The following is a 57,472-nucleotide window of genomic DNA, read 5'->3' on the forward strand; positions in this document are numbered from 1 at the left end:
ACTCGTCTGTAAACCGTATTCCTTTGTTCATATCCGTCTCTCCTTGGTTCCAAAATTACCAAGCAAAGCGTCTACAAATCTAGGGGCACCTCAAAAAGTGTTTGTGAGAAAATGAAACGATTTTTGAAGTTGGTTTTCACTGTATTCATGGGCGCAGCAATCGCCGTCTTTGTGGCGCGATTGGCCTTTCCCTTACCTGACATTTCACAGCGTGTGGCGAGCATGGCGTTACCCGCTTCTGCGGCAACGCCGCTTGGGCGATTGATGGCTGATGGGGGCGTGAACCATCCTGATAAATCTGGCGTTATTCCGCTTCGCGGCGGGCATGATGCGCTTGCAAGTAGGCTGGCAGTAATTGCGGCTGCGGAGCAATCGATAGATGCGCAATACTACATCTGGCATGATGATGTGTCCGGCATTCTGTTGCTGGGTGCTCTGCAAGATGCGGCACAGCGCGGTGTACGCGTGCGATTGCTGCTTGATGACAACGGCGTGCCGGGGTTGGATGATTTTATGGCGGCGTTGAATGCGCAGGACAACTTCGAGATTAGGCTGTTCAATCCGTCTACTGTCCGCTCGCCAAGGTTGGCGGGCTATGCATTTTATTTTTTCCGCATGAACCGGCGAATGCATAACAAATCCCTAATCGCGGATGGGGCTGTGGCGATTGTTGGCGGGCGTAACATCGGGGATGAGTATTTTCAGGTTGGCGATGACGTATTCTACGTGGATATGGATGTGCTGGCGATCGGCGCGGTTGTGCCTGAAACTGCTGCAGTGTTTGATGATTACTGGAATAGCGCATCGGTTTTCGAGATCGAGAGCATTATTGATGGTATCGGTAATCTAGCCGCCTTCGAAACGCGCGCCGCGCAGGTCGCGGCGAGCGCTGAAGCAACCGAATTTCTAAGTGAGTTGGGCAATAATGCCGACCGCTACACGCGCGGAGCGGCTGATATAGAATGGACAGATGTTCAACTCGTTGCGGATGATCCCGTCAAAGGGCAGGGGGTGGCCAACACCGATCAGCTCATGATTATGAGGCTTGGCGCAATCTTGGGCGACACCACAGAGCGTCTGGATTTGGTGTCGGCCTATTTTGTACCCGGTAGAGTAGGTACTGCTTATTTCAATAACCTTGCACGATCCGGTGTCGAAGTGCGCATCCTGACAAATGCGTTGAACACAACCGACGTGTTAACGGTGCATGCCGGATACACAAAATACCGACGCGAATTGCTAGAAGCTGGGGTGGACCTTTTTGAACTAAAGCTGCGAGGTAACATGACGGCAGCGCAAGATGGTCCCGGTTTGCCGCTCGGCCTTTCTGGTGCGAGCCTGCATGCAAAGACCTTCGCTATCGACGACGACCGGATATTCATCGGTTCATTCAATTTTGACCCGCGCTCTGCTTCGCTGAATTGCGAGATGGGTTTTTTGATCGATAGTCCAACTTTGGCAAGCCGGGTCAGCGCGGGATTTGACGGTCCGCTGGCTGAAGTCAGCTATCGGCCCGATATAACGCCAGAAGCAAAGATGATTTGGCGCGAGACCATGGGCGACGACAGCGTTGTGACTTATCAGGAAGAACCCGGGGCAACATGGTTACAACAAATCGCCATTGTGGTGATTGGGTTCTTGCCAGTCGAATGGTTGATTTAAACCGAACATTTCAAATATCGGGTGCCTTGCGCTATCTATAACAACGCATGCGCCTAGTGGATTTAGGCCAAGCGCCATGGAACCATTGAGGGCCTTCTGGGTTTTTCTTGAGATGCTTAAAAATGAAACGAAATGAAAAGAGCCCCTTATGTCACATAAATCCTTTAAAATGACGACGGCAATCGCTGCATGCCTTTCCATTACAGCACCCGCGCCAATTTGGGCGCAAGAGGCGGGTGACAGCTTCCCCTGCGTGGCACCTGACGGTGCCGAAGTGACTGATCCCACGATGCTGTCCGAGGCGCTCATGACGTATCTCGTCGTGGGCACGCGGAGCGATGACTTTGGAAGTTGTGATGCCGTTGCTGTTCAAAGCGCGCTTGAAGTAGGCGGCGAAGATCTTGGGGCCGCCTTGGCCAATGCGCCTGGCGAATTGCAAGCGCAACTGCCGGATGCCGATGGAATTGTGGCGGTTGGGGAGGCTGAGGCAGTAGCCGATGCTGTACCTATGACTGAAGTGGAAGCCGACATTGAGGCCGAGACAGAGTCTGCAACTGACGTTGAAGCCGAAGCAGAAACAGAGGTTACGCCAGAAGTGGAAGCTGCGTCGGATGCGCAAACTACTCCAGAAGCTGCGCCTGAAAGTGAACCAGGAGTTGCATCGACTGCGGAGGCAGAGGTTGAAGCAGAGGCCGACGTTGCGCCTGAACTGGAAACCGAAGCTGAAGCAGACGCAGAAGTCGAAACCGACAAATTGGCTGACGCGCTTGCGGAAGAAGCCGAGCCGGTAGAAGGTACGAGCGAGGCTGCACCGCAAGCTGATCAAGATGCTGGTGCAGACGACGTTGGTGCGGATGAGCCAAGTGCAACCGATGCCGCGCCTGTAGAGGATACAGCCTCTGATGAATCCGTGGATGCGATCGAGGATACGTCTGCAGAAATACCAGATGAGATCGACGATACAGCAGAAACTGGCGACACGAATGAAGTTAACGACGCAGAGATCGCCGACGTTGCGGACGGCGCCGGGGAAGCTGGCAGCGAGCAGCTTACAGACGAAGAACGCCAAACGCTTAACCAAGAACGTGAGAGCGAAGCCGTAATTGCGTCACCATCGGCCGCGGCCGGTGATGACGGTGAAAATGCCGAAGAGGCAGAGGCTGAAGTTGAGACCGAAGTCGTTGCGGAAAATGATGTCCGCCGCAGTGACGAAGATTTTGCAACTGCGGCTGTCGGCGATGCGCAAGTCACCGAGGACGACAAAGACGATGGTGGCCCGTCCAATTTCGAAAAGGCACTATTGTTGGGGCTGGGGGCGGCGGTCGTCGGCTCTGTTTTGAATAATGGTGACCAAGTTGTGTCCAACTCTGGCGACCGTGTGATCATTGAGCGCGACGGCGAACTGCGCGTCCTGAAAAACGATGATGTCTTGCTGCGCAGACCCGGAGCGCAGGTGCAGACGCAGACTTTTAACGACGGGTCGACACGCTCTGTTCTCGCCTATGAAGACGGCAGTCAGATCATCACGGTCCGCGCAAACGACGGCACCGTGCTGCGACGCACGCTGATCCGCGCGCAAGACGGGACCGAGGTCGTGCTCTTCGACGACACTCAAGTCGCTGAACCAATTGAGTTTTCCGAATTACCCGCGGTTGAGGCGCGTAAAGACGTGCAATCCATCGACACGTCAAATCAAGCCGCATTGAGAGACGCGCTGCAAGCGGCGTTGCTTGCAGATGTAAATCGCCAGTTTTCGTTGCAGCAAATTCGTGACTTCAAACGTGTCCGCAATCTTGCGCCAGAAGTTGAGTTGGACCAGATCACGTTTGCAACGGGATCTGCAGCGATCCAACCCGCGCAAGCCGAAGAACTACGCGCACTCGGGTTATCAATGGTGAATATCATCGAGACCAATCCACAGGCGGTTTTCTTGGTTGAAGGTCACACCGATGCGGTCGGAAGCGCGAGCTATAATCTTTCGCTGTCAGACCGACGCGCGGAAACTGTCGCACTGGCATTGACTGAATATTTTGGCGTTCCACCGCAAAATCTGATCACTCAAGGCTATGGTGAGACTGACCTCAAAATTGAAGTGCTAACGGACGAGCGGGCCAATCGCCGGGCATCTGTCCGCAACATTACGCGCCTGTTGAACCGCTCTTAACGTAAGTTCTACATCAATTGGAAACGGGGCCTCGTGAAGTGAGGTCCCTTTTTTACCATACCATTGAAATGAACATCCAGTGTCCGAGAGTGTATACATACATCACTAAATTCGCGTTTCCCGACTAAGGTAGGCATCACCAAATTTGGAATCTAATGCGCGCTGAGAAACGTCAGATAACCTGGACGTTATCATCCTTCCTATTTCCGCGCTCCATTCAGGTACACAGACCGCTGACTTTTCCTAATATAAGTCCAAGCAATAAAACGGCTTGTCTTATGCCCTTGCGCCATCTCAACAACTCTATAATCAGCAACTTTTGTTTTTGTTAAAATTCGGTGAAGCGGCTTCAGGTTATCCTTTTTCGACACCAAGGACGTAAACCATAGGCATTGGTCGGCGAACGCCTTGCTCTGTTCAACCATGCTCGCGATGAACTTTATCTCGCCACCCGGACACCAGAGTTCAGCGTTTTGGCCCCCGAAGTTGAGTTTGTTTGAATGCCCTTTTCCAAGGTTGCGCCACTTGCGTTGGGCCCCTTTAGTCGCCTGCTCGATGGACGCATGAAACGGCGGATTACACATAGTGATGTGGAACGCATCACTGGGTTTAATCACGCCTTTAAAGATATCTTCAGGTTTTGGTTGTAGCCTAAGGGAGACGTCCAGTTTGTTGAAGTCGCAGATTTGCTGCGCCGATTTGATCGCGGTCGGGTCGACATCGACGCCAGTAAAATGCCAGTCGTATTCGCGTTGCCCAGTAAGCGGATACACCAAGCTCGCGCCGGTCCCGATGTCTAACGCTTTGATGTGACGCCCGCGCGGGATTTGTTGATTGTTACTTTCGGCAAGCAGGTCCGCCAGATAGTGGATGTAGTCGACGCGACCGGGGATCGGCGGGCATAGGTAACTGGCTGGGATATCCCAGAAATCAACGGCGTAGTACGTCTTGAGCAGCGCACGGTTCAGCATGCGGACCGCCGCCCCATCGTGAAAATCAATCGTCGTCTGACCAAGTGGATTGATGATCGTGAATGGCTCTAGTTCCGGTAGACCCGCCACCAAACGCGCGAAATCGTAACCGTCTTTGTGTTGATTACGGGGGTGCAGTTTCGTTTTGGCGGACACGGGGCTGCCTTTATAAAAGTGGTAATCGTTGCCCAGAACAGGAATTCATATCAGGCATGTCGAAAGTGAGAACGCGGTTAACCCGTGATGCCTTCGGTTTGAGGAAGCGGGTTTGGCGATGTCACATCTTCGGGCCGTCGCTTTTCATAAAAGGCGTTGCCGCCCGCCGTTAAGACATAGTGAATATTGTTGAAATTGGCGGTGTACCAAGCGGCGTGAAAAAAGCGGGCGCCGCTTACTTTTGGGTGTCTTTCGCCGGTCAGGACAGCCGACGCTGAGGCCAACGCCAATGCACGGCCCTGATCATTCATCGACTTGGTCATCACGCCTGGTGCGAACTGGTTTTTCTGGCTGACTACCGCGCAGACGGTATCGGGGAAGTCGTCAGATTGTACGCGGTTCATCAACACGCTGCCGACCGCGATCATCCCATCCCGACTAGAGCGGTTCGATTCAAAATACATCGCCCGCGCCATGCAGTTGACGTCAGACGATGCAACCGTCGTGATCGTCGGCTCTGGTTGACGCGTGCAACCAGCAAGGCCGACGGTCGCCACTAGCGCCAATATCAGCGCTTTTTTCGGTTTAGCGTTTAACAATAGGCATACTCCCTTAACTGCTTGTAGCGAGCCGCGTTCGTGGCCTCAAGCTAGGAAGCAGTCAGGCGGCGGAACCATACCAAGGTAAAACCGGACAGGGGAATGCGGTGATGCTACGTCGTTGAACGTCAAGAACGGCAAAGTGGGCGGTGAAGCGTAAAGAAACAGCGTACAGACGACCATATGCCGCGTTAGCCTGACGGAGACCGGGAAGTGGTCGATATCTTGTCCTTGGTTTTGTAGTCTGACATGACGCCACCGACTGCACTGTCCTGTCCCGCGATTTTGGTCGAAGCGGTCTTTATAGTTGGGGCATTGACCTACTATTTTCGCGATCAGGGCTTTGCTGCTCTGGGCCATTCCGAAGAACGTCAAAAAATGCTGACTTACTCTGATCGGTGTTCGACGATGCAGCTTTGCGGTCCAATTTGCGCGAAATGCGCGCGGCATGCTGCGACGAAATGTTGAACCAATCGGCGCGGGCGCGATTTATCGTAGCCGATTGCGAGGGTTAAAGGCGGCAATGGGTCAGAGATCGGCAGGCCAACCAATGCTTCGCCGCAATAGCTTGTTCTGGTTAATGGCTGCATGTTCAAAACGGCACAGCCATGGCCCGCGCTGACAAGGCTTCGGACCATTTCGGTCGAGTTGGCGTAAGCGGCAACTGAAATATCATCGACTTGGGCTTCGAACAGGCTTTGATAATAGGGGGCGGCGACTGGTCGGTTGAGGACGACCAAAGGCTGTGTGGCAATCTGTGCGACAGTGACGCTAGATTGCTTGGCGAACGCGTGACCCGCAGGCACCAGACAAAACGCGGGCGCTTCGATCAAGACATCAAAAGTAACAGAAGGGCGGGCACCTTCGCTGACAAACAGGATGGCGTCGTAGCTTCCTTTCAGTAGCCCATCTTGGGCGCTATCGTTGTCGCATTCGTCTAGATGTAGCGAAACATCACGGCCTTTTGGCACAAAGCTGGCAAGGATCTGCGGCAGGAATGCTGGGGCAATTGGCGCGTAATATCCGATACGCAACGTCCCGCTAAGCGCTTGTTTCAGATCAGCGCCTTCGGCCAAAACCGCCGCGTAATCCTCAAGCAATCGTTCGAACTTTTGGGCGACCTGTCGCCCGCTGGCATTGGCTTCAATCCCGCGCGACCGTTGCCTGATGGTGAGCGTCAGATCAAAGGCGGCTTCAATCTGATCAATAGCAGCGCCAATCGCTGAGGCGGCGATATTCAGCTCTGCCGCTGCCTTCGAGATATTCCCATGCCGCAACGCCGTCGTGAAATATTCCATCGCCTTGAGCGAAATCGCCATCTATACCTCTATTAATCAGACTTAGTTTATCAGTTTAATCTGTTTTCCATGCATTCTGCTTTCTGTCAAACTCAAAGATATACTCTGAAAGAAAGTTATCCAGATGGATCAGGAGCCTCTCAAAGGTTGGAACCACGTTCCGGCTGTCCCGCTTCAAGTATCGCCGTTCTTTCGTTGGCCATTGCGCCCGTTGGAAATGCTCGCGTGGGTCTGGAATTCTTGGTTCTTGATCACTGAGAAGCTGATCATCGTCGGCATCGCCTTTGTCTCATTTTACTGGTTTCAGCCACCGCTTGCGGAATCCAAGACACTGGCTTTCGGCTGGATTACAGAGATGTATGTCCGTAACTTGGTCCTTATGATCGCAGTGGCGGGCGGGCTGCATCTGTATTTCTATACCTTCACCAAGCAAGGCAAAGAGCTGCGGTATGATCCGCGCCCGCTGATGAAGAATGGCCGCCAGTTCACCTTGGGCGGGCAGATCAAAGACAACATGTTCTGGACGCTGGCGAGCGGTGTTACGATCTGGACCGCCTACGAGGTCTTGATGTTCTGGGCGCTTGCAAACGGGTACGCGCCATTGCTCACGTGGGCCGCCCATCCGGTCTGGTTCGTCGCAATGTTCTTGCTAATCCCAATCTGGGAGAGCTTTTATTTCTACTGGATTCACCGATTTTTGCACATTCCGTTTTTCTACAAACACATCCATGCGCTGCATCACCGCAATATCAATGTTGGACCGTGGTCGGGGCTGTCGATGCATCCTGTGGAGCATGTGATTTTTCTAGGCTCGGTGCTGATCCATTGGATTGTTGCGGCACATCCCGTCCACATCCTGTTCCACCTGCAATACTACACGCTGACCGCTGCCACGACCCACACCGGCTTTGAAGGATTGGTTGTCAAAGACGAAAACAGACTTGCGCTGGGCACGTTCCACCACCAAATGCACCACCGCTATTTCGAATGTAACTATGGCTCGCTTGAGATCCCGTGGGATAAGTTTTTCGGCTCGTTTCACGATGGCACAACAACGGCTGACGCGCGGATCAAAGAGCGGCGCAAACGGATGGCGAGGAGCTAAGCAATGACTGCATTAACCGTCAAAGACCTGCTAGAGGCGAAAGGCAAACGCCAGCTTGCCTATGTGCAAGTCGCCCGCGAGGAAGAGGCGATTGCCGCCTCAGAGGCGGGCATGGATATGATCGGCACCGCCTTCATTCCCGAACGTGCGCATTTTGCAAAGGCGGTTCCGAACACGCATTTTCAGTTCGGAATGCCGTGGGGCAAACACGCTGACGCGACCGAAGTTTTGCGAGATGCGATGACCGCGATGCGGGGAGGTGCGCAGTCGGTCTATTGCGGCATGAGCCCGCACATTGTCGAACTACTCGCACGCGAAGGGGTGCCTGTGATTTCCCACGTTGGTTTGGTTCCGCCCAAAGCCACATGGACAGGCGGCTTTCGCGCCGTTGGTCGCACGCTTGCGCAGGCCAAGACGGTTTGGCAACATGTACAAGACTTTGAGGCAGCAGGGGCATTCGCCGTCGAGATGGAGGTCGTCGCGGCAAATCTCGCGACCGAAATCACCAACCGCACTTCAATGCTCACGATTTCGCTCGGATCAGGAAGCGGGTGCGACGCGCAATACCTATTCTCGGTTGATCTTCTCGGCGAAAACAGAGGGCACATCCCGCGCCACGCAAAGACCTACCGAAATTTCGCCGCCGAACGTGATCGGCTGCAAGTCGAACGAGTGGCTGCATACAAGGAATATATCGCCGACATAACATCCGGTGTGTTTCCCGACGCAGAGCATGTCGTGAACATCGACGACGACGCACTACAGGACGTGTGGAAGGACTAGCAGGGAAGGGGGCGCAAAACTGGAATTGGGGTTTTGCAAACTGTTCTCGCGATTCACTTCCGGCGGTATTTGAATATATCAGAAAGCTCTCGCGTTGCTTCAACGATGAATTCGCTCGTTTGTTGGATGCGTGCAAGGTGGCGGTTTTCTTCGAGATAGGTCATCCAATAGGTGCGCTGAAATTCTATTTTGTCCGCCAGCACAGGTTCGAGATCCGTGTCGCGCGCCATGTAGTAGGGCAAAACGCCCAGCCCGATATTGCCCATCACCGCATCAAATTGCGCTTTCACGGTGGAGCCACGGTAGACGACTTGGAGATCGGGCAGCAGAATGGTGTTGAAGTCCAGCGTATCTGTGTAAAGCAATTCTTCGACGTAACCGATGAAGGGATATGCGTGTAGATCGGCGCGTTGCTTTGGACGCTCGCGCCCTTCAAAGAACTTTGGTCCAGCATAAATGCGCAGATCGTAATCAATCAACTTGCGCATAACCAATGCGCCGCGCTCGGGTCGGTCCAGTGAAATGGCGATGTCCACATCACGACGCCATAGCTTGTGCGCGATGGGCATGGGGACCAGATCGATTTCCAGCGTTGGGTTGCTCGCAATCAGTCTTGGCAAAATATGCGACAGTACTTCATTGCCGAAACCGTCGGGTGCGCCCACGCGCACCTTTTGCTTGCCGACCCCGTTTATGCGCCCTGCAAGGTCGGAAATCGCACTCGCCGAGCCTTCCATTTGTTCGGCGAAAGGCAGAATGCGTTGACCGAATTCGCTCAGCACCATGCCATCTTTTGTCTGTTCGAATAAAGCCAAACCCAGCTGATCTTGCAGCGCTTTGAGCCGCCGCGCGATTGTCGTATGCGAATACTTGAGCCGTTTGGCCGCCTGACTTTGACGGCCTGTGCGTTGAATTTCAAGAAAGACACGCAGGTCGTCCCAGTTAAAACTCATGCGGCGTCTCCTTGTTCGGGATCAATCGTACACGAGTTCAGGCAGCCACGTCACGAGTTCCGGCACCAATATAAGTGCAGTCACAACAGCCAACTGGATGATCACAAACGGAATGATGCCTTTGTAGATATCAATTGTGGTGACTTCGGCAGGCGACGCACCCTTGAGGTAGAATAGCGAGAACCCAACAGGCGGCGTAATGAACGATGTTTGTAGCGCAACCGAGAACAGCACGACGAACCAAACCGCATCAAAACCGAGGTCATTTACAACCACAGGTCCGACGAGCGGCAAGAAGATCAACGTAATTTCGAGCCAGTCCAAAAAGAACCCTGCGATAAAGGCAAAGAACAAGACGGTGATCACGACGCCCATGTTGCCAAACGGGATGGCGTGAAGTCCTGCCGCGATCATTTCGTCGCCGCCCAAGGACCGCATTACCAAAGCAAAGGCTGTTGCACCGATGAAAATACCGAAGATGAACGACGTTGTCAGTGTGGTTCTGCGGGCAACCTCGTAGAGCACTTTAAAGCTCAGGCGCTTGTTGCCCAATGCGAGCAGCGTCGCACCCAATGCGCCGATGCCTGCAGCTTCGGTAGGGGTGGCGATCCCCATAAAGATACTGCCCAAAACGGCAAGGATCAGGGCCATCGGCGGAATGACCGCCGCGAATGTACGCAACAGACGCGCTGCCGTCAGCGGGTCAGGGTTTTTCAGACGCGGGGCCATCTCTGGCTTCACGGTAACCGCCGCGATAACGTAGATCAGGTAGCACGCACCCAGCAATAAGCCCGGGATCATAGCACCCATGAACAATTCGCCGACGGACATCGCAAGCTGATCCGCCATAATGATCAGCATGATAGACGGCGGGATCAAAATACCAAGCGTCCCGGCAGAGGCGATAACGCCAGCGGCAAGCCGTTTATCATAGCCGTTCTCAAGCATGACAGGCATCGCAATCGTGGTCAGCAAGACAACAGACGCGCCAACAATCCCTGTCGAGGCCGCCAATAGAATACCGATCAGAATAACTGCAATCGCCAAACCGCCACGATAGCGACCTAGTGTCGCTGCGAATTCTGACATCAGCTTTTGGGCGAGACCGGATTGGTCCAGCATTAGCCCCATAAAGATGAACATCGGTAGTGCGACGAGCACCCCGTTCTCCATTAGAGACCAAATGCGCTGCACGATCACGGAATAATCACGCCATGAATCTAGGAAATAGGTGTCCACTTCAAAGCGGCTGTAAAGCTGTAGCGCCACAATGGTCGCAACCAAAGACACCCCAGCAAGCGACCAGACCACAGGCACACCCAAAAACAGCAGGCCCATAAAACTCAATAGCATTCCGATCACGATCAACTCGTTTGCCGCAAAACCTAACATCGGTTCTTCCTTTTTGACGTAATTTGAATGTGGATTAGGATTTGCGGATCACTGCTACCATGCGCAGCGCACGTGCAAAGGCCGCGAGTATCAGCAGGCCCATCGCAAGCGGAATAACCGACTTGAGGATCCATCGGTAGGGGAGGCCACCGGGCGAGCGTGATGTCTCACTCAGCTTATGCGAAAATTCCACGAATGGAATTGCGGCAGTGCCGACGACATAAGCGAACGGAATAACCAGTGCCACCATCGCGATCAGATCGATCCACGCACGACGCCGTGCTGGCCAGTGTTCGGCCAGTACGTCAACGCGGACGTGTTGGTCATGCACAAGGCAATAGGCCACGCCGACCATGAAAGCGTAGGACGAGAGGTGCCATTGCAACTCTTCCATCGCGACGATGCTGTTTGAAAAGACATATCGTAAAATCACGTTCGTGATGACGATCAGAGTGAGCAAAATCCAACTCACATGTGCGGTCACGGCGACAGTGTTAATGATGCCTTCCGTTATGCGCACGAGAAAAGGGGCAATAAAACCTTGCGGGTCGTTGTTGTTCGGTAGTGTTGTCTCGACCAGCTTTGGCATATTGCCCCCCTTTATTTATTTGATACCAGACCCGACTTACTCAGCCGGTGCGTTTTCCCATTTCCAGTCACGCGGCAGGTAAGCCACGGAACTCCAGACGGCGTTCTCTTCTTGGAAGGCCATCATGGATGAGTACACTTTATCAAACATTTCGTCTGCTTCTGATTCACGGTCCATGACCACTGCGGTCGCGTCACGGAATTTCTGCAAGACTTCGTCAGGCAACTGACGTGCTTCAACGCCATGTTCAGTTTCAAACTTTTGCAAAACCGCACCTTGCAGCGCTTCTGCACGTGCCATCGCGTATGTTACGCCAGCCATACAAGAGTTCTCGATCAGCGCTTGTGTCGTGGTGTTCAGGTCACGCCAAACGTCGCCGTTCACATAGAGATACTGTGACGTTGACGGCTGGTGCCACCCTGGAAGGTGGTAGTATTTTGCAACCTGATAGAAGCCAAGCTGCTCGTCCACGGTCGGAAGCGAGAACTCGGTCGCGTCAAGAACGCCTGTTTCTAGGGCTTGGTACAATTCGCCACCCGGCAGAACCGTCACGGACATGCCGACTTCTTTCATGATCTCGCCACCAAGACCCGCTGCGCGGAACTTGAGACCTTCAAGCTGATCAACGCTTTCAATCGGGAATTTGAACCAACCAGCCGCTTCAGGACTAATCACACCGCAAAGGATCGGGTGTACGTTGTATGGTTCGAACAGTTCTTCAAGCAATTCGTTGCCGCCAGCTTGATACATCCACGCCGTAAATTGCGCAGGCTCAAGACCGAAAGGCGTCGCACCAAACAAGGCAGACGCAGGAACTTGACCGCGCTCGTAGCCCATCCAGCTATAGCCGGCATCGATTTGACCAGTTGCAACGCTTTCGAAAACGGCAAGAGCAGGGATCATTTGGTTCGGTTCAAACACCTGAAATGTGATTTTGCCACCAGAAGCGGCACTGACGCGCTCGGCAACCCAAGGCAGCGCATCGCCCAAGGCGGTCAGGTTTGATGAAAAGCTGATTGGAACAGCCCATCGAACGTCTTGAACTTCCTGCGCTGTGGCAGGGGCCGCGGCCGCGACAAGCGTTAGGCCGGCCATAGCAGCGCTAAGACCTTTAACTTTGTTTAACATACGTCTTCCTCCCAGAAGTGTTTTTTGTCCAGCGGCGACGCGGTCAAGCATCCGGCTGGAAACCTCAGCTTAAAACGACAATGCAGAAAACGCCTATGAACCAATTTAGACCTTACCTGTGCAAATACGTTCATTGCTACGCGGTTAGGCGTGCTGTTTCAATGGCCATTCTGTGCTGTAGCGCCGTTCTGGGCGCACGTCACATCTGAAATATGGAGAACATACCATGCAGGACTACGGCGATTTTGACTATGTGATTGTAGGCGCAGGTTCAGCAGGATGTGTTCTCGCCAATAGATTAAGCGAAGACCCTAACACACGGGTTTTATTGCTCGAATCCGGCGGAAGCGACAATTACCACTGGATCCATATCCCCGTCGGTTACCTTTATTGCATCGGAAATCCGCGCACAGATTGGGGCTATTCTACTGCCGCTTGTGCAGGCTTGGGCGGGCGGTCTCTTTTGTATCCGCGCGGTCGCGTTGTAGGGGGCTGTTCTTCGATTAACGGGATGCTTTATTTGCGGGGGCAGTCGAACGATTATGATGGCTGGCGTCAGTTGGGAAACATCGGCTGGGCGTGGGACGACGTTTTACCGTATTTTAAGAAATCCGAAGACTATTATGCTGGCGAAGACGACGAACATGGCGAAGGCGGTGAATGGCGCGTCGAAGAGCAACGCCTGAATTGGGAAATTTTGGATGCATGGAAAGCGGCAGCAATAGAGGCAGGTATTCCAGAGACACCCGATTTTAACCGGGGCGATAACTTTGGGGTTGGTTACTTTAAAGTAAATCAACGAAACGGATGGCGTTGGAGTTCTGCTAAGGGGTTCCTGCGACCCGCAAAATCACGGCCAAATCTTGAGGTGATGACCCACGCACAGGCTCAAAAGGTTTTGTTCGCGGGGAAGCGTGCGACAGGCGTTCAGTTTCTGCGCAAGGGGGCTTTATCAAAAGTCAGCGCACGCCGCGAGGTGATCCTGTCGTCTGGTGCCGTCGGCACGCCGCAATTGCTTCAACTGTCAGGCGTAGGCCCGGGCGGATTGCTACAGAAACACGGCATCGATGTGGTACACGAGGCGCCAGAGGTCGGCGGCAATCTGCAAGACCACCTGCAAATTCGCTGCGCTTACAAAGTGTCGGGCGTGAAAACCTTGAATGTGATGAGTTCAACACTTTGGGGCAAAGCAAAAATTGGACTCGAATACGCGCTGAAACGTACAGGGCCGATGTCGATGGCCCCTAGCCAGCTTGGTGCATTCGCGTATTCCGACGAGCGTCTAGCGTCTCCCGATCTGGAATATCACGTGCAACCCGTCACACTCGAAGCATTCGGCCAAGCGCCACATGACTTCCCCGCGATCACCGCTAGCGTTTGCCACCTGCGTCCGGAAAGTCGCGGCCATGTGCATATCACCTCGCCCGACGCTGCATCGCATCCCGAAATTCAACCCAATTACCTTGCCACAGAAGGCGACCGCATCGTCGCGGCCAACGCCATCCGCAAAACCCGCGAAATCATGGGCCAATCCGCGCTTGCACGTTACATGCCGGAAGAATTCAAACCCGGACCGCGTTATCAAACTGAAGAAGAATTGGTTGAGGGCGCGAGCCAGATCGCATCGACGATCTTTCATCCAGTCGGTACAGCACGCATGGGGATCGACGAGAACGCCGTGGTCGACCCGCAGTTACGCGTCAACGGTGTGACGAACTTGCGGGTTGTGGATGCATCAATCATGCCTAACATCACGTCTGGAAATACAAATTCTCCGACAGTTATGATCGCAGAACGGGCGAGCGATTTTATACTTGGACGCAACCTTTAGGGCCGGGCGGGCACTGTCCCGTCGCTGGTGACGCCCAGCACAACCTGTTAGTTCATCTGCACCTTCGAGCCTTTTACGGTAATTTTCGACGCTGCTTTTACGTTTATTTTTCCGCTGGCTTTGATGTCGATGTCTTTTCCGTTGATTTGGAATGTGCCGTCTTTTTTCAGAACCATGGTGCTTTTGCCGACGGTGATGGTTAGTTCGTCGCCGACGTCGATGTTCAGCTTTTTACCGACCGAAATGCTCATGTCTTCGGCGACATCGATGTCCATCGTCTTGCCTGACGTGACCGCAATGGTTTCGCCTGATGTCACGGCGATAGATTTACCAGAGGTCACATCAATGCTCTCGCCGGATGCGACGGCGATGGACTTGCCCGATTCCGTGTCGATGGATTCACCGGATTTGATAGCGATGGATTTCCCGACCTGCACCGATTGCGAAACGCCGATTGTCGCCGAGGACGAAATGCCGATGGTCTTGGTTTTGGTCAGGTCAATGGTTTCAACGTAATGGCCTTCGCCAGGGATCGCCGCGCCCATCAAACCGAGACCCGCCGCAACGCTACCAACGCCGCCTGCCATGCCTGCGGCCGCCGCGCTGACGACTTTCCCGATGGCCGATGGTCCTACAGTTAGGTTCATATTGCCGCCGATGGCTTCAACGTGGTTGTTGTTCACTTCGATGGATTTGTTCTGGCCGACAGATTGCACCCAGTTGTTATCGATCCGTTCAGAATGACAGTTAAGCGTCTTTTCGTTGCGGTCTTTTTGGGCGTGAACAAAGATTTCTTCTTTGGATTTCTCGTCCTCGAACCGCAACTCGTTAAAGCCTGTGCCTTGATGCGTGTTCGTCTTGAACGTGGACCGCGTTTTGTTAGCGGGTAGCGGGTAAGGAACGTCGTTTTTCCCGTTATAAACACAGCCCGTCACAAGCGGCAGATCGGGGTTTCCCTCAAGAAATTCGACCACAACCTCCATCCCAATGCGCGGGATCACCATGCCGCCCCAGCCTTTGCCAGCCCAGTTTTGCGACACGCGGCAGCGCATGGAATAGGCTTGCGCAAGGTCCCAGTGGAAATGCACCAAAATGCGTCCGTATTCGTCGCAATCAATCTCGCCTTCGCCGACGACAGTCGCGGTCTGCGGGCCTTGCACCGTGGGGATATGCGTCTTGCGTTCGGGCGCGAGCGGGGCGGCAGTGGGCAGCATCACATATGTGCCTTCATAAGTCGCCGTGCCGCTGCCATTGCCGCTGGCGTAGGTATTGCTGGAATAGGTGTGCCGTGCGGTCAGGCAAAGACACGGATCATCAACGCCTTTGATTGGATCACCGGTGATTTTCACGATCAGTCCGGCACGCATAGAGGTCGCGTCGCCAGTCACAAAATGCCGATCATCTTGGCCGCGTTCTTGTGCTGTGCGCAGCTTTGCAAGCTTCTTGCCTTCAGATTGGTCAAGATAGTTACCAGGGAAATCAAAGCTTTCGATGATACCTTCATCAAAAGCCGCGTCACCCGTGTGGTCGGCCTCCATCATCGCAAGCGGGGTTTTGAAATTGTAATCGGTCAGGCGGATCGCACCTGTCGTGATGCGACGGGCGGGCGAAACGTTCCAAAAGTGTTCTTCGTCGGCGCGGTGCATCTCGGGCACTTGCACAAATTTGCGGCTGTCGCCCGCGATCGGGGCGTGTTCGGTCATATCGTCTGTCAGAACCAATGTGTGTCCCGCATCGGTGTGCGCAAAGTGGTAGCTGATCCCAAAGCGTTCCATCAGGCGGGTCGCAAAGGCCAGATCGCTTTCGCGGTATTGGACGGTGTATTCTAGCGGCGCGTAGCTTTTGGTTAACTTCTTTTTTACGGCAGGTTCGCCAAGGTGGCTGTAGGGCGACAGCAATTCGTCCAAGATTTCCACAACAGACTTTTCAGCAAAAATCCGTTGGTTGCGGCGCAGTCCAGCAAGCCAGAACCATGGCCGCAATGTCAGGTCATACCGCCACCCGTTTTCATCAACGCCGTTGAATTTGGTAGCAGTCACAAAGCCATGAAACACCTGATCGGGGTTCTCGAAAGTCTTTAGTGAAACGCTGGCTGGCGTGCCGACCAATGCGTTGAAATCAATGTCTGCTTTAACTGATAAGGCCTCGACGTTGAAGTTAAACAAGGTGTTCACATGTTCATCACCATTGAAACGCAACAGGACCAACTCGTCCGCACCTAGCGCCGTTGTGAGCATGCCCATTCGTCCATCTTGAAGAAAATCCGATGCCATTTCAATGTCCTAACATGCTCAAAACGATATTTGCGTACGATACTGGGCGCTCCACATCCGTAATTTATGCGTGACCTAAGGGCAGCTTCACATGGAATCACTTTCGGAAACAAGTATGGGAACCGCTACCTTTGCTTTGCAACAGCCAGTTGGTGGTGCGAAATAATCGTTCACCTGCACCGTGCAGGGTCATCCGGTAAAAGCAGTGTATCCTGCGTCGTCCATCATGTGGTCGATCTCTGTCGGGTTTGCGACGCTCATCTTAAACAACCAGCCGTTGCCCATCGGGTCGTCATTTGCGAGGCTCGGATTGCCTGCCAAGGCAGTGTTAATTGCCACCACATCGCCTGAGATCGGCGCCGAAATATCGGATACCGCCTTGCTACTTTCGACAACCGCGACCTCATCACCTAGCGCAATCGTATCGCCCGTTCGCGGCAGTTCAACAAACACCAACGTGCCTAGCTGCGCTACGGCGAAGGGCGTGATCCCAATCACGACAAATCCGTTTTCCGCGCGAAGCCAGTGATGTTCCTTCGTGTATCTCATAGCGCGTTTTCCTTTGATCGTTGGCGTCAGGCTGCATCGACATCGCCGCCCGATCAAGCAATTTCCGATGCTTAGATGTCGCTACGGGTATTCCAGACTTGACCCTAGGGTACTTCCACGCCCAAGCTGCGTGAATATTGCGATTGTCACAAAAACCTTTCCTAAATCCATTATGGCTGGAACGGTTAATTCGATTTTAAGCTACTTTCACGCGAGGCGCAGATGCATATCGACCTCAAAGGATCAGGGATCAGCGGGTTTAGCATCGGTATAGATCCGACTGGGCGCGAACATGTTGTGGTTATCACGAAGCGTCGTTTAAACTTTCCCGCTGCGTCGGGCGGTGTTTGCACGTGGTCCGATGCGATCCCAGCGCTATGCACGGCGGATGAATTTAGTGGCGAACCTGGCATGTCTGCGGTCACGTTCGAATCCGAATTTGCGATGCGCAAACCCCATTGCGATGTGCTGGTTCACGGTGCGGCTTACGCGCCCAATGGGGCGCCCACCCCGATGGTCTACGCTGGTCTGCAATGCGGAACCGTTTCGAAAACGATTGCGGTTTTTGGCCCGCGGGTCTGGGAACGCTACATCACTGGGCCAGCCCCGTCAGAACCCGCGCTGTTCGTGCGTCAGGATATTTCGTATGATCACGCTTTTGGCGGTGTCGATGCGCTTGATCCATCCGAAAAAGAACCCCCGATGTATCCGTTTAATATTGTCGGCGTCGGCTGGCATCAATCACGCAACCGCGACAGTGTTGATGGCACGCCGCTGCCCGCCTGCGAAGATCCGCAGAACCTGATCAGTACTCCGTGGAGTAAAGTCACACCTGTCAGCTTTGGTCCGATAGCGCGTGGTGCGCCTGAGCGCGCGAAATACGCGGGAACCTACGATGAGGCGTGGATCGAGGATCGTTTTCCACATTTGCCTGACGACTACGATGATCGCTATGCCCAAGCCGCGCCCGCCGATCAGCAAATCCGGCACCCATCAGGGGGCGAAGTGATCAAGCTAAATAATATGATGTCCGATCACGCTGGCCCATTCGAGATGAAGCTGCCGAACCTGGACCTGCCAGTCGTGTTTTCACGTAGGCGCGGCGAAGATATTCCCGCCCGACCCGTCACCGACACATTGATTATCGAACCGGACCAGCGCCATATCGACGTGATCACCCGCGCAAGCCTGCCATTGAAACGCGATATTCTGGAGATGCGCGAAGCCATCATCGGCAAACGCGGTCGCGGGTATTGGCGCGCACGTGCGCTGGGCAAAACATACAACCCGAGCCTCGCTGGGCTTGGGAAGGACAAAGTGGTGCCCGAATTATGAGCGGCCTTGCAATAGAAGCCTGCGGCATGTCAACCGCGATTGGCCTGAATGCGCCAGCTTCTGCGGCGGCACAACGGGCGAGATTATCGAACTTTGAAGAAACGCATTTTATTTCGCACGACGGCAAATGGATGATCGGTGCGGAAGTGCCGCTTGATCCGCCAAAACGTGGTCGTGCGCGGCTGCAGGCGCTTTTGGAAGGGCCGTTGCGCGAATGCTATGCTGCGCTAGGCGATGTCGATCCAAAAGACGTGCCAGTGCTGCTTTGCGTCGCCGAAGGAGACAGGCCCGGAAGGTTAGCAGGCGTCGATACTAGCCTGTTGCACGACACCTTGAATGCCATTGGCCAACCGATCCACGCAGACAGCGCCGTGATCACCTATGGTCGCGTTGGGGGAATTGTGGCCCTGCGTGACGCCCGTGATCTGATGAAAAAAGGCGCGAAAAAGGTAATCGTCGCAGGTGTCGACAGCTACCTGATCGCGGGAACCTTGGCGCATTATGATGCCGACGACAGGGTGCTGACGGAGACAAACTCTAACGGCTTTCCTGCGGGCGAGGGGGCGGCGGCGGTACTGCTTGGTCGCGGTGGCGCATTTCAGTTGCTCGGCCTCGGCTTTGGTCGCGAACCCGCGCATATCACATCAGGTGAACCCACGCGGGCCGACGGTCTCGTCGCCGCAATGCGTGAAGCACTGGGTGAAGCAGGGATCGACTTTAGCGAGGTCGATTACCGGATGTCTGACCTAAATGGCGAACAGTATTATTTCAAAGAGGCAGCGCTCGCGATGACCCGCGTTTTGCGCAAACGCATTGATCAAATGGACCTGTGGAACCCCGCCAGCGAATTTGGCTACACTGGTGCCGCAAGCATGCCATTGATGCTTGGGTTGGGCTTGATCGCAGGGCAAAAACGCTATGCGCCAGGCCGGACGGTAATCATGCAAACGTCAGACGACGACGGGCGGCGCGGCACTGCGATTTTCAGAATGGAAGGGTAGACCATGGGCAATGATGTCTTTGCGAACGGACGAGAGTTGTCGTGCAAAGCCGGTAGCGGTAAGTCGATCTGCGCATTTCCTGACGTGTGTTTTACCCCGCCCCAAACCCCCGCAACACCACCCGGCGTGCCGATCCCATACCCGAACACAGGCATGTCCAGCGATACGTCCAAAGGCAGCCGCGACGTGAAGATCACCAAAAAAGAGGTGATGTTGAAGAACAAAAGCATGTTCAAGAAAAGCGTCGGTGATCAAGCAGGATGCGCGCCGAAAAAAGGCGTCGTGACCAGTCAAACAGGCGGTAAGGTGTACTTCAATTCATGGTCAATGGACGTGAAAATCGAAGGCGAAAACGCGGTGCGGCATCTAGATTTGACGACGCATAATCACGGGAGTGTACCGGGGAACACGCCGACGTGGCCGTTTATTGATAGTATGGCGATTGATGTTGACGGGAAAAGTGATGATCCCTGTCAAAAAGATAAAAAGAAAGAACAAGACGCCTGCAAAGATTATCAGCCGCACAAAGAGGACGGTGAAGATGCATGTGCTGCCGCAGGTTTTGTTGCACCAGAAACCGGTTCGGCCTTTACCCGTGACAAACATAAGAACATGTCCAAATCGCGAAAACGCGTGGCCAACGAATGTCTGACCGCGCGGGCCTGTAAGCTGGTTCCCAAGGATGCGCCAAGCGGCAAGAAACCGGGCTGTTGTCCCGGTCAAACCCCGCACCATCTGGTCGAAGCATCGGCTTTTTTTAAAACCGGACGCGGCACCAGCAAATCGTCAAAAACGTCCCGCCTGACCATCGCCTCCGGTGGCGCGGATGGCAAAACCGGTTACGACGAGGGCGATGCGCCCTGCGTTTGCGCGTTCGGCCCGAACCAGTACCAAGGCGCGCATGGCGTTTTGCACACGTTCCAAGGTGCGGCAAACAAGGCTGATTCAAAAACAGGGGAACCAGTTACATTCGGCAACGGTGCCTCAACAACCACACCGTCTGTGTCTTATGCCGAAGCGCGTAAGAACGGTGCCGAGGCCCTAAACAAGACCTTTCCAAAAGCAAAATGCGACAAGAAGTGTACTGAAGCCCAGCTTGACGCTTATCACAAAGACGAGGTCGGCGTGGGCGACAATGATCGGCTCAAACTGGTTGATACCGGTTACACAAAAGATGTGGACATCGCCAACGCGGAAAAGCTGGTCGATGCGGGTTTTGACGTTAGCAAAGCCGGACTTTCACCGGGCACCACGGGCTTTTCCAAGCTCGCAACAGGCGAATAAAAGGAAAACACCATTATGGATATCACAGGTCAGAAGTTCATTCGTGCTGCTGAAACCGACGACAAAAGGCTTGTTGTTTGTACGCAGGCACCGGGAATGGATATTGAAACGCAACCGCACACGGGACTTGTCTATTGGTCCGACGATGAAGGGTGGTGCGAAATTGGTCTGGCCAACGGCGTCACAGCGGACGCGACAATAACCGAGGATGGTGCGCAGGCGCTTGTCACCGACCCGTTCGGCCTTGTCCATGTGACGAACGGCGGCAATGCGGTGATTGACGGCATCACAGACGGGGCAGGCAACGCGCCGGACGCACCGTTGCGGGCCGTGCGCCGTGTCGGCGACAAGGTCTATGCAGTTGGTGTCGAACGTCAGGCCTATATGCGGGAAAAAGGCAAATGGCAGATGATTTCAAATGACGATGTCATGACCAGCGAACGGCCTGTCGCTTTTCAGGCCATTGACGGTTTTTCCGATACCGAACTTTATACCGCTGGCTGGGATGGCGAAATCTGGTCATATGACGGCAGCAATTGGCAGCAACACCAAAGCCCAACCAACATCATCCTCAACGACATCGCCGCAGGTCCGGATATGTGCGTCGCGGTGGGACTTGCAGGCCAAATCGTCACGGGGCGCGGCGATGATTGGCAAATGATCGAACAAGACGAAACCGAGGAAGATTTCTGGTCCGTCCGCGCCTTTAATGGCGCGTTCTATCTGACGGCGCTCAGCGGCATTTACGAATTGAAAGACGGTGAATTGGAAATGCTGCGCGACACCGACGAAGAGATGCGGACTGTCTATGCGTTGACGGTCGGGCCAAGCGGGCTTTGGTCCGTAGGTTTGCAGGACATCGTTCTATTTGACGGCAACGACTGGCGCACGATTGGTCAATCCTAACCGAGGAGATTTGAAATGAACGCAAACGACGTGAAAATTGGTGATGCGAAGCTCGACGGTGTTGTGATTGGCATGGTCATGGATGTGACAAAGGGCGGGGCTATTCAGGTCGTCTTTCCGGGCAATCCGCAGGACGAAGCTATCCGTGCGCGCGCCACGGTCCCCCTATCCACGCGCGATATTGGGGCTGAGGTTGCGCTCATTTTTGAAGGCGGTAACCCGACGTCCCCGATCATCGTCGGTCGCCTCTTACGGCCCGGTGATGGGTTGAATGACCCTGATGATGGCACCACAGAGATCGATCTGGACCCCGCGCCGATGACTGTCAGTGTGGACAATGGCGCAGAAGACGTTGTCGATATCGCTGGTAAAGAACAGGTGGTTATCCGCTGTGGTCGCGCGAGTATCACGTTAACCAAGGCGGGGAAAATCCTGCTACGTGGCGCTTATATATCGAGCAGATCATCGGGGGCAAACCGGATCAAGGGTGGCTCAATCCACTTGAATTAACCATGACGCATATCCCGATCATTTTGACCCAACACGCTGAAGACGCTGCCGTATTATGGGAGCGGCGCAGGCGCGCCGTCGATGCCCCGCATTATAATACGATGTATTTGGCGCGGCTCGATGAGCAGCTCGAAGCGCATCTTGATGGTCTGCGGATCGCGGGTGCTGCTGGCTGGGAAGAGGCTGTGGCGGCATTCAAAGAGATCGGCGGTGGCGGTGAGATGTTCACGCTTTCGACACTGGCGTTCGGTCAAGATGATCCAGCGTTGATTCAGTCTGTGATTGAGCTGATCAAGGCCGATCCGAACGCATTTCTAGGCCCCGCGGCGTCTGGAATTGGCTGGTTACATCAGTCCAAACTATCCGGCAAAGTCAGTCCGCTGTTGCTGTCCGATGACCTGATCGCGCGCGCGCTGGGCGTGGGGGGATGTGCATTGCACCGTGTCGATCCGGGCAAACAACTGACGGTGTTTCTAGACGATCCACCAGGCGTTAAACGTCGTGCTGTCCGTTTGGCGGGCGAGATCGGGCGCGTGGGATTATTGCCGTGTATTCAAGAGCTTTGTCATGATACAGATGCCGAAACGGCGTATTGGGCGACGTGGTCAGCTGTCTTGTTAGGGGATCGCGGCGAGGCGCTGGACCAGCTTTTACAGATAGCGACAGGCGATAGCGCGAAGGCACAGGATGCCTTGGGCGTGGCCTTGCCTGCGATGGGATTTGAGGCGGGCTGCAACTGGTTAAATGCGCAACCAGTCGAGGCTACGACAACGAAAATTACCGGTTACGGCATCTTGGGTGATGCAGGTGCCGTGCCATGGTTAATCGAACAGATGGCGGATGACGATCTGGCGCAGATCGCGGGCGAAAGCTACGCATTGATTACAGGCGCTGACCTCGAAAAAGATGACCTCGACAGGGACATCCCAGATGGCGCATTGGACGGGCCGAATGATGATCCGACGGACGACGATGTCGACTTGGGCGCAAACGAAAATCTGGCATGGGCATCAGCCGATCACGTGGCAAGCCATTGGCGAGGAATCCGTGCGCGATTTGGCTCAGGCTCATATATTTTGGGACGTCCGGCAGGCGTTGACACGTGGCGTGACTGCTTCGCGAATGGATACCAGAGACAACGCAGGGTTGCGGCAACATGGCTGGCGGTCAGCGAGCCAGCGGCGCCTTTGGGAAACTGGAAAGTCCCGGTTTTCCGATCTTGGCCTCGCTAATTCCTCAAACACAGCAATTATCGACGAAAACTTGCGGAATTTAAAACATCGTGCAAGTCTGACGTGTACATTGTGTAAATTTGCTATCGGTCAGCGATGCGCCGATGGTTTGTAAGCGGGGACAACCTATGGCAGACCCAAACACCGAAAATGGTGAAATAGAAACTGACTTTGAAGTCGGGCAAGACAACATCGATGGGAACCTCGGACCACTTGGGTTCGATATTCACAATCCGGTTTTTGTGATATCCGGCCTCACTGCCGTCATCTTCGTTATCCTGACACTTATCTTTCCAGATCAAGCGGGGGCGGTGTTCGCGGCTGTCCGTGATTTCTCAATCACTAAGCTTGATTGGTTCTTTATGATTATCGTGAATATATTCGTGATATTCTGTCTTTTCTTGATATGTCACCCGATGTCCAAAGTGCGATTGGGCGGACCGGATGCCGTCCCAGAATATTCCTACACAGCTTGGTTCGCGATGCTTTTCGCGGCCGGTATGGGGATTGGCCTGCTGTTCTTTGGCGTGCTCGAACCTGTCTATCATATGAACGTATCGGGACCATTGGGTGTGGCGTCGCCTATTGCCGCGGACGGCAGCATCATCGCCGAAAACGTGGATGCCGCCCGTCGTATGGGGCTTGCCGCGACGTTCTACCACTGGGGTTTACACGGCTGGGCGGTCTACGCGATCATGGCGTTGGCGCTCGCGTTCTTCACTTACAACAAGGGTTTACCGTTCTCGATCCGCTCTTGTTTCTACCCGATCTTGGGAGATCGCGTCTGGGGCTGGTGGGGGCACTGTATTGATATTCTTGCGGTTTTTGCCACTTTGTTTGGCCTCGCGACGTCGCTTGGGTTGGGCGCACAGCAAGCCAACGCTGGCTTCAACTTTGCCTTTGGCCTGCCGATTTCGACCAATGCGCAAGTGATCATCATCCTGCTGGTCACGGCGGTCGCACTTGTGTCGGTTTACCGTGGTTTGGACGGGGGCGTGAAAATTCTCTCTGAAGTCAACATGGTTCTCGCCGTCTTATTCTTCTTATTTGTTCTGCTGGTCGGACCGACATTGGTCGGGTTGAGCGGGTTCTGGGACGGGCTTGTCGCTTACACCCAAGAAATAATTCCACTTTCCGTGCCGTTTGGCCGCGAAGACGATGCATATCGCGAAAGCTGGACCGCGTTTTATTGGGCATGGTGGGTATCCTGGGCACCGTTCGTGGGCATGTTCATCGCGCGCGTGTCCAAAGGCCGCTCAGTTCGCGAGTTCCTGATTTGCGTGCTGATCATACCATCGTTAATCATCTTTCTCTGGATGGGCGTCTTTGGCGGGATCGCGATTGATCAAATCGTGACAAGTCCGGAAACATCGCTTGTCAAAGCGAACGTAGTTGACAGCTATTCGCCCGAGTTATCCTTGTTTGGGATGCTTAACGAATTGCCGTTCACCAAGATTGCATCGACCATCGCGATCTTCCTGGCGCTGGTGTTCTTTGTCACATCGTCGGATTCAGGGTCGCTGGTCGTCGATACAATCACGGCAGGCGGCAAGATCGACGCCCCTGTGCCACAGCGGATATTCTGGTGCATCGTCGAAGGGCTGATCGCCATCGTGCTCTTGATTGGCGGTGGGCTATCGGCCTTGCAAGCAGGGGTCACGGCGACTGGACTTCCGTTCTCGGTGCTGATGTTGGTGATGTGTTACACCATATTTAAAGGCCTCAAGAACGAACCGCGATAAGCCGCGTGGGTCGCACGATAAAACTCAAAATGCCCGTCACTTTGGCGGGCATTTTTTATGGTATAGAGACATTCGTTTGGCGCAAGCTTTGACTACACGCCACCCTGCCGTCATAATTTTTACAGCTGGGGAGGAGCACACGATGAGTTCAGAAAATCAAAAAAAACGCAAAGATCTCAATGCCGCCGAGATCGGCGCGTTGGCCCACCTATATCGGGCCGAGGTGTACCGTTCTACGATCTGGCGCACGCGGTTGGACACGACCACCAACTGGGCTGTTGTGACGTTAGGCATCGCGTTGTCGATCACATTTGCCGCGCCCACTGCATCGGCTTTACCGCTCGTGCTTGTCGGGGTTTTGTTGCTTTTCTTCATGACGATGGAGGCCCGCCGCTATCGCTTTTTTAATGTCTGGCGGGCGCGGTGTCGCTGGATGGAAACCCATTTTTACGCCCCGATGCTGCACGACGGCGACCTGCATCTTGAGGAAAACTGGCAGCAAACTCTAGCCGAAGATTATTGGCGGCCAAAGTACCACGTCAGCATGATGGTCTCGATTGGACGACGTGTGCGTAGCACCTATCTGTGGATTCTTCTGATCCAAGCCTTGGCGTATCTGAGCAAACTCATCGTGCATCCCGAGCCCGCGAAATCCGTGGCCGAAGTGTTAACGCGGGCAGATGTTGGACCGGTTCCGGGTATTTTTGTCGTCATGTCTGGGCTCTTTTATATCCTCGCGTTGCTCGCTATCGCGATCTGGAGCTTTGATCACGACCGCAAGCGTTCAATCCGTGGGGATCGCAGTAGCGGCAGCAGTATGGGGTAGGGGAATTACCAAACCCTGCCAATTGAAAAACGAACACTTGGCCCCGTATCACAGGGGCGCTATGACGGGCTTCCAAGTATCGCAAGGAGCCGATCATGACCGCTGTTGCAGACCGTATTTCCCGCACGATTGCTGATGATATCGGGGCGCGTCCCGAACAGGTTAACGCCACGGTCGCGATGTTGGATGCTGGCGACACGGTTCCCTTTGTCGCGCGATATCGTAAAGAAGCGACGGGCGGATTGGACGACACGCAATTGCGGCGTTTGGCGGAACGGCTCGACTATTTGCGTGATCTGGAAAAACGTCGGGCGACGATTTTGGATCAGGTGAAATCGCAAGGCAAACTGACCGACACGTTGGCCCGCGATATCGCTAAGGCGGACACGAAAGCCGTTCTCGAAGACCTCTATCTGCCTTACAAACCCAAGCGGCGCACCAAAGCGATGATCGCGCGTGAAAACGGGTTGGAACCGTTGCTGCAAAACATTCTGGATGACCGTGCCGCGGATCCCGTTGTTTTGGCTGAGAAATACGTGACCGAAGCCGTGCCCGGCACCAAAGAAGCACTGACAGGTGCGCGTGACATCCTCGTTGAACAACTCGGTGAAAACGCGACGTTGTTGGGGCGTCTGCGCGACGTCATGCAAAAAGAGGCCGTGATCTCTGCTCGTGTGACCGCAGGCAAAGAAGAGATCGGTGCGAAGTTTTCCGATTATTTCGCCCATACGGAAAAATGGGCCACGATCCCGTCGCACCGCGCTTTGGCGATTTTACGGGCCACGAAAGAAGAAATTGTCACGCTGGATATCGGACCGGAACCCGAAAATGGACTTGCGCGTGTGACGGGTATCGTTGCCGCTGAAATCGGTATTCGTGGCCAAGGGCTGGGCGATATTTGGTTGCAAGACGTGGCGACGTGGGCGTGGCGTGTAAAGCTCAGCTTAACCATGTTCATGGACCTGATGGCGGATATGCGTAGACGCGCTCATGCCGCTGCGATTGACGTTTTCGCGCGTAACTTGCGCGATCTATTGCTCGCCGCCCCCGCAGGTCCACGCGCAACGCTTGGCCTTGATCCGGGCATTCGGACAGGCTGTAAAATCGCCGTCGTGGATGAAACGGGCAAGCTACTGGACACCGCAACGATCTATCCTTTTCAGCCGAGAAACGATCTACGCGGGGCCGAAGAAACCCTAATCCAGATGATCCAGAAACACGGCATTGCCTTAATCGCTGTTGGCAATGGGACGGCAAGTCGTGAATCCGAACGGCTTGTCGCGGATGCAATCAAACGCCTGCCTGCCAGCGTGGCGCGCCCGACATCTGTCATTGTGTCAGAAGCAGGGGCGTCGGTTTATTCGGCCTCTGAACTTGCGTCGCTTGAGTTCCCTGACATCGATGTGTCGATACGCGGGGCCGTGTCGATTGCGCGGCGCTTGCAAGATCCATTGGCCGAATTGGTTAAGATCGACCCGCAAGCCATTGGTGTAGGCCAATATCAGCACGACGTCGATCAACGCCAGCTTGCGCAATCTTTGGCGGTTGTGGTCGAAGACGCAGTGAACGCAGTCGGCGTTGACTTGAACATGGCCTCCGCGCCATTGCTGTCACATATCGCAGGCCTGAGCACGTCATTGGCGCAGGCCGTTGTGACGTACCGCGATGAAAACGGCCCTTTTGCGACGCGCAAAGCACTGCTCAAAGTGCCGGGACTGGGGCCAAAAGCGTTCGAGCAATGCGCAGGTTTCTTGCGGATCACGGGCGGCACAGAACCATTGGACGCATCGTCAGTCCACCCCGAAGCCTACGGTGTTGCGCGTAAAATCGTGCAGGCTTGTGGTCGCGACATTCGCGCGATTATGGGCGACGGGACAGCTTTGGCCGGGCTGCGTGCCGAGCAATTCGTCGATGACAACTTTGGATTGCCGACCGTGCGCGACATCCTGACCGAGTTGGAAAAGCCGGGTCGCGATCCGCGTCCGACATTCAAAACCGCCACTTTTGCCGAAGGCGTCGATAGTATCACTGACCTGAAGGCGGGTATGTCGCTAGAAGGGACGGTCACAAACGTGGCGGCTTTTGGTGCATTCGTCGATATCGGTGTGCATCAGGACGGGTTGGTCCATGTCAGCCAGCTAGCCGATAAGTTCGTGAAAGACCCGCATGAGGTTGTAAAAGCTGGTGATGTGGTCCGCGTGCGCGTGACCGAAGTGGACGTACCGCGCAAACGCATCGGGTTGAGCATGCGCAAAGATGGCGGCGGCGCGCCTGCGCCACATGGCGGTCAGGACAAACCAAAAGCGCAGCATACTACGAAGAAAACATCCGCGGGTCCCGCGCAAAGCAGTCAAGGCGCGCTGGGCTCTGCGCTGGCTGCGGCGATGAAACGTCCCAACAAATAGGGCTGCTGATTGATAGACCAGCGGGTTTGGTGCGTGGGGCGTGTTCGCTGTTTTGAATGGAGTTGTTAAGTCTGAAAGCTGCCCTTAAAAGCAGAAAATTCTAATTAGTATCAAGTCAGAGTTGTATTGCGACCACACTGCTCAACGTTTATAGAGTCAATAATCCGTAGGGTCGCACGTGACGAAATAATCTGTTTGTTTGGTAAAAATGCGGCGCTAAAGGCAGCTAATTCCCTACAACACAGGTGGTTGTGGGTTTTGATAGCGACGATCAAAAAAATAATGGAACCTTTCTGCGTTCCAACGGTTTACTTTCTGTACCAGTAAGAGTTGTTGATATTTTTACCTTGCAACCCAGAGGTGCAGATGAAGATTCTTGCCGTCGATGACGATCCGTTCATTCTCGAAATCCTGACCATGATGGCAGCGAAGGTCGGTTATACCGATGTCGTCACCATGCCGTCTGGCGAAAGTGCGCTGAATCTTCTCAACAAAGGCAAGGACGTCTTTGATTGTATGTTGCTGGACATTAACATGCCGGGCATCGACGGGATCGAGCTGTGTAAGCTGGTACGCAGCTTGCCTGACTACGATAAAACTCCGATCATTATGCTGACAGCGATGTCCGACAAGGATCATATCCTACGTGCCTTTAAGGCTGGCGCGACGGACTACGCGAGCAAACCTTTCGATATCGTAGAACTGAACGCCCGCCTGCGCATGGCTGAACAGGTCGTCGTTGCACGGCAAGAAGTAGCTGCGGTTTTACCATCGGTGAACACCGAAGAGCCGGAAGTCGACACGTCACCTAGCTTTGAGTTGAGCGATGAGATCCAAATAGAGGGCATCAGCGACATTATCGGCTACGGCGCTCTTGCGAATTACCTGACACAGCTTTCGACAGCTCGGCTGACTGGATCCCAAGTCTTCGCGGTGAAAATAGACCAGATCGAAGCAATTTATGCGCAAGCAACGTCTGACGAATTTCTATACGCTGTCTCAGAGGTCGCGGATGCGATCAACACAATGCTGCAATCCAGCGGTTACTTGATGGCTTATGCTGGAAACGGGGCGTTTGTGGTTGTGTCGAACAAAGCTACGCTGGAATCTTCTGCGGCGCTAGAGGCAGAGGTCCAAAATCTGCTCGACGAAAAGAACACCGAGTTCGACAATGGCAACCCGCTAGACCTTGAGGTGTCGTTCGGGAACCCGATCCGGCCAAATGCGAGCAAAAATCAACGTGTTCGCAAGACATTTGACCGCGCCATTGCGCGCGCGGAAAATCGCGTCCTGAAAAAACGCAACGACCCGCGTGCGGTAAGCGTCCGGTTGGTCGGCCTGTAGGGCAGGCGGCTCCGAATACTTCAGCCCAATTGGGTTAAGGTATTCAGAAAATCGCCTACGCATCACTTTGGCTCGGTAATGGGCACTGTGAACCAAAACGTCGTCTTGCCATCTTCGCTGCTGTCAAAGCCGATGGTGCCACCTGTCTGCTCGACGATCTGTTTTGTGATATTCAGCCCTAATCCAGTGCCACCCATCGCGCGTGTTCCGGCTGTCGCAGCTTGCGAAAATGGCTTAAATATCTGGTCTTTAAACGTATCCGGAATACCACTGCCGTGGTTTGTGACCGAGACGCGAATTTCATTTTTCTGCGCTTTGACCGCTAGTCGGATTGAGCTGTCCTTGTCCGCGAACTTGACCGCATTCGTGAGAAGGTTCGTCATCACCTGTTGGAAACGATCAGGATCAACAAACCCAGTCACACTGCGGTCAGGACAAACGATATCGTACCGAACTTCGAACTTTTGGGCGGTGGCCAGATTGGCGATGACGGCCTCTTCTACCAATCCAATGATCCGGTGTTTCGCCACAGTAAACCGCATTTGACGTGCTGAGAATTTTTCGAAATCCAGAACGTCGTTAATCAAGGCATGCAACCGTTTGCCGTTCTCTTGAGCAATAAATAAAAGGCGTTGTGCATCGTCAGAAAACGGCTCGTCGTCTAGCGTACTCAACAGTGACAGCGATCCCAGCACAGACGTCAGCGGCGTCCGCAATTCGTGACTTACGGTCGAGATGAATTCGCTTTTAAGTTGATTTAAGCGTCGCTGCTCGGTGACATCTACAACCTGCGAAATAATATGCTCTGGGTTCCCGTCGGAATCCTTTACCACGCCGATGCTGAGCAACACCCAGATGATTTCGTTATCGGCGCGAATACAACGTCGTTCCATCCGGTAGGAATTGACATTGCCTGCCTTCAGCTCATCGATCATGGCCATATTTTCAACATGGTCATCGGGATGTGCCAATAGCTCAAAGTTGTTTTCCAGAAGATCAGTCTCGGTGTACCCAAGCAGATCGCAGAGCGCCAAATTCACACTTCGAAATGCGCCATCCATACCAACCGTGGCCATGCCGACAGTCGCGTTATCAAAGGCTGATTTGAACTGTGCGACACTGATACGCAGCTCGTTTTCAGTTGTTTTGCGTTCGGTAATATCCGTCGTCGCGCCAATAACGCTGATGACCCTGCCTTCACAATCGCGGTTGGCTACAGCCGCATCGGTGCGAGTCCAGCGCCAGCACGTTCCGTCTTTCGACCGCACACGATGTTCGCTGCTCGCACGTTCGCCAAGATTCTCAGAACATAACCGAATGGGTTCTAACGCCATAGCTAGATCGTCAGGATGGACACGACTGCGCCATTCTTCCTGCACATCCACGTCGTCTGACGGGGATAGCCCCATCAGTTCACGCCAAATGTCCGAAACAATGACAGTTTCCGTCACGGGGTTAAAATCGAAAACCCCGATCCGCGCACCTTTGATCGCATTGTCGGCGCGGGCGAGTTTCGCTCTGGTCTGACGGGCTGTTTCCATCTCGTCGGTGATGTCTCGCAGGATGAGCGCGTGGTATAAACCACCGGTTTCATCGCTCCAAGATGTCATATGGGCCGACAACGGAATCGAGCCGCCATTCTTCTTTTGTGCAACCATACGTTTAATAATTGCATCGGCCGCAGGCGGTTCAATATAGGCGTTGAGTTCGGCAACAGACGTTACTGGAAGGATGCCAAAAACAGGCTGTCCAATCAATGCATCAACGTCGTATCCAAGCACATTATGCGCCATGTCGTTACAATGAACGATCGCACCATCGGCGCCAACAATCATCAGTGGAACTTGAATTTGTTTGAACGCACTTAAAATTAGCGATCCGTCCATCTTATACTCCGTGCAGAAAATTTCACGTTTGACGTGTAACGTTTAACGTCGAATTGGTGCTGCATACAATCAGATATCTGACAAATGTATCAAACAAGCGCGATTGGGTAGGAGCGAAGAGTTAGGTCGGATCAATGGTCTATCAAGAATGCGAGCCACTTTATTGTGAAATTCAGCGTGGGGCGGCGTGGCTTCATATCTGCCCCTAAGTCATGAAACGATTGTTGGTTTGCCTTATTTTTATTGAGTGCTCGCAGGTCCGTTCAATGCAGGAGGGACGCCTTAATGCTGCGCGACTTTAATAAGATTTTCGTCTGCACAGCATCCCGCACTTCATAACCACTGGCGGTCTGAACGACGTTTCCGGTCTGTCAATCCGTTGCTATTATATCAACCTCAGGGTGTGAGGTGCGTTAATCGCTTGAGCCTAATGCCAACGCTATCGGCAAAAAAACTGGGCCCGGTCGTGCCACGAATCCCAATCATGTAGGTGTTGCGCGACTTTTGGCTGTGAAAGTGCGGCGGTGTGATCTTGTTAGCGTAGTCGCAAAAAATCGTCCAAGGCCGAATGATATCCGACAGGCCAAGTTGGCGCTCTTTGTAATATCGCAATGGGACAATAGCGCCAAGCGCAGTAATGTTCTTTAATCAAAGGGGGTTAGGATGGTGCTGTGAGGGAGGATTGAACTCCCGACCTCACCCTTACCAAGGGTGTGCTCTGCCACTGAGCTACCACAGCATCCGTGAGGCTGGGGATTAGCCGCAATCGCATTCTGGTGCAAGCCCTGACTGGACCCTTTTTGCACAGCTTGATAACACGTCCCCTATGACGCAATCGACAAGCAAAAAATCCAAGGCTCCGCAAAGTCGTGAAGACAGGCTAAAGGCGGCGTTGAAGGCGAATATGGGCAAACGTAAAGCACAGGCCAAAGCCCGCGCTGACGCGGATAAAAAAGAACAGAAAGAGTAGGCGGCTAAATGGATTCTATTGTTGTACAAGGCGGACGTGAATTAAACGGTCAAATCCAGATCGCAGGGGCCAAGAACGCGGCGCTGGCATTGATGCCCGCCACATTGCTGTCCGAAGAGCCGTTGACGCTAACCAATGCGCCGCGCTTGTCGGACATCGCGACAATGACGCAATTGTTGCAATCTTTGGGCGCTGAGGTCACCGCAATGCAGGACGGCAAGGTGCAGGTCATGTCGACGCATGGCGCGATCAACACAACCGCCGACTATGACATTGTGCGCAAAATGCGGGCGTCGAACCTTGTGCTGGGCCCACTTTTGGCCCGCGAAGGTCATGCGATTGTGTCGCTGCCCGGTGGCTGCGCGATTGGTGCGCGTCCGATGGATATTCACACCGACGGTCTTACCAAAATGGGCGCGGAAATTGATCTGCGCGACGGCTATTTGCACGCCAAGGCGATTGGTGGCCGTCTGCAAGGGGCCGTGATTGATTTCCCGTTCGCCTCTGTCGGGGCGACCGAAAATATCATGATGGCCGCCACGCTGGCCAAAGGCACAACCGTAATTAACAACGCCGCGCGCGAGCCGGAAATCGTTGATCTTGCTGATTGTTTGCGCCGGATGGGGGCGCAAATCGACGGTGATGGTACGTCCACAATCACGATCCAAGGCGTTGATCGCTTGGGTGCGGCGACGCATCCTGTTGTCACTGACCGGATCGAATTGGGCACATATATGCTCGCCCCTGCGTTCACGGGCGGCGAGGTCGAATGTCTGGGTGGCAAGATGTCTCTGGTCGCGGCTTTTGCCGAGAAACTGGACGCCGCTGGCATTGATGTCTGGGAAACTGACAAGGGCCTGAAAGTCCGCCGTCGTGGGGATCGTCCAAAGGCCGTTGATGTAACCACTGAACCATTCCCGGGCTTCCCGACCGATCTGCAGGCGCAGATGATGGCGATGCTCTGTATTGCCGAAGGCACGTCCGTGCTGGAAGAAAAAATCTTTGAAAACCGCTTCATGCACGCGCCGGAATTGGTGCGGATGGGCGCGAATATCGAAGTGCACGGCGGGACAGCCACCGTGACTGGCGTCGCGCGGATGAAGGGTGCGCCAGTGATGGCGACTGACTTGCGGGCGTCGGTCTCGCTGATCCTTGCAGGGTTGGCAGCAGAAGGCGAAACCGTCGTGAACCGCGTCTATCACCTTGATCGCGGGTATGAGCATGTCGAAGATAAACTGCGCGCCGTTGGGGCGCAAATCGAACGGGTACAAGGCATATGAGCGACGACGCACGATTCGAAGACGGTGGCGAATCGCCGCTGCGGCTAAAAGCGCTGGACGGTGATGACCTCACCGTTTTGGCGGCTTTGGTGCAGGATGCGGTGTTTCCGGCGTCTGAAATGCGCTGGGACCGCAAGGGTCGCCGTTTTGCGATCCTGCTGAACCGCTTTCGCTGGGAAGACGTGGATCGTGCGACGACCCGCAAACGCGACTTCGAGCGGGTGCAGTCGGTGCTGATGATCGAAGACGTGATCGCGGTGAAATCTCAAGGCGTTGACGCACGCGATGCTGATATGGTGCATTCGTTGCTGTCGATTGCATTTCATGCCGGCGAAGATGGGACAGGCCGGCTCGAATTGACGCTGGCAGGCGACGGTGCGGTGGCTGTGGACGTGGAAACGCTAGAGGTTGTGTTGCGTGATGTGACACGGCCTTATGTTGCGCCATCAAAACATGTGCCGACGCACGACCTATGATCTCGTGACGAATTTTCGCGAAAATTCGATGCCTCCGGCGGGGATTTAAAGAGAGCCAAAGAAGCATAGGGCCAGCATTGCTGGTCTGACGTTGTCGCGCTAAGACGAGCGCAAGGAGTACCCGATGCCACAGTTTCTTTCCACGTCTGACCCTGATTTTGAAACTCAGTTCACCGCACTTTTAGGTGCCAAACGCGAAGATTCGCCGGATGTGGATCATATCGTGGCTGATATTATCGCGGACGTGCGAAAGCGCGGCGATGCGGCGGTGCTTGAATTGACGGCAAAGTTCGACCGCTTTTCGGTGACTGCAGATAAAATGCGGTTCTCGGATGAGGAGATTGCGGCTGAATGCGCCAAAGTTTCTGATGCAGATCGGGCAGCACTTGAGTTAGCGGCAGAGCGGATTCGCGCGTATCACGCCCGTCAAATGCCTGACGATCAGATGTGGACAGACGAGGCCGGGGCGACGCTGGGCTGGCGCTGGACGGCTGTGTCTGCGGCTGGGCTATATGTGCCGGGTGGATTGGCGAGTTATCCATCGTCTGTACTGATGAACGCTATTCCTGCAAAAGTTGCAGGTGTTGGTCGCTTGGCAATCACGGTGCCGACGCCGGATGGTGTTGTGAATCCGCTTGTTTTGCTGGCTGCCAGAATTGCTGGCGTCGATGAAATCTACCGGATCGGCGGGGCGCAAGCGATTGCGGCGCTGGCCTATGGCACAGAGACGATTGCGCCCGTTGATAAAATTACCGGACCGGGCAATGCGTTTGTCGCTGCTGCAAAGCGCCGTGTTTTCGGCAAGGTCGGCATCGATATGATCGCTGGACCGTCCGAAATTCTGGTGATTGCGGATAGGGACAACGACCCAGATTGGATCGCTCTTGATCTGTTGTCACAGGCTGAACATGATGAAAGTGCGCAGTCTTTGCTAATTACAGATGATGCGGCTTTCGGGCAGGCGGTCGCGGATGCGGTTGAAAAACGGCTGGAAACGCTGGAACGGCGCGACATTGCCCGTGCCAGTTGGCGTGACTATGGCGCGGTCATTACAGTGAACACCTTGGATGAGGCCGTCGCATTGTCCGACCGGATCGCCCCCGAGCACCTTGAGTTATGTGTCGCAGAGGCCGACGCACTGGCCACCAAAATCACCCACGCGGGCGCTATTTTCATTGGTGCTTGGACCCCCGAGGCCATCGGCGATTATATCGGCGGGCCCAACCACGTCTTGCCAACTGCACGCTCTGCACGTTTTTCCAGTGGATTGTCGGTTATGGATTTCGTAAAACGGACGACATTGGCTCGCATGACGCCCGACGCATTGGCCGCAATTGGCCCATCTGCGGAACGGCTCGCACGGTCAGAAAGCCTAGAGGCGCACGGATTGTCCGTTCGCGCCCGCTTGGACCGTTTGAACGGAGATGCGACATGAACCGAATTTCGCACATCGATCTAGATGATAGCGCGCTGCCGCCGCCAACGCCTGAAATCGAACAGGAACGCAAAGTTGCGTTGTTTGATCTGCTCGAAGACAACAGCTTTATTCCTGCTGAACGCGAAGGCCGTGCTGTGCCTGACGGGCCATATCGGTTGGCGTTGTCGATCCGTGACCGCCGTTTGGTGTTTGCCCTGACAACCGAAGAGAAATCGGAAGTCGGCGAATTCCACCTGTCGCTTGGGCCATTTCGTCAGGTTGTAAAAGATTACTTTCAAATCTGCGAAAGCTACTTTGAGGCCGTGAAAAACCTGCCCCCAAGTCAAATCGAAACTATCGACATGGCGCGGCGCGGTATCCATAATGAAGGGGCGCGAGTCCTGCAAGAGCGGCTCGAAGGTAAGGCTGAGGTCGATATTGATACGGCACGCCGCCTGTTTACGTTAATTTGTGTTCTACATTTTGGTGGTTAAGATGGGTGATGGGGGCAAAATAATTCAAGATTTACCCCAATCGGTCCTGTTCTGCTGCGATCATAATGCGGTTCGGTCGCCAATGGCCGAAGGCATCATGAAAAAACTATACGGAACAGAATGTTATATTCAGTCTGTTGGCGTTAAAAATGACTTAGAAATCGACGGATTTGCCATCGCTGTCTGTCAAGAAATCGATGTTGAACTATCGCGCCATAAATCGCGCAGCTTTGACGAGATGGAAAACTGGGGCGATGATCTGTCGTCCTTTGACCTAGTTCTCGCATTGTCACCCGCCAGCCAGCGCCGTGCTCTTGATCTGACGCAGTTCTACCATATCGAAGTCGAATACTGGCCGATCCTTGACCCAACCGGACTTGGCGATAATCGCGAGGCCCAATTGGTGAATTACCGTCAAGCCCGTGATCAAATTCGCGAAAGATTGATTGCGCGTTGGGGGCAGGGGATCGAAATTTAGCCGCGCCAGATCGTCTAAGTCTCAAAATCTACACATCTTTGTACCAAATTGCGCCGCTGCGAAATGTTAATGCGCCTTTGCGCTTGATATTTGCAAACAACGGGCGCATGTAGCCCATCACGGGACATAACCCCGTTTATTGATTCAGGAGAGACCATGGCCAAGGAAGAACTGCTCGAATTTCCCGGCGTCGTGAAGGAACTCTTGCCGAACGCGACATTTCGGGTCGAGCTGGAAAACGGCCATGAGATCATCGCACACACGGCAGGCAAGATGCGCAAAAACCGCATCCGTGTTCTGGCTGGCGACAAAGTACAGGTCGAAATGACCCCGTACGATCTGACTAAAGGTCGGATCAATTACCGCTTTAAATAGGGTGAAACTTGTTTCACCCCGTGCGGAATAGCATTTTGCCGCAGGCAAAGTGTGACCGCACCCAGTTGAATGTCTGGGCGCTGTCATGACGACCAAAACACCACAAAATGGTCTGCAGCTGATTTTAGGCTCTGGTTCGCCTCGGCGACTAGAGCTTTTGGCGCAGCTTGGGCTGACGCCCGCAGATATTCGGCCCCCCGATATTGACGAAGATCCGCGCCGCGCTGAGTTGCCACGAGACTACGTGAACCGTATCGCGCGTGAAAAAGCCGAAGCGGTGGTGATTGCGGATGATGAAGTCGTGCTGTGCGCTGACACAACCGTCGCGCTTGGCCGCCGCATCATGGGCAAGCCCGAAAATGCAGCGCAGGCCGCGACGTTCTTGCATGCAATGTCCGGCCGCCGTCACAAAGTTATCACCGCCGTTGCCGTCAAACGTGGCGACCGCGTGTGGTGCAAAGATGTCCAAACAACCGTGTCGATGAAACGCCTCTCGAACGCCGAAGTGAACTGGTATCTCGGTACCGGCGACTGGCAAGGCAAGGCTGGCGGCTACGGCATCCAAGGCCCAGCCTCCGCCTTTATTCCATGGATCAACGGATCATTTCACGCGGTCATGGGCTTGCCATTGCCCGAAGCCACAGCCCTGCTAACCGCCGCAGGATTTCCCCTATTCGGAGAACAACCATGAACGGCCGTACAATCATCCTCGACCATATCGGTGAACGCGAAGCTGCGGCGTACATGATCGATGGCAAACTGGATGACCTGCTGATCGACGATCTCGACGCGCCGCGCCCCGGTGCGATCTTTCGGGCGATCTGCGACCGACCGCTCAAAGGGCAAGGCGGGATGATGTTACGCTTGCCCGACGGCGAAAAGGCGTTTCTGCGCTACAGCAAAGGTCTGCGCCCCGGCCAGCCGATGCTTGTGCAAGTCACCGGTTATGCGGAAGGCGGCAAAGCCGTCCCCGTCACCGACCGCGTGCTGTTCAAGAGCCGCTATGTCATTGTGACGCCTGGTAAACCCGGCATCAATGTCTCGCGTCAAATCGAAGATGAACAGCGCGATCGCCTGCTGGAGCTTGCACATTCCGCCCACGATACAGAGCATGGTTTGATCATCCGCTCATGCTGCGCCGCCGCAGACGTGGCCGAGATTATTGAAGACATTGAAGCGATGAACACCCTCGCTGACGCGATCATGTCCGAAGGCGAAGGCACAGAGCCAGAGGCGCTGACCGAAGGCGACGGCCCGCACACCATTGCATGGCGCGAATGGACGGGCAGGGCTGACGTCGTGACCGATGCGAACGGCTTTGAAAACCTCGGTGTACTCGACCAAATCGAAAACCTTTCTGATCCCAAGGTGCTGATCGGCGAAGGCAGCATGTTTGTAGAACCTACGCGTGCTTTGGTCGCGGTGGACGTGAACACCGGCGGCGACACATCACCCGCAGCAGCCCTCAAAGCGAATCTTGCATCCTGCCGCGCGCTGCCGCGTGCCTTGCGCCTGCGCGGGCTTGGCGGGCAGATCACAGTCGATTTCGCACCGATGTCCAAGGCACACCGCAAACAAGTCGAACAGACGCTGCGCGCGGCGCTTAAGGCGGACCCAATCGAGACCTCGATGGTCGGTTGGACGCAAATGGGCTTGTTCGAGCTACAGCGCAAACGCGAGCGGCTCACGCTCACACGGACACTACCGGAGGGCCTATGACATGGCCTGCCCAATCTGTGACGCACCCACCGACGCAAAGTTCCGCCCATTCTGTTCCAAGCGCTGCGCTGACGTGGATTTGGCAAAATGGCTGACAGGCAGCTACGCGATCCCGTCGCAAGACGAAGACGACGTAGAAAACCTCGCTGAAGCCCTTGATGATGCAATAAAAAACGATCCTGACCGCCTGCATTGAAATTCTTTGCAAAAGGCACTGGACACCCCTGCGCGTTCCGCCTAAAACGCGCCTACCCGATGACGATGTCATCCCGGTGCCCGGGTAGCTCAGGGGTAGAGCAGTGGATTGAAAATCCTCGTGTCGGTGGTTCGATTCCGCCCCTGGGCACCATTTTTGCGCATTTATATTTGCGTTTTATTTTTATTATCAAAGACTTAGTGTTCGATCTGCGTTAGGTATCTACGATTTGCTACAGTTTCTGCTACAGTTTTTGCTACAGCTTTCAACTTAGCAGCTTTGGGAAATTAACCTTATAATGTGCTTCAGATGTTGAGATAGTCCAAGAAGGGGACGCAGGGCGTGCGCTGCTTGGAGAGTTTTCGAAGCTATGAGGCCCTCCCCGCTCATCATGTATCACAAATATGCTGGAGTGTGCTATTTCGCTTGGAAATTTGTGTTCTGTATCAGAGCTGGCACTGTGGTCGACGATTTGGGATTGCTGGAGGAAGGCTTGGCCAGAGCAGTCTTACCCGATACTGTGGCCCGCTTGGGCCTCATGTACGATTTTGAGCGGATCTGGTATCGTGAGATTTACAACGTTTGAGCTTCTATACTTAAGCGCTCCATCCAAGCATGCCGATCAACACCGCTATGACACAATCCCCCTTGCAACACTGGGCGTGTTTCTGTTTACGCAGCCTGATCGCACTCTTACGCAGCCTGGACCGAACATGACTGAAAACAAGACCCGAGGCGCTTCGATTGCTTTTGACACCGTGGGGAAGTCTTTTAACAAAGCGGGCGGGGTGTCGTTCAATGCGCTTGATAATGTGTCGCTTTCCGTAGCACCCGGTTCGATCACTGGTATCATCGGGCGGTCAGGCGCGGGGAAGTCGACCTTGCTGCGCATGGTGAATGGCTTGGAACGACCGACGTCTGGTCGGGTACTGGTGGCTGGACAAGAGGTCAGCACGGCCAAGGGCGCCCAACTGCGCGCGATCCGGCGTGATGTGGGTATGATTTTCCAACACTTTAACCTTTTGTCCACACGCACCGTGGCAGGCAACATTGCTCTGCCGTTGGAAATCGCTGGCGTGAAGGCCCCGCAGATCAAAACGCGCGTTGCCGACTTGATCGACCGTGTCGGATTGACCGACCATGCGGGGCGGTATCCGGCCGAGCTTTCGGGAGGGCAAAAACAGCGGATCGGCATTGCCCGTGCGTTGGCCACGGAACCCAAGGTGCTGTTGTCAGACGAGGCGACATCGGCGCTGGACCCTGAGACCACGCAGACGGTGCTTGCGCTGTTGAAGGACATCAATCGTGATCTGGGCTTAACGATTTTACTTATCACCCATGAGATGGCCGTGGTGCGCGATATCGCGAGCCATGTCGCGGTGATCGAGGCGGGGCGTATTGTCGAGCACGGTGCGACCTACGACATCTTTACCGCGCCGCAACACGCAACGACCCGTTCTTTCTTGTCGGGTGTCACGGGCGTGACGCTACCGGCATTTGTACGCGACCGGTTGGTGCAAAACGCCCCCGCGCATGGCGGCGAAGAAGTGGTGCGCGTGACATTCACAGGCACCCATGCAACCGATCCGATGCTGGCCCGTTTGACCAAGGATATGGGTATTCCGGTCAATATCCTTGCAGGCGCGATTGAGGAAATCGGGACCCACCCTTACGGCAATCTGCTGATCTCTTTACCGGTGTTGCAAGCAGCGCAAGCGCGCGCATTTCTGGAAAACCACGGACTAACGACGGAGATGCTTGGTTATGTCGGCTAATCTCATCAATCTACTGCTCGAAGCAACAGGGCAGACGCTATATATGGTTGCGATCTCGGCGTTGTTTGGCACGCTTTTGGGGCTGCCGCTGGGCCTGTTCCTTGCGACGTCGCAGCGTGGCGAGTTGGTGTCGATGCCGTGGGTGAACAAGATCCTCGGGCTTGTGGTGAATGCGACCCGTTCTGTGCCGTTCATCATTCTGGTTGTGGCGATCATTCCCTTTACCCGCATGGTGGCAGGGACGTCGATCGGGACCACCGCTGCGATTGTGCCACTGACCATCGCCACCGTGCCATTCATTGCGCGACTTGTCGAAAACGCGATCCGCGAAGTCGACGCAGGCCTGATCGAAGCCGCCCGTGCGATGGGGGCTACGCCCGTGCAGATCATCACAAAGGTTCTGCTACGTGAAGCGTTGCCCAGCATCATCTTGGGTCTCACGCTCGCTATCGTTAGCCTGATCGGCTATTCCGCGATGGTCGGTGCCGTGGGCGGCGAGGGGCTGGGTGATCTGGGTATCCGCTATGGCTACCAGCGCTTCATGCCCGATGTTATGGCCATCGTCGTGGTGATCCTGATCGTCTTGGTTCAGCTTGTGCAATCCATCGGTGAACGTATCGCCGCCGCCGTGGACAAACGCGCCACGAAAAGTGGCGGGCAATAAGCCACGCCCTATATATCTACTCTTACAGCTCACGGAGAATACAATGCTACGTCTCACAACACTTACATCTGTCATCGCGCTCATGGCATCCAGTCTGGCCGCCGAAGCCATAAAAGTCGGGGTGTCTCCAGGTGAACACGCCGAGATCATGGAAGAGGTCGCACGCGTGGCCGAGCCTATGGGCCTTGAAATTGATGTGGTGGAATTCTCCGACTACGTCGTGCCGAACCAAGCCTTGGCGGACGGCGACATTCAGGCGAATTCTTTCCAGCACGTGCCGTATCTTGAGGCACAGATGCAGGACCGTGGCTTTGCGCTGAGTGTTGTTGGCAACACGATCACGACACCGATGGGTATTTATTCAGACAAGGTCAGCGACATCGCAGAGCTTGAGGAAGGTACGACCTTTGGCATCCCCAACGATCCGACCAACGGCGGCCGCGCATTGCTGGTGTTGCAAGAACTCGGCATGATCAAAGTTGATCCCGCAGCGGGCCTCACACCGACCATGCTCGACATCACAGAGAACCCCAAGGACCTGTCGTTCAAAGAACTCGACGCGGCGCAATTGCCCCGCTCTCTGGCCGATTTGACCGCAGCGCTGATCAACACAAACTACGCAATCGCGTCGGGCCTGAACCCGAAGGAAGATTCCATCGCAATGGAAAGCGCGGAAAACCCTTATGTGAACGTGATCGTCGTGCGCGAAGGCGATGAAGGGGCGGCGTGGGTCGAAACACTGCTCAACGCCTACCACTCTGACGAGATCAAAACATTCATCGACGAGAGCTACCAAGGCACCGTAATCACTTCCTGGTAAATTAGCAGCCTTACTGTGAAGTGGTCCTGCAAATTTGGGCAGCGTGCTAAGATGTATCCAACCTTGAAGACAGGATACAGAAATGACGAAGAGTGAGCTGCTGCTGGTTTCGTGGACGGCAACTTAAGCTTTCATCGCTCTCTCCTCGTATTGCATAGGGCTTAGATATCCTATGGTCGAGTGACGACGTGTCGGATTGTAGAAACGCTCGATGTAATCGAACACATCCGCACGGGCTTGATCACGGGTCCGGTAGACTTTGCGCTTCACACGTTCGATTTTGAGCGATGAGAAGAAGCTTTCCACTGCAGCGTTGTCCCAGACATTGCCCGACCGGCTCATTGAGCAGGTGACGCCATTGTCCGCCATTAGCCTCTGGAACGGTTCACTGGTATATTGGCTACCCTGATCCGAGTGATGCAGCAGTTCCTTTGGTCGCCCTCTGCGCCAGATCGCCATCATCAGGGCATCAGTAACCATCTGCCCTGTCATGGCATCTTTCATCGACCAAGCCCGGAATTATGAACACGGACCAAGGATCGCAATTTACAGGTGCGGCTTGGATCACGGCTCTAACTGAGGCCAATGTCAAAATATCCATGGATGGTCGAGGTCGTTATCTCGACAACATCTTCATCGAACGGCTGTGGCGGTCACTCAAACAGGAGGCCGTTTATCTGCACGAATTGCAGGACGGGTTCCAAGCCAAACGCGTGATCAACGACTGGATCGGGTTCTACAACTCCGAGGGGCCACACACAGCCCTCGACAAGCGATCACACGACGATGCATTCTTCGGCACAGAACGTAACCAAAAGGCGGCATAACACCAACCCGATTACATCTTAGCTAAGCCGTAAAACTGTCCTAAATAGTGGGACCACTTCACTTGCTGAACGCAAAAAGTATCAAAAAAACTCGAACTTCTGACTTATCACGAAATTTACGTGCTCAATAACAACCCTAGGTTCGAGTATCTAAACTGCCACCTCGACACAGGTTTGTTGCCCTATTTCACCAACACGGTGACACCGCAGTAAAATCTACGCCTCGTCCAATTCCCTGCAATCGTTGTGACAACAGTGTCGTTTGACCTCTTACGCGCTTTTACCACGTCCAAAATCAACAGCTTGCCGGACGCGCCTATATTTGCAACGATCGCGCGCCTGCTGACCATAAGCTTCGCGCGACGCATGGCTGCGACCTTCAATCGTAGCGAATAGAAGATAGAGAAAACAATGATTAAAGTGCTCGGACGCAATAATTCCGTCAATGTGCAAAAGGTAATGTGGTGCGCCGCAGAGCTTGGCGTTGCTGTCGAACGGGTGGACATCGGGGGCGCATTTGGCGGAAATCATACGGACGAATTCACCGCGATGAACCCGAACCGCAGCATTCCCGTTCTGATCGACGGCGACTTTGTGCTTTGGGAATCCAATGCGATTGTGCGGTATCTTTGCGCCGAATATGGCCACGATTATTGGAATTTGCAGTCAACACAAGAGGCGGGATTGGCCGAGCAGTGGATGGATTGGTATCTGACCACGCTGCATCCGCCGATGCGGGCACTTTTTTGGCAACTCATTCGCACAGCCCCCGCAGCGCGCGAACAGGACATTATAAACAAAGCAATTTTGGACGGTGCAAAGCTTTGGGAAATACTCGACCATCACCTCGCAACCCGCGATTTCATTTTGGGCGATCAGGTGAGCATGGCCGATATCCCGCTAGGCTGTGCCGCGTATCGCTGGCACGCGATGGATTTCAAACGGCCTGATTTACCTCATCTAAAAGCATGGTGGGACAGATTAGTCGACCGACCTGCATACCGCGAACACGTGATGATCCCGCTGACTTGAACGACTTGATCCCATCGTGAGCTATTTCGAAGAAAGTCCGCGGCCGTTCACCTAATCTTCGTATTAAACCGACCAATTTCGCGCACATTTTCCTCTTTGCGAGGTGAATGATCCGAATGACGAAGGCTGAGGACAAAAAGGTACAGAGGCAAGCGCGGGCTTCGCCTGCCACAGGTACAACGCGCCCCAAACGTCATTTGTAGCTGATGAACGCGTCGGTATGTCACCAGCTACAAATTCAATTACGTTTTGAATATGCGATTTATCGCGTGGTCACCCGGCATTCCACGGTGTTGCCAAGGTAGTTTGTCAGTAATGCTTCATTGCCGTTTAGCCAAATCTCGTACTCGCCGTTGCTATACTTTTCGCCGTTCGCGGACCTGACGCGGCCCAGTGTTTGCGAGCCGCCAAAGTTTGTTCTAATCGAGTCTCGATCAGCGTTCGGATAGCGCACAGTGTACGGATCAGAATAGGGGCATCTGATATTGAACGAGTTTGGCTGGTCTGATCGCCAATCGGATGACCCACGATAATCACCTGAGCCACGATAGTTGTTCGAGCCGTCGGTTATGATGATCTGCGGGGACGATCCGCGGCTCCAGTTCTCGCGTTCAGATACTGGAATTTCGTCGGTAATGACTGGCCCATCACACCCCGCTACAAGGAGCGAAAGAGCGAATAGAGGGATTAGTGTGGCTTTCATTTTAACACTCCAAATTAGTTACATACGTCGTTGTTATGATAGGATAACTTTTACAAAATCACTGTCAGTGTTCAGATTTTGAGTGGATATTTGCATAGCGCGGCAGCGTTAACTGAGCACTGAATCCGCACGAATTCTACCGAAATATCCGACAGGTTTTGGGACTAAGCCTCGAATGTCCGCGAGGCTCAGCCAGCTTGGAGTGAACCGCATTCTTAACTTCAGAACGCGGTTCACTCTCGCTTCGTCACGGCGTCGTGCTCAGCCCCTCTGGCTGACCAACAACCATGAAATGCAGGTTTTCTGGCTGTAACAACTGTTTAGCAACGCGGGCGATATCGTCAGTGGTGACTGCCTCAATTTTGGCGTTGCGGGTTTGCACATAATCTAGCGGCAAGTCGTCCATTTGTATGTCCACCAGAATACGCGCGATTTGCGCATTGCCATCAAATTGCAATGGAAAAGAACCGGTGAGATAAGTCTTAATCATCGCCAACTCCTCTTCCGATATGCCATTGTCCGCCATTTTCGCCCATTCCGCTTTGACAAGATCAATCGCCTCGGCGGTGGTGTCATTGCCGCTCGCAAACATGCCCAACAAAATTTCGGCGTGATTTTGGGGAACGAGGTAAGAGCCGATCCCATACGTCAGCCCACGTTTTTCGCGCACTTCGGTCATCAAACGTGCGCTAAAACGCCCGCCACCCATAATTTCGTTAATGATATAGGCGGTAAAAAAATCAGGATCACTGCGCTTCATGCCTTGCTGCTCAAAATACACTATAGATAGCGGGCTTGGGAAATCGACGACGGTGATACCGCCCTCCAAGGCCCAGTCGGCGCGCTCTGGGGCAGGGGCGCTGGTCGCAGGCAGATCGCCGAGCAGCTTATCCAACAAAATACCCAGATCTTCTGCGTTGATGTCGCCCGTCGCAGCGACATAGATATTGTCGCGGCTCATGGCGCTACCAAAGGCGGCCTGAAGATCAGCGCGGGTTAACGCGGCCACACTTTGCGCGGTGCCCATGCCGGAACTGCCATATGGATGCGTCCCGAAGGCCATACGATCCAACAGATCGCCAGCAATCGTGTCGGGATCTTTTTGGTCCGATTGAATGCGCGACAGCACCTGTCCACGCGCACGTTCAATCGCGTCGGCGTCAAATCGAGGTTCAGTTAACGCCAAGCGTAGCAGATCAATCGCTTCGTCGCGATCTTCGGTCAAAAAGCGGGCGGAAACGCTGATGTTATCGTCGCTGGCGTCAAAATTGAACTTGGCGGCCAGCGCGTCACGCGCATTGGCAAAACTTTCGGCATCCAGATCGCCAGCACCATCATCAATAAGTGCAGTCATCAGATTGATCACGCCACGTTGTTCAACGGGGTCAATCGACATACCGCCCCGAAATCGAATTTCCAAAGCAGTGAACGGAAACGCACTTTCTTCCACCAGCCATGCGTTAATGCCGCCCGGAGAAGTCACAGGTTGAATTGCAATTTCAGCCTGAGCGGACGCGGTGAAGGTGATAAGGGCCAATAGGCCAGCGCGGATCGTCTTCATGGTGATACCTCCGTCTCGATTTCATCGTCCTGAATTAACCAACCTGTCACCGCTTGATTGCGATCTAGGACCTCGCGCGCGGCGATTAGCACATCCTCTGGCGTGACGGCTTGCAAAACCTCGGGCCATGCTTGCACGTCCGCGACTGTCAATCCGCTGGTCAGGGCAGAGCCGTATTTGTCGGCCAGACCGCTCGCGCTATCGGAGGCGTAGATTTCATCGGCGCGAAGCTGGCGTTTGATCCGCTCAAAGGCATTTTGATCGATGCCATCAACAAGAAATGTCGCAATAACCTCGTCCAGCGCCGCTTCTAATTCCGCCAAACTTACATCCGGCCGTGGTGTTGCCACGATGCTAAATTCGGTGGCATCAAGCGCCAGACCTTCATAATAAACATTGGTCCAAACAGCCTTGGCATCGTCGCCAACTTGTAGCGCGCGCGCCAAAACAGAGGTGTCACTACCGCCTAAAATTTTGGCTAGAATGGTCAATGCAGCAGCCGTGTCCTGTGCACCGCCGTTGCGTTCCGCGGCGAGATAAGTGCGCGTGAAATTGGGCTCTCCGACACGTGCGTCAGCCATGATCAAACGACGTTCGGCCATTTGCGGCGGCTCTGATGGGCGCTGGCGGGGGGCAAGATCGGGGGTCGGTGCGATCGGGCCATAATGCGCCTCTGCCATGGCTTTCACGGCATCTGGATCAACATCACCCGCAACAACCAAAACCGCGTTATTCGGCGCATAAAAGGTGCGGTAAAATTCGAGCGCATCGTCGCGCGTCAACGTTTCAATTTCGTGTTTCCAGCCGATAATGGGCACGCCATAGCGGTGGTTCAGATATTGTGCGGCGCGGCTCTGTTCGCTCAACAATTCGCTGGGCAAACTATCAACGCGCTGAGCACGTTCTTCGATAATCACATCGCGTTCAGTTTCAATATTGTCTTCAGACAAGATCAGACCGCGCATCCGGTCGGCTTCCATCGTCATCATCAGCTCTAACCTATCAGAGGCAACGCGCTGAAAATATCCGGTATAGTCGTAATTGGTAAAGGCATTGTCAGCGCCGCCTTGTTCTTCGACCGTCGCCGAAAACTGGCCGCCAGGCACGGCTTCGGTCCCTTTGAACATCAAATGTTCAAGGTAATGGGCGATGCCCGATTTACCTTCAGGTTCGTCGGCAGACCCAGTGCGATACCAGAGCATATGCGTGACAACGGGGGCGCGATGATCTTCGATCACGACAGCTTCGAGGCCGTTTTCAAGCGTGAAAGTGGTCACATTCTGTGCAAAAGCCGCGTTATAGGGCCATAAGCCGAACACGACGGGCACGATTAACTTGTGCAACATTTACTATCCTAAACACTATTTTAACCTCTGATACATATGCTGAGTTTGCCACGTTACTAGATCTGAATACTCAGAATAAAGGCATTGTATGAACATTCCATGAATATACGCTGCCTTTAGAAACGCACGAAACCCGACGTGAAACCCCACGTCGTTCCGTAACTTATCACTGCGATCCTAAACCGCTTCACAGGTGTAGGTATTACCGATATTGTTCGCAAAGGCTAAATGCCTCTGAGGGTAGGGATACGCATCCTCGCTCTTATCTGCGCAAAAGTGCCTTTGTAGTTCCGTGTGTTTTCAAGAACGTGTGAGTTTGATGTTAAAGTGTTTCAAGTTACGATTGGTCGCGGTCATTGCGGCGCTGATATTATGCGCAGGAACAGTGCTGGCGCAGGACCTGCCCGGCATCGATATGCAACGGTGGACCGACCTTGCCAATCGCGCCGAGGCGTCAGTCGACGAAGGTAATCTCGACGAGGGGCTGTTAGAGACATATCGCAACGGCCTTGCCGCCTACCGCGATCAATTCGAGGTCGCGCGCAGTACAAATGCATCGCGGATTAACAGCCTTCGCGCCCAGATTTCCATGCTTGGCACACCCATTGCTGGGTTGCCTGAGGCTGATGAGGTTGCGTTTCAACGCAGGGAGCTTGAAGAACAACTCGTCATGCTGAACGCGCCCGTGATGGTTGCGGATACTGCGTTTGCACGCACAAACGGGCTGATCAATGAGATCGACACGCTCTTGCGGGCACGTAAAACCGACGCGTTGATCAAACGGGTCGGCTCGCCGCTCATTCCGGCAAATTGGCCTGCTGCATTGGGCATTTTTAACGGTGCGCTCGCTCAACTATGGAACGAAGTCGGACCAGAAGGAGCCACTGAACGCCGCGCCGAATTCATGGCCAATCTTCAAGTCATTGTGGTGGCGGGGTTAGCCGGACTGCTTCTGATCTTAATGGGGCAGCGCTGGTCGAAAAAAATCGTGGCGCGTTTCAACCGACAAAGCGACGGAAGCGGTGTCAACGTTTGGCGGTTTGTCTTGTCGTTGCTACGGATCGTGTTTCCGCTCATTGGGCTGGCATTATTATCCTTCGCAATGTTCACAACCGGATATCTTGGCGAAATGGGCGAACAAATAGCGGTCATTATCCCGTTGTTCGGCGGACTGATGTTATGCTTTCGGTGGGTCGCAGATCAGGTTTTTGCCCGAAATGACGAGGACGCGCTGATCCTGCTCAGTCAACAAGAGCGTGCGCAAGCGCGTCTGATGGTCTGCGGGATTACGTTGTTCTTCATCGCAAATATACTGGTTGTTCACATTCTTGAAATGGATGGTGCAGATGTCTCGGTCGTGGCCATCGTCAACTTTCCGTTAACGATACTGACCTCCTATTGTCTCTACCGGATGGGTCAGGTTTTACGTCGCTGTGGCAGTGAAACGGCTGATCTCGAAGACGACGAATTAACCCGTGCCAGCACATTGGCGCGGGTGGTCCGTAGCCTTGGTACATTGTCTATCGGTGTCGCCATCGCGGCCACCGTGTCGCACATCCTTGGCTTCTATAACGCGAGCTCGTTCATACTACTGCCCACTATTCTAACGTTGATTACGTTGGGCTTGGTCCTGACCTTGCAGCGATTTAGCGCGGACGTTTACGGCGCGATTTCAGGCACAGGCAAACTAGCCCGCGAGTCTCTTTATCCGATCTTCTTTGGCCTGATCTTGCTGATGCTGGCCGTGCCATTACTCGCAATCGTTTGGGGCGCACGGGTGGCGGATATCACCGAAGTTTGGGCGGCCTTCCGACGTGGTTTCTCGGTCGGAAATTCGCGTATTTCGCCGACAGATTTCATCTACTTTGCGGTGATCTTTTCCATTGGCTACGTGGCCACTCGGCTGGCGCAAGGCGCGTTAAAAACCAACGTATTGCCCAAAACTAAGATCGACAAAGGTGGGCAAAATGCCATCGTCTCGGGCCTCGGTTACGTCGGGATTTTCCTCGCGGCTCTGGTCGCGATCATGGGGGCAGGCATTGATCTCAGCTCGCTCGCGATTGTTGCTGGTGCGCTTTCGGTTGGAATTGGTTTTGGGCTGCAAAATATAGTGTCCAATTTTGTGTCCGGCATCATTTTGCTCGTCGAAAGGCCGATCTCCGAAGGCGACTGGATCGAAGTCAGCGGCGGTCAAATGGGCTATGTACGCGACATTTCCGTGCGTTCGACGCGGATCGAAACTTTTGATAAAACCGACGTCATTGTACCAAACGCGGACCTGATCAGCGGGACCGTGACGAACTACACCCGTGGCAATACGCTGGGGCGCGTGATCGTGCCAATCGGCGTGGCCTATGGCAGCGATACCCGCAAAGTCGAAGCGATCTTGCGCGAAATCGCAGAGGCGCAGCCGATGGTGCTGGCTAATCCGGCGCCCGCGATTTTGTTCATGAATTTCGGTCCGTCATCGTTAGATTTTGAAATTCGGATGTTCCTGCGCGACGTGAATTGGAGCGTGGCCGTCAAGAACGACGTGAACCATGCGATTGCAGAGCGCTTTGCCCAAGAAGGGGTGGAAATACCGTTCCCGCAGCAAGATGTCTGGCTGCGGACGGCGCCGAAACCAGTGCCGCATGATGAAAATCACCAAACCGATGAACCTGCGGGTAGGGGAATCGTGCAGCGTGCCGATGGCTATCTGACAATGGACGCCTCGGAAGACGACGATGATGGCGACGACAACGGCGACACCTCTGACAGCCCAATCGACGGGGACGGCGGCGCGTAGGTTTCGGCTGCGCCCATCCAGCAGCGCACCGTCAGCATCCTTTATATAATGCAATAGCGACAAGCTAAGGTCTGCGAGAACCCACAAAATTCACCTGACATAAAACCCGACTGAATTTGTCGGATTGACATATCTGACTAGTTCACTCAGATATAGGTCAAGTCAAGCCACCCTGAGTCTATTTAGGGAAGCCCGACACGTGAAACATGTGAGGACTTCTCGATGCTTAAGCAGAAATTACATCAAGCCGATGCCGATGAACGCACCTATAACCGCACAGCCCGCACCGATGACATGGAGTTGCTCATCGCTGCGGCTGAGATCGACGTCACCTGCGCCGAGTGGCTGTTTGATCACCGCACCCAAGCTGCGTGGTCCGCGTCATGAGCTATCATTCCACACCGCCGAAACAAACGCCGGCTCCGAATTTGCCGACCTATTCCGCACGCGATTTGACGCAAAACGGCGAACTCGCGCAGATCGTTCTGGGCGATCAAACCTACACGCTACGCATCACGCGGGCAGGCAAACTGATCCTGACAAAATGACCAGCGCACAAGACAAACGTGGCAGTGCGCCCGTCGGTTTCATCACAGAACTCGACAGTATCGAGGCCGCATCCGTCATCTATTTGCGCATGTGGTGTGACGGACCTGACGGCCAGATCAGTGTCTGGAACGACTTTGCGTCCAGCCTTGGGTCTGACCACGGCTCTCGCATTGTTAAGACGTTCGAGAAGCTGTGCAGCCTTTGCGCCCAACATGGCCGCAGACCGCTGATGCGCCATTCGGTGCAATGCAAGTGCCTCGGGTCAGACGAATCCTGTTTTGCCAATTTTATCGCGACCGCCACATCCGGCGACCGCGAGGATGCGATGTTGATCGCGACCTTGCTGGTCCGTCCCGATGTGGCCCCGATCATCACATCGCTCGCCGCCGACTTTGGTCTGGCGCTCAAGCGGATGAACCTTGCGGCCCTCAAAGACTGGGGCGGCGGGGCTGCGCAAACCCAAACACATGCCACAACACTTCACTAACAGGACCTCTTATGAAACATAAATATCTGACCTCAACGGCGCTGCTGCTGACCTTTGCGACACCCGCCTTTGCCGTGGAACGGTCAGAGGTGTTGGACACCTACATGAACATCGCTGCCGCCAATTACGCGGATAGTCTGACAACAGCGCAAACCTTGCAAACTGCGGTGAACGCATTGGTTGCAACGCCGTCCGCCGAGGCGCTTCAGGCCGCGAAAAACGCATGGCTTGCCGCACGTGTGCCATACCAACAGACCGAAGTTTACCGTTTCGGCAACGCAATCGTTGACGACTGGGAAGGCAAAGTGAACGCTTGGCCGCTGGACGAAGGTCTGATCGACTATGTGGACAACTCTTACGGTGGTCCATCTGACGAGAACGAATTTGCGGCGTTGAACGTGATCGCAAACCCGACGTTCACATTGTCCGGCCAAGAGATCGACGCGACAGACATCACACCTGAATTCCTGTCCGACACGCTGCACGAAGCAGACGGTGTTGAGGCAAATGTCGCCACTGGCTACCACGCGATTGAATTCCTGCTCTGGGGCCAGGATTTGAACGGTCACGGCACAGGCGCTGGCAACCGCTCTTGGACGGATTATGCCACGGGCGACGATTGCACCAACGACAATTGTGACCGCCGTGCCGACTACTTGGTGGCCGCGACTGATCTGCTGGTATCCGACCTTGAATATATGGCCGCACAATGGGCCGAAGGCGGCGCAGCACGCACCACACTGACCGACAACACCGATGCGGGACTGGCTGCGATCCTGACAGGCATGGGGTCATTGTCCTACGGCGAACAAGCGGGTGAGCGGATGCGCCTTGGCCTGATGCTGAATGATCCAGAGGAAGAGCATTCCTGCTTTGCCGACAACACCCACAACGACCATTACTACGACGGTCTGGGCGTGCAAAACGTCTACCAAGGCGAATATATCCGCGTTGATGGCTCGCTTGTCTCTGGTCCATCCCTGTCCGATCTGGTTGCAGAAACCGACGCGGCACTGGACGCTGAAATGCAAGGCAAACTCAGCACTACAATGATGTCGCTGGGCCGGATCAAAACAGCAGCTGAGGCAGGTTTTGCATACGACCAAATGCTGGAACGCGGCAATGCTGCTGGCGAAGCACTGGTCATGGGCGGCGTCAACGGACTGATCGACCAAACAAAGTCGATTGAACGCGTTGTCACCACGCTTGGCCTCGATCAAATCGCGTTCGAAGGCTCTGACAGCCTCGACGATCCAGACGCGGTTTTCCAGTAAATCCACAACATAGGTCTTGTCATCATGATCATTTGTCACTGTCAGAATATCACCGACCACGACATTAACGCGGCCATCGACTGGATGCGGGCATCGGATGACAAGACCATTATTACTCCTGGGAAAGTGTATCGTGCATTGGGTAAAGCGGCGGATTGCGGCGGGTGTATGCCGCTATTCTTGTCAGCGATGCGCACGAATACTAACCTAGAAGTCCCCATGCACCTGCGGAATCTCAGACCCGCAGCCACACAGGAGAACACAGATGACCGGCGACAAAAAAGTAATTGAATATCTCAATGGCGCGTTGCGCGCCGAACTGACAGCGGTGAGCCAGTATTGGCTGCACTTCCGTCTGCAAGAAGATTGGGGTCTTGGTCACATGGCCAAGAAATCCCGCGAGGAAAGCATCGAAGAGATGAACCACGCGGACAAGTTGATCGCACGCATTCTGTTCCTTGGCGGCCACCCGAACCTGCAAAAACTCGACCCGCTGCGGATTGGCCAAACGCCAAAAGAAACGCTGGAATGCGATCTGGCAGCGGAACAAGAGGCGCAAGCCTTCTACAAAGAAGCCCGCAAATATTGTGAAGAAGCAGGCGATTACGTCACAAAAAACATCTTTGAAGAATTGCTGACCGATGAAGAAGGTCATATCGACTTCCTCGAGACACAACTTGATCTCGTAGCCAAACTTGGTGAAGAAAAATATGCCCTTCTTAACGCATCGAAAATGGATGAAGCCGAGTAATCTGCTTTTTGTTGTACTGGCGACGGGCAGCATGGCGCTGGCCGATACCGAAGCTGCAAACATCGCCGAGGCCCCGACTTGGGATCTCGGCGATCCACATCTTAATGTCATCCCGCGCACAGCAGACGAGGCGGCCCGTATCGCCCGCGTCACAGCGCCAACAACTGATTTCACCCAACCACAACGGTTCGAAGATAAACCCGCAGGGGCCGCCACCGTGCGTGTGTTCCGCAATGCCGATGCGTTTTCGCAGGCATCGGGCAACATCACATTCGAGGACGAACTGAACTTTAAGGTCGGCAACGGTCTGTTCCGCAAAATCTGGGTATCGTCCCCGTCATCAACGCTTGCGTCTGACGGATTGGGGCCGCTGTTCAACGCGCGGTCCTGCCAACGCTGCCACATCAAAGACGGGCGTGGCCATCCACCCGAAGTTGACGACAGCAACGCCATTTCGATGTTCCTGCGGGTCTCGATTCCAGGCGGGGCGGATGCCGCTATCGCTGAAATCCAAGACTATATCGCCACATCACCGGACCCAACCTACGGCACGCAATTGCAAGATTTTGCGGTGCAGGGGCATCCGTCCGAATACCGGCTCGACATCACCTACGCAGAGGAAACCGTCACGCTTGCTGATGGCACTGACGTCTCGTTGCGCCACCCGACCTACACAGCTGCCGACCTTGGCTACGGGCCGCTTCATCCCGATGCGATGCTCAGCCCGCGCGTGGCCCCTCAGATGATCGGTCTTGGTCTGCTCGAAGCGATCCCGGCCGCTGACATCCTAGCTGGCGCTGATCCCGACGATCTGGACGGCGACGGTATTTCTGGCCGTCCGAATGTTGTCTGGTCCGTCGAGTTTGACCAGCCGATGCTGGGCCGCTTTGGTCTCAAGGCTGGCAATCCCACGATCCGCGAACAATCCGCTGCGGCCTTTGTCGGCGACATCGGCATTTCCAATCCGCTATTTGTTGCGGGCAGCGGCGAATGCACCGACCTGCAGGCCGATTGCCTCGCCGCGATCCACGGCGACGGCGACAATCGCGTCACGGAAATCGACGCCGAAGGGCTGGACCTCGTGACCTTCTACAGCCGCAATCTGGGTGTGCCAGCGCGGCGCAATATGGATGATCCGCAGGTTTTGCGAGGCAAACAGGTGTTCTACGAAACCGGCTGCGCATCTTGCCACACGCCTAGTTTTGTGACCAATCGTCTTGCAGATCAGCCCGAACAAAGCTTCCAATTGATCTGGCCCTACACCGACCTGCTACTGCACGACATGGGACCAGACCTTGCGGACAACCGCCCCGAAGCCCGCGCAACAGGCACCGAATGGCGCACCCCGCCACTTTGGGGTGTTGGCCTGACCGAACAAGTCAGCGGCCACACATATTTTCTGCATGACGGACGTGCGCGCTCGCTATTGGAAGCCGTCTTGTGGCATGGCGGCGAAGCAGCAGCCCAACGTGACACCGTCGTTGACATGACCGCCGCCGACCGCGACGCCCTTATCAAATTCTTGGAGAGCCTATGAAACGCTTTGCCCTTGCCCTGACGCTACTCGCCACACCTTTGGTGGCCCAAGTTGACACCCCCGATGTGGTGATCGGTGACGTCCTGAACGGGCATATCCTGCCTAGGTTCGAATCCCTAGCGGACAGCACGCAGCTCCTCGCGAACGCGGCCCTCGATGATTGCAATCCAACCTCGGAATCCTTGCGCAGCGCTTACGGCGACGCTTTCGACGCGTGGGTCATGGCCAGCCACCTGCGGTTTGGCCCCACCGAGGTAGGCGACCGCGCTTTCGCCCTGGCGTTCTGGCCCGACAGCCGTGGTGCCACGCCGCGCGCGCTGGGCACGCTGCTTGCTGACAAAGACCCTATCGCGGCAACCGCTGCCGATTACGCCCAAGTTTCAATCGCTGCGCGTGGCTTCTACGCCATGGAATTCCTGCTGTACGACGACACGCTGATGATCGCTGACGACGACGCTTACCACTGCCAACTCGTGCAAACCATCAGCGCCGATATCGCGGCAACTGCGCAAAATATCCTCGACGATTGGACGCCAGACTACGCCACCGCGATGCAGTCACCATCAGCAGATGGCATCTACCGCAGTAACGAAGAAGTCCTGCAAGAGATGTTCAAATCCCTATCCACGGGGCTCGAATTTACCTCCGATACGCGCCTTGGTCGTCCGCTTGGCACCTTCGACAAACCCCGTCCGACACGGGCAGAGGTCTATCGGTCTGGCCGTTCGTCCGCGCATGTCATGCTGAGCCTGCAATCCCTACAAGACCTCGCGGTGCGACTGGCAGGCGATAATGCAGACCTCGCCGATACGCTCGACGCCAGCTTTGTTCGTGCCGAGACGCAGCTTTCTGACTTGGACGACCCGACATTCGCAGGCGTGGCTGATCCCGCCAGCCGCTTTATGGTCGAAGTCGTGCAGCAATCCGTCGACGGTATCCGCACGATTGTCCGCGACGAACTCGGCCCGACGCTCGGTGTGGCAGCAGGGTTCAACGCGCTGGATGGCGACTGATATGGCAACGCCAATCGCAGGACGTCGTCAATTCCTAGGCGGTCTACTGGCCGCGGGATTGATGCCAAAACCGACATGGGCCGACGCAGGCTCGCCCGCGTTCCTGTCAGCGGCGGCAAAATCCGACGGTAACTACGTTCTCTGCGGGATCGGTGCGGACCTCAGCGTCCGTTTTGAGTTGCCACTGCCTGCACGCGGCCACGCCGCCGCAGCGCACCCGACTCGCCCCGAAGCGGTGGCTTTCGCACGTCGCCCCGGCACTTTCGCGGTCGTGATTGACTGCGTGACAGGGGCGCAAAAAGCCATGCTCACTGCTGTCGACGGGCGGCATTTTTACGGTCACGGCGCGTTCTCGTCAGACGGAAGCCTGCTGTTCACAACCGAAAACGACTACGAGTTGGGGCAGGGACGTATCGGTGTTTGGGATGTGGCTGCGGGTTATAAGCGGATCGATGAATGGGCCAGCGGCGGCGTTGGTCCACACGATATCAAACGCTTGCCAAACACGGACACGCTGGTGATCGCAAACGGCGGGATCGACACGCATCCCGACACGGGCCGCATCAAATTGAACATCCCGACAATGGCGCCGAACCTGACCTATATCGAAGAAGGCGCGGTGATCGACATCGCCGATCTGCCCGCCGTCTTGCACAAGAACTCGATCCGGCATCTGGCACTTGGGCCAGACGGGCAGGTCGCCTTTGGGATGCAATGGCAAGGCGACGGCCCCGTGGAGACGCTCGCGGGCATTCACCAGATCGGCACGCCCGTGCGGCTGCTGTCGGCCCCTGCCGACGACGTGCGCGACATGGACGGTTATGTCGGCAGCATTGCCTTTACGGCGGACGGCCAAACCGTCGCGATCACATCGCCGCGCGGTGGCTTGTTGCAACTCTACGACGCGCAGACGGGACACATGACGCAGTCAGTCGCAATGCCGGACGTGTGCGGCGTGGCAACACATCAAGGCACGCTCACGGTTAGTTCCGGCACAGGCGCGTTGCGTCAAATGC

Annotated in this window: 53 protein-coding genes, 2 tRNA genes and 2 pseudogenes (1 of these 57 cut by a window edge); 42 read left to right on the forward strand and 15 right to left on the reverse strand. The window is 54.7% G+C overall.

Annotated features, from left to right (window positions below):
• Positions 1 to 111: 111 nt before the first annotated feature.
• Positions 112 to 1,662 (forward strand): phospholipase D family protein, encoded by a 1,551-nt coding sequence (locus tag FHS72_RS14045; protein WP_183530239.1) that lies wholly within the window; start codon positions 112 to 114, stop codon positions 1,660 to 1,662.
• A 148-nt stretch (positions 1,663 to 1,810) separates the two neighbouring features.
• Positions 1,811 to 3,826, forward strand: coding sequence for an OmpA family protein (locus FHS72_RS14050; RefSeq protein ID WP_281378335.1), 2,016 nt, complete (start codon positions 1,811 to 1,813; stop codon positions 3,824 to 3,826).
• A gap of 200 nt (positions 3,827 to 4,026) precedes the next feature.
• Here the strand turns inward: FHS72_RS14050 and rlmF are convergent, their stop codons facing one another.
• The 3 genes from rlmF to FHS72_RS14065 all read right to left on the reverse strand — a co-directional run bounded on the left by rlmF (position 4,027) and on the right by FHS72_RS14065 (position 6,871).
• On the reverse strand, positions 4,027 to 4,953 hold the full coding sequence (gene rlmF, locus FHS72_RS14055; RefSeq protein ID WP_183530241.1) for a 23S rRNA (adenine(1618)-N(6))-methyltransferase RlmF: 927 nt from the start codon (positions 4,951 to 4,953) through the stop codon (positions 4,027 to 4,029).
• Positions 4,954 to 5,030: 77 nt separating this feature from the next.
• On the reverse strand, positions 5,031 to 5,552 hold the full coding sequence (locus tag FHS72_RS14060; RefSeq protein ID WP_246414713.1) for a cell wall hydrolase: 522 nt from the start codon (positions 5,550 to 5,552) through the stop codon (positions 5,031 to 5,033).
• A 386-nt stretch (positions 5,553 to 5,938) separates the two neighbouring features.
• The gene (locus FHS72_RS14065; RefSeq protein WP_183530243.1) at positions 5,939 to 6,871 is read right to left on the reverse strand and encodes a LysR family transcriptional regulator; all 933 of its coding nucleotides are present in this window, start codon (positions 6,869 to 6,871) and stop codon (positions 5,939 to 5,941) included.
• Positions 6,872 to 6,974: 103 nt separating this feature from the next.
• On the opposite strand from FHS72_RS14065, the gene FHS72_RS14070 reads away from it, so the two are divergent.
• The gene (locus tag FHS72_RS14070; protein ID WP_183530245.1) at positions 6,975 to 7,955 is read left to right on the forward strand and encodes a sterol desaturase family protein; all 981 of its coding nucleotides are present in this window, start codon (positions 6,975 to 6,977) and stop codon (positions 7,953 to 7,955) included.
• Between the two features lie 3 nt (positions 7,956 to 7,958).
• Positions 7,959 to 8,738, forward strand: a complete 780-nt coding sequence (locus FHS72_RS14075) for a 3-methyl-2-oxobutanoate hydroxymethyltransferase (RefSeq protein WP_183530247.1) — start codon at positions 7,959 to 7,961, stop codon at positions 8,736 to 8,738.
• Between the two features lie 53 nt (positions 8,739 to 8,791).
• Here FHS72_RS14075 and FHS72_RS14080 read toward each other — a convergent pair whose 3' ends face one another.
• From FHS72_RS14080 to FHS72_RS14095, 4 genes are read right to left on the reverse strand one after another with little or no spacing between them, the layout of a single operon-like run.
• Positions 8,792 to 9,691 carry a LysR family transcriptional regulator gene (locus FHS72_RS14080; RefSeq protein WP_183530249.1) on the reverse strand — a complete coding sequence of 300 codons (900 nt, stop codon included), beginning with the start codon at positions 9,689 to 9,691 and terminating at the stop codon, positions 8,792 to 8,794.
• A 21-nt stretch (positions 9,692 to 9,712) separates the two neighbouring features.
• A complete protein-coding gene (locus FHS72_RS14085) occupies positions 9,713 to 11,083 on the reverse strand; it encodes a TRAP transporter large permease (protein ID WP_183530251.1) in 1,371 nt (456 codons plus the stop codon).
• 34 nt (positions 11,084 to 11,117) lie between these two features.
• A complete protein-coding gene (locus FHS72_RS14090) occupies positions 11,118 to 11,672 on the reverse strand; it encodes a TRAP transporter small permease subunit (protein ID WP_183530253.1) in 555 nt (184 codons plus the stop codon).
• 36 nt (positions 11,673 to 11,708) lie between these two features.
• Positions 11,709 to 12,800, reverse strand: a complete 1,092-nt coding sequence (locus FHS72_RS14095; RefSeq protein WP_183530255.1) for a TRAP transporter substrate-binding protein — start codon at positions 12,798 to 12,800, stop codon at positions 11,709 to 11,711.
• Between the two features lie 226 nt (positions 12,801 to 13,026).
• Between FHS72_RS14095 and FHS72_RS14100 the strand changes: the two genes are divergently transcribed.
• Positions 13,027 to 14,631: a GMC family oxidoreductase gene (locus FHS72_RS14100; protein ID WP_183530257.1), complete on the forward strand. Its 1,605-nt coding sequence runs from the start codon at positions 13,027 to 13,029 to the stop codon at positions 14,629 to 14,631.
• A gap of 47 nt (positions 14,632 to 14,678) precedes the next feature.
• On the opposite strand, the gene FHS72_RS14105 is transcribed toward FHS72_RS14100, so the two are convergent.
• Positions 14,679 to 16,874 carry a type VI secretion system Vgr family protein gene (locus tag FHS72_RS14105; RefSeq protein ID WP_246414715.1) on the reverse strand — a complete coding sequence of 732 codons (2,196 nt, stop codon included), beginning with the start codon at positions 16,872 to 16,874 and terminating at the stop codon, positions 14,679 to 14,681.
• 219 nt (positions 16,875 to 17,093) lie between these two features.
• Positions 17,094 to 17,453, reverse strand: a complete 360-nt coding sequence (gene gcvH, locus FHS72_RS14110) for a glycine cleavage system protein GcvH (RefSeq protein WP_183530261.1) — start codon at positions 17,451 to 17,453, stop codon at positions 17,094 to 17,096.
• Positions 17,454 to 17,675: 222 nt separating this feature from the next.
• Here gcvH and FHS72_RS14115 point away from each other — a divergent pair, with 222 nt between their 5' ends.
• From FHS72_RS14115 to FHS72_RS14160, 10 genes are all read left to right on the forward strand, one after another.
• Complete coding sequence (locus FHS72_RS14115; RefSeq protein ID WP_183530263.1) at positions 17,676 to 18,788, forward strand: DUF2169 family type VI secretion system accessory protein; 1,113 nt, start codon at positions 17,676 to 17,678, stop codon at positions 18,786 to 18,788.
• The gene (locus FHS72_RS14120) at positions 18,785 to 19,789 is read left to right on the forward strand and encodes a hypothetical protein (RefSeq protein WP_183530265.1); all 1,005 of its coding nucleotides are present in this window, start codon (positions 18,785 to 18,787) and stop codon (positions 19,787 to 19,789) included. The genes FHS72_RS14115 and FHS72_RS14120 overlap by 4 nt, the downstream gene beginning before the upstream one ends.
• Positions 19,790 to 19,792: 3 nt before the next feature.
• Positions 19,793 to 21,073: a PAAR-like domain-containing protein gene (locus tag FHS72_RS14125; RefSeq protein ID WP_183530267.1), complete on the forward strand. Its 1,281-nt coding sequence runs from the start codon at positions 19,793 to 19,795 to the stop codon at positions 21,071 to 21,073.
• A 15-nt stretch (positions 21,074 to 21,088) separates the two neighbouring features.
• Complete coding sequence (locus FHS72_RS14130) at positions 21,089 to 21,979, forward strand: beta propeller repeat protein (RefSeq protein WP_183530269.1); 891 nt, start codon at positions 21,089 to 21,091, stop codon at positions 21,977 to 21,979.
• 15 nt (positions 21,980 to 21,994) lie between these two features.
• Positions 21,995 to 22,489, forward strand: a complete 495-nt coding sequence (locus FHS72_RS14135; protein ID WP_183530271.1) for a DUF6484 domain-containing protein — start codon at positions 21,995 to 21,997, stop codon at positions 22,487 to 22,489.
• 2 nt (positions 22,490 to 22,491) lie between these two features.
• Positions 22,492 to 23,721 (forward strand): TIGR02270 family protein, encoded by a 1,230-nt coding sequence (locus FHS72_RS14140; protein ID WP_183530273.1) that lies wholly within the window; start codon positions 22,492 to 22,494, stop codon positions 23,719 to 23,721.
• A 128-nt stretch (positions 23,722 to 23,849) separates the two neighbouring features.
• Positions 23,850 to 25,463 (forward strand): BCCT family transporter, encoded by a 1,614-nt coding sequence (locus tag FHS72_RS14145; RefSeq protein WP_183530275.1) that lies wholly within the window; start codon positions 23,850 to 23,852, stop codon positions 25,461 to 25,463.
• Positions 25,464 to 25,605: 142 nt separating this feature from the next.
• The gene (locus FHS72_RS14150; RefSeq protein ID WP_183530277.1) at positions 25,606 to 26,289 is read left to right on the forward strand and encodes a DUF2270 domain-containing protein; all 684 of its coding nucleotides are present in this window, start codon (positions 25,606 to 25,608) and stop codon (positions 26,287 to 26,289) included.
• A gap of 95 nt (positions 26,290 to 26,384) precedes the next feature.
• On the forward strand, positions 26,385 to 28,694 hold the full coding sequence (locus FHS72_RS14155) for a Tex family protein (RefSeq protein WP_183530279.1): 2,310 nt from the start codon (positions 26,385 to 26,387) through the stop codon (positions 28,692 to 28,694).
• Positions 28,695 to 29,060: 366 nt separating this feature from the next.
• Positions 29,061 to 30,038, forward strand: a complete 978-nt coding sequence (locus tag FHS72_RS14160; protein WP_183530281.1) for a response regulator — start codon at positions 29,061 to 29,063, stop codon at positions 30,036 to 30,038.
• Positions 30,039 to 30,100: 62 nt separating this feature from the next.
• Here FHS72_RS14160 and FHS72_RS14165 read toward each other — a convergent pair whose 3' ends face one another.
• Complete coding sequence (locus FHS72_RS14165; protein ID WP_183530283.1) at positions 30,101 to 31,924, reverse strand: sensor histidine kinase; 1,824 nt, start codon at positions 31,922 to 31,924, stop codon at positions 30,101 to 30,103.
• 664 nt (positions 31,925 to 32,588) lie between these two features.
• Positions 32,589 to 32,663: transfer RNA gene (locus FHS72_RS14170), tRNA-Thr, on the reverse strand.
• An 87-nt stretch (positions 32,664 to 32,750) separates the two neighbouring features.
• Between FHS72_RS14170 and FHS72_RS14175 the strand changes: the two genes are divergently transcribed.
• The 14 genes from FHS72_RS14175 (at position 32,751) to FHS72_RS14240 (ending at position 42,588) form a co-directional block, all read left to right on the forward strand.
• The gene (locus FHS72_RS14175; RefSeq protein ID WP_183530285.1) at positions 32,751 to 32,894 is read left to right on the forward strand and encodes a hypothetical protein; all 144 of its coding nucleotides are present in this window, start codon (positions 32,751 to 32,753) and stop codon (positions 32,892 to 32,894) included.
• Positions 32,895 to 32,902: 8 nt separating this feature from the next.
• The gene (gene murA, locus FHS72_RS14180) at positions 32,903 to 34,174 is read left to right on the forward strand and encodes a UDP-N-acetylglucosamine 1-carboxyvinyltransferase (protein ID WP_183530287.1); all 1,272 of its coding nucleotides are present in this window, start codon (positions 32,903 to 32,905) and stop codon (positions 34,172 to 34,174) included.
• Complete coding sequence (locus FHS72_RS14185; protein WP_183530290.1) at positions 34,171 to 34,650, forward strand: DUF2948 family protein; 480 nt, start codon at positions 34,171 to 34,173, stop codon at positions 34,648 to 34,650. The genes murA and FHS72_RS14185 overlap by 4 nt, the downstream gene beginning before the upstream one ends.
• Positions 34,651 to 34,774: 124 nt before the next feature.
• Positions 34,775 to 36,085 (forward strand): histidinol dehydrogenase, encoded by a 1,311-nt coding sequence (gene hisD / locus FHS72_RS14190; protein WP_183530292.1) that lies wholly within the window; start codon positions 34,775 to 34,777, stop codon positions 36,083 to 36,085.
• On the forward strand, positions 36,082 to 36,561 hold the full coding sequence (locus FHS72_RS14195) for a UPF0262 family protein (protein ID WP_183530294.1): 480 nt from the start codon (positions 36,082 to 36,084) through the stop codon (positions 36,559 to 36,561). Before hisD ends, FHS72_RS14195 begins: the two co-directional genes overlap by 4 nt.
• A 1-nt stretch (position 36,562) precedes the next feature.
• Positions 36,563 to 37,039: an arsenate-mycothiol transferase ArsC gene (locus FHS72_RS14200; protein WP_183530296.1), complete on the forward strand. Its 477-nt coding sequence runs from the start codon at positions 36,563 to 36,565 to the stop codon at positions 37,037 to 37,039.
• 156 nt (positions 37,040 to 37,195) lie between these two features.
• Entirely contained in the window at positions 37,196 to 37,414 is a 219-nt protein-coding gene (gene infA, locus FHS72_RS14205) for a translation initiation factor IF-1 (RefSeq protein WP_007205486.1), read from the forward strand.
• Positions 37,415 to 37,499: 85 nt separating this feature from the next.
• Positions 37,500 to 38,105, forward strand: a complete 606-nt coding sequence (locus tag FHS72_RS14210; protein ID WP_246414717.1) for a Maf family protein — start codon at positions 37,500 to 37,502, stop codon at positions 38,103 to 38,105.
• Positions 38,102 to 39,133 (forward strand): ribonuclease E/G, encoded by a 1,032-nt coding sequence (locus tag FHS72_RS14215; protein ID WP_183530298.1) that lies wholly within the window; start codon positions 38,102 to 38,104, stop codon positions 39,131 to 39,133. The genes FHS72_RS14210 and FHS72_RS14215 overlap by 4 nt, the downstream gene beginning before the upstream one ends.
• Before the next feature lies 1 nt (position 39,134).
• A complete protein-coding gene (locus tag FHS72_RS14220; protein ID WP_183530299.1) occupies positions 39,135 to 39,329 on the forward strand; it encodes a DNA gyrase inhibitor YacG in 195 nt (64 codons plus the stop codon).
• Between the two features lie 78 nt (positions 39,330 to 39,407).
• A tRNA-Phe gene (locus FHS72_RS14225) sits at positions 39,408 to 39,482 on the forward strand.
• Positions 39,483 to 40,042: 560 nt separating this feature from the next.
• A complete protein-coding gene (locus FHS72_RS14230; protein WP_183530302.1) occupies positions 40,043 to 41,104 on the forward strand; it encodes a methionine ABC transporter ATP-binding protein in 1,062 nt (353 codons plus the stop codon).
• The gene (locus tag FHS72_RS14235) at positions 41,094 to 41,768 is read left to right on the forward strand and encodes a methionine ABC transporter permease (protein ID WP_183530304.1); all 675 of its coding nucleotides are present in this window, start codon (positions 41,094 to 41,096) and stop codon (positions 41,766 to 41,768) included. The genes FHS72_RS14230 and FHS72_RS14235 overlap by 11 nt, the downstream gene beginning before the upstream one ends.
• Before the next feature lie 43 nt (positions 41,769 to 41,811).
• Positions 41,812 to 42,588 carry a MetQ/NlpA family ABC transporter substrate-binding protein gene (locus tag FHS72_RS14240; protein ID WP_183530306.1) on the forward strand — a complete coding sequence of 259 codons (777 nt, stop codon included), beginning with the start codon at positions 41,812 to 41,814 and terminating at the stop codon, positions 42,586 to 42,588.
• 123 nt (positions 42,589 to 42,711) lie between these two features.
• Here FHS72_RS14240 and FHS72_RS14245 read toward each other — a convergent pair.
• Positions 42,712 to 43,098: pseudogene (locus tag FHS72_RS14245) on the reverse strand (IS3 family transposase); the annotation flags it as partial.
• An 11-nt stretch (positions 43,099 to 43,109) separates the two neighbouring features.
• Here FHS72_RS14245 and FHS72_RS14250 point away from each other — a divergent pair.
• The 3 genes and pseudogenes from FHS72_RS14250 to FHS72_RS14260 all read left to right on the forward strand — a co-directional run bounded on the left by FHS72_RS14250 (position 43,110) and on the right by FHS72_RS14260 (position 44,447).
• Positions 43,110 to 43,415 carry an integrase core domain-containing protein gene (locus FHS72_RS14250; RefSeq protein ID WP_183530308.1) on the forward strand — a complete coding sequence of 102 codons (306 nt, stop codon included), beginning with the start codon at positions 43,110 to 43,112 and terminating at the stop codon, positions 43,413 to 43,415.
• Positions 43,416 to 43,502: 87 nt separating this feature from the next.
• Positions 43,503 to 43,628, forward strand: a pseudogene (locus tag FHS72_RS18665) (hypothetical protein); the annotation flags it as partial.
• Between the two features lie 198 nt (positions 43,629 to 43,826).
• Entirely contained in the window at positions 43,827 to 44,447 is a 621-nt protein-coding gene (locus tag FHS72_RS14260) for a glutathione S-transferase family protein (protein ID WP_183530310.1), read from the forward strand.
• 262 nt (positions 44,448 to 44,709) lie between these two features.
• Here FHS72_RS14260 and FHS72_RS14265 read toward each other — a convergent pair whose 3' ends face one another.
• From FHS72_RS14265 to FHS72_RS14275, 3 genes are all read right to left on the reverse strand, one after another.
• Entirely contained in the window at positions 44,710 to 45,150 is a 441-nt protein-coding gene (locus FHS72_RS14265; RefSeq protein WP_183530312.1) for an MliC family protein, read from the reverse strand.
• Between the two features lie 247 nt (positions 45,151 to 45,397).
• Positions 45,398 to 46,711, reverse strand: a complete 1,314-nt coding sequence (locus tag FHS72_RS14270; protein WP_183530314.1) for a M16 family metallopeptidase — start codon at positions 46,709 to 46,711, stop codon at positions 45,398 to 45,400.
• Positions 46,708 to 48,057, reverse strand: coding sequence for a M16 family metallopeptidase (locus tag FHS72_RS14275; protein ID WP_183530316.1), 1,350 nt, complete (start codon positions 48,055 to 48,057; stop codon positions 46,708 to 46,710). Before FHS72_RS14275 ends, FHS72_RS14270 begins: the two co-directional genes overlap by 4 nt.
• A gap of 319 nt (positions 48,058 to 48,376) precedes the next feature.
• Here FHS72_RS14275 and FHS72_RS14280 point away from each other — a divergent pair, with 319 nt between their 5' ends.
• From FHS72_RS14280 to FHS72_RS14325, 10 genes are all read left to right on the forward strand, one after another.
• Positions 48,377 to 50,845, forward strand: a complete 2,469-nt coding sequence (locus FHS72_RS14280) for a DUF3772 domain-containing protein (protein ID WP_183530318.1) — start codon at positions 48,377 to 48,379, stop codon at positions 50,843 to 50,845.
• A 222-nt stretch (positions 50,846 to 51,067) separates the two neighbouring features.
• A complete protein-coding gene (locus FHS72_RS14285; protein WP_183530320.1) occupies positions 51,068 to 51,232 on the forward strand; it encodes a hypothetical protein in 165 nt (54 codons plus the stop codon).
• Positions 51,229 to 51,393, forward strand: coding sequence for a hemin uptake protein HemP (hemP, locus tag FHS72_RS14290; protein WP_183530322.1), 165 nt, complete (start codon positions 51,229 to 51,231; stop codon positions 51,391 to 51,393). The genes FHS72_RS14285 and hemP overlap by 4 nt, the downstream gene beginning before the upstream one ends.
• A complete protein-coding gene (locus FHS72_RS14295) occupies positions 51,390 to 51,881 on the forward strand; it encodes a hypothetical protein (protein ID WP_183530324.1) in 492 nt (163 codons plus the stop codon). Before hemP ends, FHS72_RS14295 begins: the two co-directional genes overlap by 4 nt.
• A gap of 11 nt (positions 51,882 to 51,892) precedes the next feature.
• Positions 51,893 to 53,155 carry an imelysin family protein gene (locus FHS72_RS14300; protein ID WP_183530326.1) on the forward strand — a complete coding sequence of 421 codons (1,263 nt, stop codon included), beginning with the start codon at positions 51,893 to 51,895 and terminating at the stop codon, positions 53,153 to 53,155.
• Positions 53,156 to 53,179: 24 nt separating this feature from the next.
• Entirely contained in the window at positions 53,180 to 53,446 is a 267-nt protein-coding gene (locus FHS72_RS14305; RefSeq protein ID WP_183530328.1) for a (2Fe-2S)-binding protein, read from the forward strand.
• Positions 53,421 to 53,906 carry a bacterioferritin gene (gene bfr / locus FHS72_RS14310; protein WP_183530330.1) on the forward strand — a complete coding sequence of 162 codons (486 nt, stop codon included), beginning with the start codon at positions 53,421 to 53,423 and terminating at the stop codon, positions 53,904 to 53,906. The genes FHS72_RS14305 and bfr overlap by 26 nt, the downstream gene beginning before the upstream one ends.
• Entirely contained in the window at positions 53,893 to 55,443 is a 1,551-nt protein-coding gene (locus FHS72_RS14315; RefSeq protein ID WP_183530332.1) for a di-heme oxidoreductase family protein, read from the forward strand. The genes bfr and FHS72_RS14315 overlap by 14 nt, the downstream gene beginning before the upstream one ends.
• Positions 55,440 to 56,456 carry an imelysin family protein gene (locus FHS72_RS14320; protein ID WP_183530334.1) on the forward strand — a complete coding sequence of 339 codons (1,017 nt, stop codon included), beginning with the start codon at positions 55,440 to 55,442 and terminating at the stop codon, positions 56,454 to 56,456. Before FHS72_RS14315 ends, FHS72_RS14320 begins: the two co-directional genes overlap by 4 nt.
• A 1-nt stretch (position 56,457) precedes the next feature.
• A protein-coding gene (locus FHS72_RS14325) for a DUF1513 domain-containing protein (protein WP_183530336.1) crosses the window boundary here: on the forward strand, positions 56,458 to 57,472 show its 5' portion. Its footprint extends 68 nt past the window's final position; only the first 1,015 of its 1,083 coding nucleotides appear in the window; it begins with the start codon at positions 56,458 to 56,460; its stop codon lies off the right edge, out of view.

Origin of the sequence: Yoonia ponticola, from assembly GCF_014199395.1 — a bacterium.
In the GTDB taxonomy this organism is placed as follows: Bacteria; Pseudomonadota; Alphaproteobacteria; order Rhodobacterales; family Rhodobacteraceae; genus Yoonia; species Yoonia ponticola.

Excerpts from the sequence above, each read along its gene's own strand:
- FHS72_RS14045 (WP_183530239.1), top strand. The coding sequence starts at position 112 with ATGAAACGATTTTTGAAGTTGGTTTTCACTGTATTCATGGGCGCAGCA.
- FHS72_RS14050 (WP_281378335.1), top strand. The coding sequence starts at position 1,811 with ATGTCACATAAATCCTTTAAAATGACGACGGCAATCGCTGCATGCCTT.
- FHS72_RS14065 (WP_183530243.1), bottom strand. The coding sequence starts at position 6,871 with ATGGCGATTTCGCTCAAGGCGATGGAATATTTCACGACGGCGTTGCGG.
- FHS72_RS14070 (WP_183530245.1), top strand. The coding sequence starts at position 6,975 with ATGGATCAGGAGCCTCTCAAAGGTTGGAACCACGTTCCGGCTGTCCCG.
- FHS72_RS14075 (WP_183530247.1), top strand. The coding sequence starts at position 7,959 with ATGACTGCATTAACCGTCAAAGACCTGCTAGAGGCGAAAGGCAAACGC.
- FHS72_RS14080 (WP_183530249.1), bottom strand. The coding sequence starts at position 9,691 with ATGAGTTTTAACTGGGACGACCTGCGTGTCTTTCTTGAAATTCAACGC.
- FHS72_RS14085 (WP_183530251.1), bottom strand. The coding sequence starts at position 11,083 with ATGTTAGGTTTTGCGGCAAACGAGTTGATCGTGATCGGAATGCTATTG.
- FHS72_RS14090 (WP_183530253.1), bottom strand. The coding sequence starts at position 11,672 with ATGCCAAAGCTGGTCGAGACAACACTACCGAACAACAACGACCCGCAA.
- FHS72_RS14095 (WP_183530255.1), bottom strand. The coding sequence starts at position 12,800 with ATGTTAAACAAAGTTAAAGGTCTTAGCGCTGCTATGGCCGGCCTAACG.
- FHS72_RS14100 (WP_183530257.1), top strand. The coding sequence starts at position 13,027 with ATGCAGGACTACGGCGATTTTGACTATGTGATTGTAGGCGCAGGTTCA.
- FHS72_RS14105 (WP_246414715.1), bottom strand. The coding sequence starts at position 16,874 with ATGGGCATGCTCACAACGGCGCTAGGTGCGGACGAGTTGGTCCTGTTG.
- gcvH (WP_183530261.1), bottom strand. The coding sequence starts at position 17,453 with ATGAGATACACGAAGGAACATCACTGGCTTCGCGCGGAAAACGGATTT.
- FHS72_RS14115 (WP_183530263.1), top strand. The coding sequence starts at position 17,676 with ATGCATATCGACCTCAAAGGATCAGGGATCAGCGGGTTTAGCATCGGT.
- FHS72_RS14120 (WP_183530265.1), top strand. The coding sequence starts at position 18,785 with ATGAGCGGCCTTGCAATAGAAGCCTGCGGCATGTCAACCGCGATTGGC.
- FHS72_RS14125 (WP_183530267.1), top strand. The coding sequence starts at position 19,793 with ATGGGCAATGATGTCTTTGCGAACGGACGAGAGTTGTCGTGCAAAGCC.
- FHS72_RS14130 (WP_183530269.1), top strand. The coding sequence starts at position 21,089 with ATGGATATCACAGGTCAGAAGTTCATTCGTGCTGCTGAAACCGACGAC.
- FHS72_RS14135 (WP_183530271.1), top strand. The coding sequence starts at position 21,995 with ATGAACGCAAACGACGTGAAAATTGGTGATGCGAAGCTCGACGGTGTT.
- FHS72_RS14140 (WP_183530273.1), top strand. The coding sequence starts at position 22,492 with ATGACGCATATCCCGATCATTTTGACCCAACACGCTGAAGACGCTGCC.
- FHS72_RS14145 (WP_183530275.1), top strand. The coding sequence starts at position 23,850 with ATGGCAGACCCAAACACCGAAAATGGTGAAATAGAAACTGACTTTGAA.
- FHS72_RS14150 (WP_183530277.1), top strand. The coding sequence starts at position 25,606 with ATGAGTTCAGAAAATCAAAAAAAACGCAAAGATCTCAATGCCGCCGAG.
- FHS72_RS14155 (WP_183530279.1), top strand. The coding sequence starts at position 26,385 with ATGACCGCTGTTGCAGACCGTATTTCCCGCACGATTGCTGATGATATC.
- FHS72_RS14160 (WP_183530281.1), top strand. The coding sequence starts at position 29,061 with ATGAAGATTCTTGCCGTCGATGACGATCCGTTCATTCTCGAAATCCTG.
- FHS72_RS14165 (WP_183530283.1), bottom strand. The coding sequence starts at position 31,924 with ATGGACGGATCGCTAATTTTAAGTGCGTTCAAACAAATTCAAGTTCCA.
- FHS72_RS14175 (WP_183530285.1), top strand. The coding sequence starts at position 32,751 with ATGACGCAATCGACAAGCAAAAAATCCAAGGCTCCGCAAAGTCGTGAA.
- murA (WP_183530287.1), top strand. The coding sequence starts at position 32,903 with ATGGATTCTATTGTTGTACAAGGCGGACGTGAATTAAACGGTCAAATC.
- FHS72_RS14185 (WP_183530290.1), top strand. The coding sequence starts at position 34,171 with ATGAGCGACGACGCACGATTCGAAGACGGTGGCGAATCGCCGCTGCGG.
- hisD (WP_183530292.1), top strand. The coding sequence starts at position 34,775 with ATGCCACAGTTTCTTTCCACGTCTGACCCTGATTTTGAAACTCAGTTC.
- FHS72_RS14195 (WP_183530294.1), top strand. The coding sequence starts at position 36,082 with ATGAACCGAATTTCGCACATCGATCTAGATGATAGCGCGCTGCCGCCG.
- FHS72_RS14200 (WP_183530296.1), top strand. The coding sequence starts at position 36,563 with ATGGGTGATGGGGGCAAAATAATTCAAGATTTACCCCAATCGGTCCTG.
- infA (WP_007205486.1), top strand. The coding sequence starts at position 37,196 with ATGGCCAAGGAAGAACTGCTCGAATTTCCCGGCGTCGTGAAGGAACTC.
- FHS72_RS14210 (WP_246414717.1), top strand. The coding sequence starts at position 37,500 with ATGACGACCAAAACACCACAAAATGGTCTGCAGCTGATTTTAGGCTCT.
- FHS72_RS14215 (WP_183530298.1), top strand. The coding sequence starts at position 38,102 with ATGAACGGCCGTACAATCATCCTCGACCATATCGGTGAACGCGAAGCT.
- FHS72_RS14220 (WP_183530299.1), top strand. The coding sequence starts at position 39,135 with ATGGCCTGCCCAATCTGTGACGCACCCACCGACGCAAAGTTCCGCCCA.
- FHS72_RS14230 (WP_183530302.1), top strand. The coding sequence starts at position 40,043 with ATGACTGAAAACAAGACCCGAGGCGCTTCGATTGCTTTTGACACCGTG.
- FHS72_RS14235 (WP_183530304.1), top strand. The coding sequence starts at position 41,094 with ATGTCGGCTAATCTCATCAATCTACTGCTCGAAGCAACAGGGCAGACG.
- FHS72_RS14240 (WP_183530306.1), top strand. The coding sequence starts at position 41,812 with ATGCTACGTCTCACAACACTTACATCTGTCATCGCGCTCATGGCATCC.
- FHS72_RS14250 (WP_183530308.1), top strand. The coding sequence starts at position 43,110 with ATGAACACGGACCAAGGATCGCAATTTACAGGTGCGGCTTGGATCACG.
- FHS72_RS14260 (WP_183530310.1), top strand. The coding sequence starts at position 43,827 with ATGATTAAAGTGCTCGGACGCAATAATTCCGTCAATGTGCAAAAGGTA.
- FHS72_RS14265 (WP_183530312.1), bottom strand. The coding sequence starts at position 45,150 with ATGAAAGCCACACTAATCCCTCTATTCGCTCTTTCGCTCCTTGTAGCG.
- FHS72_RS14270 (WP_183530314.1), bottom strand. The coding sequence starts at position 46,711 with ATGAAGACGATCCGCGCTGGCCTATTGGCCCTTATCACCTTCACCGCG.
- FHS72_RS14275 (WP_183530316.1), bottom strand. The coding sequence starts at position 48,057 with ATGTTGCACAAGTTAATCGTGCCCGTCGTGTTCGGCTTATGGCCCTAT.
- FHS72_RS14280 (WP_183530318.1), top strand. The coding sequence starts at position 48,377 with ATGTTAAAGTGTTTCAAGTTACGATTGGTCGCGGTCATTGCGGCGCTG.
- FHS72_RS14285 (WP_183530320.1), top strand. The coding sequence starts at position 51,068 with ATGCTTAAGCAGAAATTACATCAAGCCGATGCCGATGAACGCACCTAT.
- hemP (WP_183530322.1), top strand. The coding sequence starts at position 51,229 with ATGAGCTATCATTCCACACCGCCGAAACAAACGCCGGCTCCGAATTTG.
- FHS72_RS14295 (WP_183530324.1), top strand. The coding sequence starts at position 51,390 with ATGACCAGCGCACAAGACAAACGTGGCAGTGCGCCCGTCGGTTTCATC.
- FHS72_RS14300 (WP_183530326.1), top strand. The coding sequence starts at position 51,893 with ATGAAACATAAATATCTGACCTCAACGGCGCTGCTGCTGACCTTTGCG.
- FHS72_RS14305 (WP_183530328.1), top strand. The coding sequence starts at position 53,180 with ATGATCATTTGTCACTGTCAGAATATCACCGACCACGACATTAACGCG.
- bfr (WP_183530330.1), top strand. The coding sequence starts at position 53,421 with ATGACCGGCGACAAAAAAGTAATTGAATATCTCAATGGCGCGTTGCGC.
- FHS72_RS14315 (WP_183530332.1), top strand. The coding sequence starts at position 53,893 with ATGAAGCCGAGTAATCTGCTTTTTGTTGTACTGGCGACGGGCAGCATG.
- FHS72_RS14320 (WP_183530334.1), top strand. The coding sequence starts at position 55,440 with ATGAAACGCTTTGCCCTTGCCCTGACGCTACTCGCCACACCTTTGGTG.